Source organism: Salinisphaera sp. (assembly GCF_002729955.1).
Taxonomy (GTDB): Bacteria; Pseudomonadota; Gammaproteobacteria; order Nevskiales; family Salinisphaeraceae; genus Salinisphaera.
Map to the genome: position 1 here is coordinate 1 of NZ_PBYA01000043.1, position 48,224 is coordinate 48,224.

The 48,224-nt window shown below is 63.9% G+C and carries 38 protein-coding genes; 19 read left to right on the plus strand and 19 right to left on the minus strand.

The genetic code is table 11. From position 1 onward, the window contains the following. Both CMN27_RS12195 and CMN27_RS12200 read left to right on the plus strand, forming a co-directional pair. Positions 1-501, plus strand: a 501-nt coding sequence (locus CMN27_RS12195; RefSeq protein ID WP_293626784.1) for a GNA1162 family protein, incomplete at its 5' end; no start/stop codon positions are given. Between the two features lie 51 nt (positions 502-552). After that, complete coding sequence (locus tag CMN27_RS12200) at positions 553-1,002, plus strand: EF-hand domain-containing protein (protein WP_293626785.1); 450 nt, start codon at positions 553-555, stop codon at positions 1,000-1,002. 111 nt (positions 1,003-1,113) lie between these two features. Here the strand turns inward: CMN27_RS12200 and CMN27_RS12205 are convergent, their stop codons facing one another. The 3 genes from CMN27_RS12205 to CMN27_RS12215 all read right to left on the minus strand — a co-directional run bounded on the left by CMN27_RS12205 (position 1,114) and on the right by CMN27_RS12215 (position 4,473). Continuing rightward, the gene (locus CMN27_RS12205; RefSeq protein ID WP_293626786.1) at positions 1,114-2,211 is read right to left on the minus strand and encodes an acyl-CoA dehydrogenase family protein; all 1,098 of its coding nucleotides are present in this window, start codon (positions 2,209-2,211) and stop codon (positions 1,114-1,116) included. 12 nt (positions 2,212-2,223) lie between these two features. Continuing rightward, positions 2,224-3,411: an acyl-CoA dehydrogenase family protein gene (locus tag CMN27_RS12210; RefSeq protein ID WP_293626787.1), complete on the minus strand. Its 1,188-nt coding sequence runs from the start codon at positions 3,409-3,411 to the stop codon at positions 2,224-2,226. Between the two features lie 93 nt (positions 3,412-3,504). After that, entirely contained in the window at positions 3,505-4,473 is a 969-nt protein-coding gene (locus CMN27_RS12215; RefSeq protein WP_293626788.1) for a YihY/virulence factor BrkB family protein, read from the minus strand. Between the two features lie 113 nt (positions 4,474-4,586). Here CMN27_RS12215 and CMN27_RS12220 point away from each other — a divergent pair, with 113 nt between their 5' ends. The 3 genes from CMN27_RS12220 (at position 4,587) to CMN27_RS12230 (ending at position 8,578) form a co-directional block, all read left to right on the plus strand. Beyond that, on the plus strand, positions 4,587-5,375 hold the full coding sequence (locus tag CMN27_RS12220) for a thioesterase family protein (RefSeq protein WP_293626789.1): 789 nt from the start codon (positions 4,587-4,589) through the stop codon (positions 5,373-5,375). A 111-nt stretch (positions 5,376-5,486) separates the two neighbouring features. Then, positions 5,487-6,494 carry an NADP-dependent oxidoreductase gene (locus tag CMN27_RS12225; RefSeq protein ID WP_293626790.1) on the plus strand — a complete coding sequence of 336 codons (1,008 nt, stop codon included), beginning with the start codon at positions 5,487-5,489 and terminating at the stop codon, positions 6,492-6,494. 365 nt (positions 6,495-6,859) lie between these two features. Further along, the gene (locus CMN27_RS12230; protein WP_293626791.1) at positions 6,860-8,578 is read left to right on the plus strand and encodes a SulP family inorganic anion transporter; all 1,719 of its coding nucleotides are present in this window, start codon (positions 6,860-6,862) and stop codon (positions 8,576-8,578) included. A gap of 15 nt (positions 8,579-8,593) precedes the next feature. Here CMN27_RS12230 and CMN27_RS12235 read toward each other — a convergent pair whose 3' ends face one another. Next, positions 8,594-9,412, minus strand: a complete 819-nt coding sequence (locus CMN27_RS12235) for a DUF72 domain-containing protein (protein WP_293626792.1) — start codon at positions 9,410-9,412, stop codon at positions 8,594-8,596. Between the two features lie 162 nt (positions 9,413-9,574). On the opposite strand from CMN27_RS12235, the gene CMN27_RS12240 reads away from it, so the two are divergent. Together CMN27_RS12240 and CMN27_RS12245 are read left to right on the plus strand one after the other, a co-directional pair. Continuing rightward, positions 9,575-10,231 (plus strand): YoaK family protein, encoded by a 657-nt coding sequence (locus CMN27_RS12240; protein ID WP_293626793.1) that lies wholly within the window; start codon positions 9,575-9,577, stop codon positions 10,229-10,231. Between the two features lie 363 nt (positions 10,232-10,594). Further along, positions 10,595-11,311 carry a GGDEF domain-containing protein gene (locus CMN27_RS12245; RefSeq protein ID WP_293626794.1) on the plus strand — a complete coding sequence of 239 codons (717 nt, stop codon included), beginning with the start codon at positions 10,595-10,597 and terminating at the stop codon, positions 11,309-11,311. 25 nt (positions 11,312-11,336) lie between these two features. Here the strand turns inward: CMN27_RS12245 and CMN27_RS12250 are convergent, their stop codons facing one another. From CMN27_RS12250 to CMN27_RS12260, 3 genes are all read right to left on the minus strand, one after another. Further along, a complete protein-coding gene (locus CMN27_RS12250; protein ID WP_293626796.1) occupies positions 11,337-11,654 on the minus strand; it encodes a DUF1244 domain-containing protein in 318 nt (105 codons plus the stop codon). Between the two features lie 84 nt (positions 11,655-11,738). Then, on the minus strand, positions 11,739-12,782 hold the full coding sequence (locus CMN27_RS12255; protein ID WP_293626798.1) for a DUF72 domain-containing protein: 1,044 nt from the start codon (positions 12,780-12,782) through the stop codon (positions 11,739-11,741). A 50-nt stretch (positions 12,783-12,832) separates the two neighbouring features. Continuing rightward, positions 12,833-13,129 (minus strand): DUF3144 domain-containing protein, encoded by a 297-nt coding sequence (locus CMN27_RS12260; protein WP_293626800.1) that lies wholly within the window; start codon positions 13,127-13,129, stop codon positions 12,833-12,835. 207 nt (positions 13,130-13,336) lie between these two features. Between CMN27_RS12260 and CMN27_RS12265 the strand changes: the two genes are divergently transcribed. Beyond that, positions 13,337-14,515: a DUF917 family protein gene (locus CMN27_RS12265; RefSeq protein WP_293626802.1), complete on the plus strand. Its 1,179-nt coding sequence runs from the start codon at positions 13,337-13,339 to the stop codon at positions 14,513-14,515. An 18-nt stretch (positions 14,516-14,533) separates the two neighbouring features. Next, on the plus strand, positions 14,534-15,511 hold the full coding sequence (locus tag CMN27_RS12270; RefSeq protein WP_293626804.1) for a sensor domain-containing diguanylate cyclase: 978 nt from the start codon (positions 14,534-14,536) through the stop codon (positions 15,509-15,511). A gap of 19 nt (positions 15,512-15,530) precedes the next feature. Here the strand turns inward: CMN27_RS12270 and CMN27_RS12275 are convergent, their stop codons facing one another. The 3 genes from CMN27_RS12275 to CMN27_RS12285 form a co-directional block, all read right to left on the minus strand. Beyond that, positions 15,531-16,445: an AEC family transporter gene (locus CMN27_RS12275; RefSeq protein ID WP_293626806.1), complete on the minus strand. Its 915-nt coding sequence runs from the start codon at positions 16,443-16,445 to the stop codon at positions 15,531-15,533. 43 nt (positions 16,446-16,488) lie between these two features. Further along, positions 16,489-18,984, minus strand: coding sequence for an EAL domain-containing protein (locus CMN27_RS12280; RefSeq protein WP_293626808.1), 2,496 nt, complete (start codon positions 18,982-18,984; stop codon positions 16,489-16,491). Between the two features lie 247 nt (positions 18,985-19,231). Further along, the gene (locus CMN27_RS12285; protein WP_366515453.1) at positions 19,232-20,725 is read right to left on the minus strand and encodes a DUF2252 family protein; all 1,494 of its coding nucleotides are present in this window, start codon (positions 20,723-20,725) and stop codon (positions 19,232-19,234) included. 288 nt (positions 20,726-21,013) lie between these two features. On the opposite strand from CMN27_RS12285, the gene CMN27_RS12290 reads away from it, so the two are divergent. From CMN27_RS12290 to CMN27_RS12305, 4 genes are all read left to right on the plus strand, one after another. Further along, positions 21,014-21,433, plus strand: coding sequence for a DUF2231 domain-containing protein (locus tag CMN27_RS12290; RefSeq protein WP_293626812.1), 420 nt, complete (start codon positions 21,014-21,016; stop codon positions 21,431-21,433). Beyond that, positions 21,430-22,779 (plus strand): sorbosone dehydrogenase family protein, encoded by a 1,350-nt coding sequence (locus tag CMN27_RS12295; protein ID WP_293626814.1) that lies wholly within the window; start codon positions 21,430-21,432, stop codon positions 22,777-22,779. The genes CMN27_RS12290 and CMN27_RS12295 overlap by 4 nt, the downstream gene beginning before the upstream one ends. Before the next feature lie 215 nt (positions 22,780-22,994). Beyond that, positions 22,995-24,023 (plus strand): hypothetical protein, encoded by a 1,029-nt coding sequence (locus CMN27_RS12300; protein WP_293626816.1) that lies wholly within the window; start codon positions 22,995-22,997, stop codon positions 24,021-24,023. Positions 24,024-24,372: 349 nt separating this feature from the next. Next, positions 24,373-25,479: a helix-turn-helix transcriptional regulator gene (locus CMN27_RS12305; protein WP_293626818.1), complete on the plus strand. Its 1,107-nt coding sequence runs from the start codon at positions 24,373-24,375 to the stop codon at positions 25,477-25,479. A gap of 102 nt (positions 25,480-25,581) precedes the next feature. Here the strand turns inward: CMN27_RS12305 and CMN27_RS12310 are convergent, their stop codons facing one another. Then, positions 25,582-26,889 (minus strand): DUF3089 domain-containing protein, encoded by a 1,308-nt coding sequence (locus tag CMN27_RS12310; RefSeq protein WP_293626844.1) that lies wholly within the window; start codon positions 26,887-26,889, stop codon positions 25,582-25,584. Positions 26,890-27,583: 694 nt separating this feature from the next. Here CMN27_RS12310 and CMN27_RS12315 point away from each other — a divergent pair. Both CMN27_RS12315 and CMN27_RS12320 read left to right on the plus strand, forming a co-directional pair. Further along, the gene (locus CMN27_RS12315) at positions 27,584-29,614 is read left to right on the plus strand and encodes an EAL domain-containing protein (protein WP_293626820.1); all 2,031 of its coding nucleotides are present in this window, start codon (positions 27,584-27,586) and stop codon (positions 29,612-29,614) included. A gap of 152 nt (positions 29,615-29,766) precedes the next feature. Continuing rightward, complete coding sequence (locus tag CMN27_RS12320) at positions 29,767-31,851, plus strand: phosphatase PAP2 family protein (protein ID WP_293626822.1); 2,085 nt, start codon at positions 29,767-29,769, stop codon at positions 31,849-31,851. Positions 31,852-31,949: 98 nt separating this feature from the next. Here the strand turns inward: CMN27_RS12320 and CMN27_RS12325 are convergent, their stop codons facing one another. Next, entirely contained in the window at positions 31,950-32,555 is a 606-nt protein-coding gene (locus tag CMN27_RS12325) for a DedA family protein (RefSeq protein WP_293626824.1), read from the minus strand. Between the two features lie 531 nt (positions 32,556-33,086). Between CMN27_RS12325 and CMN27_RS12330 the strand changes: the two genes are divergently transcribed. From CMN27_RS12330 to CMN27_RS12340, 3 genes are all read left to right on the plus strand, one after another. Then, positions 33,087-34,352 carry a MipA/OmpV family protein gene (locus CMN27_RS12330; RefSeq protein ID WP_293626825.1) on the plus strand — a complete coding sequence of 422 codons (1,266 nt, stop codon included), beginning with the start codon at positions 33,087-33,089 and terminating at the stop codon, positions 34,350-34,352. Between the two features lie 224 nt (positions 34,353-34,576). Continuing rightward, positions 34,577-35,653 (plus strand): GGDEF domain-containing protein, encoded by a 1,077-nt coding sequence (locus tag CMN27_RS12335; protein ID WP_293626826.1) that lies wholly within the window; start codon positions 34,577-34,579, stop codon positions 35,651-35,653. A gap of 150 nt (positions 35,654-35,803) precedes the next feature. Beyond that, positions 35,804-37,816 (plus strand): M48 family metalloprotease, encoded by a 2,013-nt coding sequence (locus CMN27_RS12340; RefSeq protein WP_293626827.1) that lies wholly within the window; start codon positions 35,804-35,806, stop codon positions 37,814-37,816. Positions 37,817-37,971: 155 nt separating this feature from the next. On the opposite strand, the gene CMN27_RS12345 is transcribed toward CMN27_RS12340, so the two are convergent. From CMN27_RS12345 to CMN27_RS12360, 4 genes are all read right to left on the minus strand, one after another. Beyond that, complete coding sequence (locus CMN27_RS12345; RefSeq protein WP_293626828.1) at positions 37,972-38,592, minus strand: trimeric intracellular cation channel family protein; 621 nt, start codon at positions 38,590-38,592, stop codon at positions 37,972-37,974. Positions 38,593-38,841: 249 nt separating this feature from the next. Further along, on the minus strand, positions 38,842-40,065 hold the full coding sequence (locus CMN27_RS12350; protein ID WP_293626830.1) for a WG repeat-containing protein: 1,224 nt from the start codon (positions 40,063-40,065) through the stop codon (positions 38,842-38,844). A 429-nt stretch (positions 40,066-40,494) separates the two neighbouring features. Beyond that, positions 40,495-41,514: a mechanosensitive ion channel gene (locus tag CMN27_RS12355; protein WP_293626832.1), complete on the minus strand. Its 1,020-nt coding sequence runs from the start codon at positions 41,512-41,514 to the stop codon at positions 40,495-40,497. A gap of 494 nt (positions 41,515-42,008) precedes the next feature. Next, complete coding sequence (locus CMN27_RS12360; RefSeq protein WP_293626834.1) at positions 42,009-42,491, minus strand: hypothetical protein; 483 nt, start codon at positions 42,489-42,491, stop codon at positions 42,009-42,011. A gap of 518 nt (positions 42,492-43,009) precedes the next feature. On the opposite strand from CMN27_RS12360, the gene CMN27_RS12365 reads away from it, so the two are divergent. Further along, on the plus strand, positions 43,010-44,623 hold the full coding sequence (locus CMN27_RS12365; protein WP_293626836.1) for a BCCT family transporter: 1,614 nt from the start codon (positions 43,010-43,012) through the stop codon (positions 44,621-44,623). 187 nt (positions 44,624-44,810) lie between these two features. On the opposite strand, the gene CMN27_RS12370 is transcribed toward CMN27_RS12365, so the two are convergent. The 3 genes from CMN27_RS12370 to CMN27_RS12380 all read right to left on the minus strand — a co-directional run bounded on the left by CMN27_RS12370 (position 44,811) and on the right by CMN27_RS12380 (position 48,102). Next, the gene (locus CMN27_RS12370) at positions 44,811-46,028 is read right to left on the minus strand and encodes an FAD-dependent oxidoreductase (RefSeq protein ID WP_293626838.1); all 1,218 of its coding nucleotides are present in this window, start codon (positions 46,026-46,028) and stop codon (positions 44,811-44,813) included. A 309-nt stretch (positions 46,029-46,337) separates the two neighbouring features. Then, positions 46,338-47,699 carry a DUF945 family protein gene (locus CMN27_RS12375; RefSeq protein ID WP_293626840.1) on the minus strand — a complete coding sequence of 454 codons (1,362 nt, stop codon included), beginning with the start codon at positions 47,697-47,699 and terminating at the stop codon, positions 46,338-46,340. A 265-nt stretch (positions 47,700-47,964) separates the two neighbouring features. Then, positions 47,965-48,102: a hypothetical protein gene (locus CMN27_RS12380; protein WP_293626842.1), complete on the minus strand. Its 138-nt coding sequence runs from the start codon at positions 48,100-48,102 to the stop codon at positions 47,965-47,967. Between the last annotated feature and the right edge of the window lie 122 nt (positions 48,103-48,224).

A 48,224-nucleotide genomic window follows, 5' to 3' on the forward strand; every position in this document is an offset into this window, starting at 1 on the left:
CCCTATGTGTATCTGTCCACGGTCACGCGCCCGCTGGCCGAGGCCGGCTACTACGTCTACCCGGTGGCGGTCGTAGACGCGTTCATGAAGGAAAACGGGCTGTCGGAACCGGCGGAAATGCAGTCGGTACCGCTGAACAAGATCGACGAAGTGATCGGCCCCGATGCGGTGCTTTATGCCACGATCGAGGACTGGGGCCAGAAATTCCATGTGCTGTCGTCGGACACCACGGTGGACGTATCGCTGCGCCTGATCGACACCGAGACCGGCACCCTGCTCTGGGACGGCAAGGCACGGGCGATCGAAGGCTCCAACAACAATCAGGGCGGCCTGCTGGCCGCGGTGATCGTGGCCGTGGTCGAACAGATCGTGGATACCAGCGCCGATCGCACCCGCGAGGTCTCGCGCATGGCCAACGTCAACATGGTTGCCGACCAGAGCGACGGGCTACCGCTTGGGCCCTACAACCCCGAGCACGTCACCGACCCGCGTCGCCAGTAGTCACGAACTTGCACGCGGCCATGGCGTGGCCGCGTGCCGCAGGCTAAATTGATGGCTGGCTTGAACCACGAAAACGCCATGCTCATCCGAATTGCCACGACCCTGTCGCTCGCCCTGCTGGCGAGCGCCTCCTTCGCCGCCGAATCAACGGCCGCCGATATCGATGCCGCCCGCGCCGATGGCACCGGTAATATCGAAATATCGGAAAAATTCGCCCAGCTCGACCGCAACGGCGACGGGCGGCTTACCCGCGAGGAAGCCGAGGCCGACTATACGATCGGCCATCTCTACGACTCCTTCGATACCTCGGCGACAATCGAAGGCGGCACCACCGAGAATTCGGGCCGGGGCATCACCCTGGAACAGTTCGAAGCCGGCATGCAGGCACTGGCCAGCGGTGGGGTGATCGGCCCCTCGGCCTCGGGCGGCGAGACGATCCTGGTTTTCCCCGACGGCACCATGGAGCGGGTCAAGGGCACGGGCATCCAGACCGGCAACTGAACCGGCCTGCAAAGGCTTCACGGGCCCTGTCGAGGACCGTACGCCGCCCAAACGAACAAAGCCGCCGGTGTTCGACCGGCGGCTTCGTTGGCCCGGTGATGACGGCGCGCGTCAGTAACCCTTGGCCCGGGCGAAACGCTCGGTACAGAAGTTGGCATCGCCGAACAGTTCGCTGGCCGCCCGCGCGCGTTTCATGAAAAAGCCGATATCGAACTCGTCGGTCATGCCCATGCCGCCATGCATCTGCACGCCTTCGGCACTGGCCAGCCGCGCGGTCTCCGCCGCCCGGGCCTTGGCCGCCAGAATCTGCAGTGAGGCATCTTCCGCGCCGGCATCGAAGGCTGCCAGGGCCTGGAAGGCCATGGCTTCGCTGATTTCGATCTCCACCGACAGATGGGCGGCCCGGTGCTGCAGCGCCTGAAACGCGCCAATGCGTTGGCCGAACTGCTTGCGCTCGGATAGATAGCCCAGTGTGCGTTCGAACACCGCACGCGCCAGACCGACCAGCTCCATGGCCAGAATCGCACGGCCGGCGTCGAGCACTGCATCCAGGGCGTTCGCATCGCCGTCGAGCAACTCGGCTTTGGCACCATCGAAGCGCACGTCCGCCATGCTGCGCGTATCCAGCGACACGACCGGTGTTGTCGCCACGCCGGCATCGCCTGCCTCGACCGCGAACAGGCGCGGCGTGCCGTCGAGCATCGCACTCACCAGTAGCACGTCGGCATTGGCGGCATCGAGCACGAGCGTCTTGGCACCGCTTATCGTGTAGCCATCACCCGTCGACTGGGCTTCGGTGGCCACGCGTTCCGGGCGATGCTTGGCGCTTTCGTCAAGGGCCAGCGCCGCGATCAGCTCGCCGCCGGCGATCGACCCGAGCCAGCGGCCTTTCTGTTCGTCGTTACCGCCCCGGCCGATCGCGATCGCGGCCAGTACCGCCGTGGAAAGAAACGGCGTCAGGGCCAGGCGGCGGCCGACTTCGCGTGCCACCAGGCCCGCGCTCACCAGTCCAAAATCCATACCGCCCTGGTCTTCCGGCACCAGAATGCCGGTCAGGCCGGATTCGACCATCGCCTGCCAGAGCTCGTGATCGTAATCCTGGCCGTGGCTGCCGCCGCGAATGGCGCGCAGCGTGTCCACGCTCGCCTTGTCGGCAAAGATACGCTCGGCCAGATCCGCGAGCATCTGTTGTTCTTCGTTCAATATCATGGGGATGCCTCGCTAGCCTTTGGGAAGTTCGAGAACGGCCGAGGAGATGATGCCGAGCATGATCTCCGAGGTGCCGCCTTCGATCGAGTTGCCTTTGGAACGCAGCCATTCGCGGGCATAGCGCCCACCGTGGGTGCGTTCGCTCTCCCATTCCAGGCCCTGGCCACCCATGGCATCCATCATCAGGTTGTAGCGACGCTTGTTGAGCTCGGTACCGTAGTACTTGAGCATGGCCGAGCGCGCGCCCACGCCCTCGCCGGCCTCGGCCTTGGCACGGGTATGCTCGACCAGGGTACGAAACGCCATTGCATCGATTTCCAGGCGTGCGACATCGGCCCGCAGCATCGGGTCGTCGAGGCGCCCGTTCTCGTCGGCGCCGACGGCTTCGAGCGCCATCTTCGCCAGATCGCGACCCTTGAGCAGACCCGGCGGCTCGCCGCCGATGTTGTCGCGCTCGTGGGTGAGCAGATACTTGGCGATCGTCCAGCCCTGGTTGAGCTCGCCGACCAGGTTGTCGCGCGGCACACGCACGTCGTCAAAGAAGGTTTCGCAGAACGGCGATTCACCCGAGATCAGCTGAATGGGCCGCGTCGATACGCCCGGGCTTTCCATATCCAGAAGGATGAAGGAGATGCCGGCCTGCTTCTTGGCATCCGGGTCGGTGCGCACGAGGCAGAACATCTTGTCTGCGCGGTCGGCATACGACGTCCAGATCTTGCGGCCGTTGACCACGAAATGGTCGCCGTCGATTTCCGCGGAGGTTTTGAGGCTGGCCAGATCCGAGCCGGCATTGGGCTCGGAATAGCCCTGGCACCAGCGGATTTCGCCACGGGCGATCGCCGGCAGATGTTCGCGCTTCTGCTCTTCGGAGCCGAACTTGAGCAGCGCCGGGCCCAGCATCCAGAAACCGAAGTTGCTGACCGGGCTGCGCGCATTGATACGCTTCATTTCCGACTTGAACACGTCGTGCTCGGCCGGCGTCATGCCGCCGCCGCCGTATTCCACCGGCCAGGCCGGCGCAGTCCAGCCTTTCTCGACCATGCGCTCGAACCAGACCCGCTGCGCCTCGGAAGAGAATTCCCACTGGCGGCCACCCCAGACATGCTCCTTGTCCGAAGCCAGCGGCTGGCGCATCTCCGGCGGGCAGTTTTCTTCCAGCCAGGACCGAACCTCGGCCCTGAACGCCTCCATATCGCCCATGCATCACCTTTTTTATTCGTGAAACGAAGTTTCGTGAAACCGAAGTATCTGGCCGCTACGGCCACCGGTCAACCGTTCGCGCGGTAGCGATCGTTACCGCGAGCGGGCCGAATGATCGGCCATATGCGCCCCGCGTTCGCCCGCCGGGCGCGGGCCGTGCACCGTCGTATCGTCCTCGACCTGGTATTCCATCTGGGCGTTGAATTCCGCCCCCACCAGCACGGTCACGACCGTCACGTAGATCAGCGTCAACAGGATCACGACCGCGCTAAGCGAGCCATACAAGGCGGTATAAGAATTCGAATAGGCCATGAACCACGAAAACGCCAGCGACCCCACCGTCCAGAACGTGACCACGACGCCCGCACCGGCGCTCACCCAGCGCCAGCGCGGCGGCCGCCGGTCGGGCGCCCAGCGATACAGTGCTGCCAGACCAAGCAGCAGAATCAGTCCACCCACCGCCATGCCAGCCGCGCGTACCGCTTCCACCTGCCAGAGGCTCCAGCCCAGACGCGATGCCGTTACCGGCAGCCCGATCGCCAGAATCGCGGTGAACATCAGGCCCAGGATGACGCCGATCGCCACGAACAGCGACTTGAACAGCCGCCACCAGGTGCCGCGTTCGCTGTCCTCGTGGTAGGCAGTGTTGAGCGCCAGCAGCAATGCCGCCACACCCTGCTGGGCACACCAAATGGCCACGACCAGGCTGAACAAGCCGGCTGCGACCAGTTTGGCCAGCGAGCGGCTGGACACGGATTGCATCTGATCAACCAAGGACAGCACCACGTCGGCCGGCACGAACCCCTGCAGCGCCTGCATGTCCTTGACCATCGCCTGGGGATCGGCGATCAACCCATAGAACGCCACGAATGCCGCCAGCGCGGAAAACACCGCGAACAGGGCCAGAAATGACACCCCCGCCGCGGTGATGGTCATATCGTGGCGGCTGAACTCGCGGCTGCCCCGAACCACGATCCGCCACCAGCCACGCCAGCCGATCTGTACCGGGCCCCGGGCGTTGACGGCGCCGCCATGCGGTCGGACTTGATCGGGTTCGGACATAGGCGAGTACGTTGGCAGGCGCCACGCTGCGGATACGACTCAACCGCGATGGCGCAGAACAATCATGGCAGCATAACCGGCCATCCACTTCATGAATATCGGCGCGGGGCGAAATGGCCAACGACACGGGACCATCGGTTTTTCGGCGCGATGGCGACTATTTCGTCGCCACGGATCTGGCCCGCGGGCCGTGGGATGCGCAGGCCCTGCACGGCGGCGCGCCGGCTGCGTTGCTCGCCCATGTGGCCGAACAGACCGCCGGCCACGATTTCTTACTTGCCCGATTGACGTTCGAGTTGAGCCGCCCTGTGCCGCTTGCTGCCCTGCAGGTTCGTGCCGAGGCCAGCCGCGGCCGCAGCGCTCGCCGGGTCACGCTGCAGATCGAACACGACGGCGCCGTGGTCGGCCGTGCCATCGCGCTGATGCTGCGCGAACAGCCCGTCGCGGTACCCGAAGTGCACGCAGACACGCTTTTGCCCCCGCCTGAGCAATGCAGTGCCGGATTCGAAACGCCCGGCATGCCCAGCGGCGCGTTCTTTCACGATCAGGCCATGGAGATTCGCGTGGCCACCGGCAGCACCCGCGAACCGGGCCCGGCCGCGGCCTGGTTTCGTCCCCGCGTAGCGCTGATCGAAGGCGTGACAAGCAGTGCGGCCATGCGGGCCGCGGCTGCATCGGACTTCGGCAACGGCTTGAGCTGGGTGCTGCCCTTTGACGACTATCTGTTTACCAACACCGATCTCACCGTCTATCTACACCGCCTGCCGGTGGGCGACTGGATCGGCGTGGATGCGCAGACCATCGCCCAGCCCAACGGCGTGGGGCTGAGTAGTTCCACGCTCTACGACGCGCGTGGCCGTATCGGCATGGCCCACCAGAATCTGCTGATTCGCCAGCGCTAGCCCGCCGCCGGTCGGATGCAATAGACCGAACGAACGTTCGATTTCGCTTGCCGCCATGCGCACGAGCTTCTAAGGTGCATCGCACATATTTCTTCAAACCGCGATACCGCCATGAATTCGACCGATCAGAATCGTCAGTTCCGTCTCGCCGAGCGTCCGCAGGGCCTGCCCAAGCAAAGCGACTGGGAATTGGTCAGCGAAGCCATCGCCGATCCCGGCGACGACGAGATCCTCGTTGCCGTCGAGTACATTTCCCTGGACCCGGCCATGCGCGGCTGGATGAACGCCGGCAAGTCCTATATCAAGCCGGTGGAAATCGGTGAAGTAATGCGTGCAGGCACCGCCGGCACGGTGCTCAAATCCAACCATGCCGACTTTGTCGAAGGCGACAAGGTCACCGGCAACTTCGGGGTCCAGACCCATGCCGTGGTGGCCGGCAAGGATGCCCGCAAGGTGGATACCCGCCTGGCCGAACTGCCGGCCTATCTCGGCGTGCTGGGCATGCCGGGCATGACCGCCTATTTCGGCCTGCTGGATGTCGGCGGCGTGGCCGAAGGCGAAACCGTTGTCGTCTCGGCCGCCTCGGGCGCGGTGGGCGCGCTGGTCGGCCAGATCGCCAAGCTCAAGGGCGCGCACGTGGTGGGCATCGCCGGCGGCCAGGAGAAGTGCAGCTATGTCACCGACGAGCTCGGCTTCGACGCTGCCATCGACTACAAGAACGAAAACGTCTACAAGGCGATGAAGCAGCACTGCCCCAAGGGCATCAACGTGTTCTTCGACAACGTCGGCGGCGAGATTCTGGACTTCGCCTTGGCCAACCTTGCGCTCAACGGGCGTATCGTCATCTGTGGCGCGATCTCGCAGTACAACGCCACCGACGGCATGTACGCGCCCCAGAACTACATGTCGCTGCTGGTCAATCGTGCCCGCATGGAAGGCTTCGTGGTGTTCGACTATGCCCATCGCTACGGCGAAGCCGCCAAGGCACTGGCCGGCTGGCTGTCCGAAGGCAAGATCAAGCACCGCGAGGATATCGTCGAAGGCTTCGAAACCTTCCCCGATACGCTGCTCAAGCTCTTTGAAGGCAGCAACTTCGGCAAGCTGGTGCTCAAGGTCTAGGACATGTCGTCTTGAGATAAGGCGGCGCATCAGCGGCCCGCGCCTTGCCTGACACGCCCGATGCGGGCAATGCGACGTCATATCTCATGACGACAAGCCCTGGCACCCGGCCACGCAGTCGCCCCGAAGCGAACACGTTTCGGGGCGACTGATGCCAGTCCGCGTTCGCTAGGAACGTTGGCCATTCCCGCACGGCCGAGGCGCGCACGACCGGGCAAGCTCGATGTAGCGGCTGATCGTCGGCATCCGGCAAGGTCGTCAAGCCGCGCCAGGCGAGCTAGAGTTGCGCAGACAGCCACGCCATCTGCCTGCATGACCGACCAACCGACCCGTGGCAAACATCGAGCGACAGGCCGCGCGCGCCCGTGAGCCGGCTGACCCACAGGCTGCGTTCATTGTTGGCGCCGCGCGCGTTGCCGAGCTACGATCGAAACGCCTTCACGGCCGATCTCGTAGCCGCCACGGTGGTTACCGCCCTGCTGATTCCGCAGGCCCTGGCCTATGCCCTGCTCGCCGGCATGCCGCCGGAAACCGGGCTCTATGCCAGCATGCTGCCGTTGCTGGCCTATGCCATCTTCGGGCGCAGCCGTACGCTGGCCGTCGGCCCGTTCGCGGTGGTATCGATCATGACCGCGGCCGCCGCAGGCCATGTCTCGGCACAGACCGATATCGATAGCGTTACCGCCGCCATCACCCTCGCGCTTTTATCCGGGGCGATTCTCATCGCCATGGGCGCACTGCGGCTGGGATTTCTGATCAACTTTCTGAGCCGGCCGGTCATCTACGGCTTCATCGCCGCCTCCGGTGTGCTGATCGCCGCCAGCCAGTTCGGTCGCCTGCTGGGCGTGCAGGCAAGCGGCCAGACCCTCTGGGCCATTGCCCGGGCGCTCTGGCAGGAACACGACGCCGTTCAGCCGAAGACCGTGCTGCTGGCCGGGGCCTGTCTGGCCTGGCTGATCGTCACACGGCGCTATCTGGCGAGCGCGCTATCGCGACTCGGCATTCCGAGCGCCGGTGCGCGGCTGCTCGGGCGTACCGGCCCCATTCTGCTGGTGCTGGCCACCACCGCGGCCAGCGCGGCCTTTGATCTGCATGCTCAGGGCATTGCCACCGTGGGTACGGTGACCGCCGGGCTGCCTGCGCTATCGCTGCCGCTGCCGCCGCTGGCGTCATTAACCTATCTCTGGCTTCCGGCGCTGCTGATCAGCATCGTCACCTTTGCCGAGTCGGTCTCGATGGCCCAGACTCTGGCCGGCCCCCGCAACGAGCGGATCGCCCCGAATCGCGAACTGGTGGGTCTGGGCTCGGCGAATATCGCATCGGCGCTGTCAGGCGCCTTTCCAGTGAGTGCGAGCCTGTCGCGCTCGGTGGTCAACGACGAAGCCGGCGCACGCACCCGGGCGGCCGGCGCGCTCACCGCGATCGGCGTGGCATTGAGCGCGCTGTTTTTCATGCCCATGCTCGCCTATCTGCCGCTGGTGACGCTGTCGAGCATCATCGTGGTTGCCATCCAGAGCCTGCTCAGCCCGAGCTCGTTCTTCAGCGCCTGGCGCTACTGCCGCCCGGACGGCTTCGCATGGCTGGCCACCTTCGGCGTGACCCTGGTTCTGGGCGTCAGCGGCGGCCTGATGACCGGCGTGGCCCTCTCGCTGGTCATCTATATCTATCGCACGTCGAAACCGCACTACGCGGTGGTCGGGCTGATGCCGAACTCCGAGCATTTTCGCAACGTGCGCCGTCACGGCGTACAAACGGCCGAGCATCTGACCATTCTGCGTATCGACGAGAGCCTGTATTTCGGCAACGCACGGTTCTTCGAGCAGGTGGTCGACGAGATTCGCGCCAGCCAGCCGGAGCTCACGGATCTGGTGCTCATGTGTCCGGCGGTCAACTTCATCGACTATTCGGCGCTGGAAAGCCTGGAGCTGATCAGCGACAAACTCGGCCAGCACGGCGTGCGCCTGCATCTGGCCGAGGTCAAGGGCCCGGTCATGGATCGCCTGCAACAGACGGCGTTCCTCAAAAGCATGACCGGCGGCGTGTTCCTGAGCACCTACGACGCCTGGCGCACGCTCCAGCGGTAAGCACCGCGCTCGCGGTCAGTCGGCGACGCGCTGCTGCAGGGCCATGGCCGCATGCGGCGCACGAACCTTGCCCTCGCGTATGAAATAGGCAAAGACATCGCGTGGCTGACCGTCGTTGCCGGCGTGCCGGGCGGGGCCGACACAGGACAGATCATCAGGCAAATCGCCGCGCGCCCAGCTACGCAAACGGGCGGACCAGGCCTCGAGCGCATCGGCCGAATAGCCGGTTTCGATGGCGTTGTCGCCACGCTGCAGACGCGCATAGACGAAATCCGCGGTCGGATCGGCGATGGCCGGATAGTCGTCGCTATCGGCATAGACGATCGCCACCCCGGCCTCGCGGCAAAGATTCACCGCATCGGCACAGGCGAAGCTATCGTGGCGCAGCTCCATCGCATGACGCAGATCGAGCCCGTCGACCGTTGCCGGCAGCAGATCGAGAAAGGCGGCGAATTCGTCAGCCTGGAAAGGCTTGCTCGGCGGCAACTGCCAAAGGATGGGGCCAAGCCGATCGCCCAGCGCTGATAACCCCGAGTTCACGAACCGTGCAATGCCCTCGCCGGCCTCGTCGAGACGCTTGCGGTTAACCACATAGCGCGGCGCCTTGAGCGAGAAAACGAAATCATCAGGCGCAGCCTGTGCCCAGCGCTCGAAGGTCGCGGGCTTCTGGGTACGGTAATAGGTGCCGTTGATTTCGAGCGTGGCGAGCTTTTCTGCCGCGTACGCCAGCTCGTTCTTTTGGGCGAGATCGTCGGGGTAGAACGTGCCTCGCCAGGGTTTGTAGGTCCAGCCGCCAATGCCGGTACGAATGGTGGCGCGCGGTTGCGTGGTCATGGCCCAGCCTGGCGGAATACGGGCTGGCATACTCGCACACCCAATGCGGCGCCTACGAGGCCTGGTTAGCCGTCAGAGGCCGGGCACGTTGTATGCGAGCCACTGGCAGCGCAAAATTCGCGCGCGAATCCCACACTTCGAACCCGACCGAGGCCCGCCAACGTGATCAGCTACCGCCGCCGCGAACGTGTGATTGCTGCCGGCCTGACCTCGCTGTCCGGCTATGTGGATGCCATGGGCTTCATTGCGCTGGGCGGCTACTTCGTGTCGTTCATGAGCGGAAACTCCACCCGCCTGGGCGTGGGGCTTGAAAGCGCCTGGTCGAAGGCGGCCCTGCCCGCCATGTTGATCGGCCTGTTCGTGGCCGGCGTGGTGCTCGGCACGCTCACCGGCCAGATCGCGCGAAGCCGCCGCCCGAGCGCGGTCGTGGCGCTGGTGACGGCGCTGCTCGGAGCGGCCGCCCTATCCCACGATGCCGGCATGACCTCGCTGGCGGTGATGTGCATGGCCCTGGCCATGGGTGCGGAAAACACGGTGTTCGAACGTAACGGCGAAGTCACCATCGGCTTGACCTATATGACGGGCACCCTGGTCAAGCTCGGCCAGCGCGTGACCGCGGCCCTGCTCGGCCAGGGCGATCGTTTCGCCTGGGCCTGGTATCTGCTGCTGTGGCTTAGCCTGGTCGCCGGCACGCTGGTCGGCGCGGCGGTATATACCCGTATCGGCCTCGACGGCCTCTGGTTCGCGGCCCTCGCGGCGGCGGCCCTCGGCGTCGCGGCGCATCGCCATATCGGTGCCGAAGCGAATTCGAAGCGCTGATCAAATCATCGCGAATCGCGCTCCAGCCCTCGAATACATGGCGCTCGCGTTATGGCCAGACCAAGCTCGCACAACGCCATAGCGGCGCGCTTGCGGCCGACCGCCTTGGGCGCACGGCGCCGGGCGCCACAACGCTTTGGTACGATTTTCCCTAGCATTCGTGTGACGTTGCCACGATAATTCCGGCCACTTTCAAGCTAGCCGAGTCATGCGCCGATACCAGTGCGTATGAGCCGGACGTCGTTCCATGCCTTATGGATGACCGTGTTTGCATCTCGTCATAATCGCGCGCCGGCGCATTCCCCGCTGCAGGCGCCTTCGCCTTCATATCAGCACGCGCCGTCGGGTCGGCTACGCTCGTTCGTGCGCCGCGTCGGCGTATGGAAAGGCACGGCCGTCTTCACCTTCGCTTCGACCCTTGTCGCCTTTGCCGTCACCGGCATCAGCCTGGAACTGGCTGGCCTTAGACACGGCGCAATCGGCTACCTGATCGCGCTTGCCTGTTCGCTGACGATCATGCCGACGATGATGGTCGCGCTGCTGTCGCTGATCAAACGACTGGATGAGGCCGAATACGAGTTGTATCGACTGGCCCGCACCGACGAACTGACCGATCTCCCCAACCGGCGTGCGCTGTTTGAAGCCGCCGTCCAGCCGTTGCAGACCGAGACCGCGGTGGCCCTGCTGTTCATCGATATCGATCATTTCAAACGCGTGAACGACACCTACGGCCACCGCATCGGCGATATCATTCTCTGTCGCGTCGCCGAGGCGATCGACGCGCAGCTCTCGACGCACGGGCTGCTATGTCGCTTTGGCGGCGAAGAATTCGCCGGCCTGCTCTACGATACGCCCTCCGCCGACGCACGCGATATCGCCGAGGCCCTGCGCGAACATATCCAGCGCACTCCGATCACGGTGGGCGAGCACACCCTCTACATCACGCTGAGCATCGGCGTGGCCACCGCCGCCAACGCACGCCAGAGTCGTATCACCACGCTCATCGACCATGCTGATCAGGCGGTCTACAAGGCCAAAAGCGCGGGCCGCAACAGAATTCATCTCGCGCCCACGGCATGAAGCGATTCGTGATCGCTAATCGGCGCTAATTGCCTGCGCGGGTGTCCGCGTGGCCGTCTTCGCCGGCCGCGAACCGCGCTTTCTGTTCCTCGGTCGCTGACGTCTGGTGTTGCTGCTTGTAGTCCGCATACGGCATGCCGTAGACGTGTTCTCGTGCCTCGGCATCGCTGATCGTCGCGCCGCGAAGCTCGGCCTCGGCGCGATACCATTTCGACAGGCAGTTACGACAGAAGCCGGCCAGATTCATCAGATCGATGTTCTGCACGTCGGTGCGTGCCTGCAGATGCTTCACCAGGCCACGAAAGGCGGCGGCTTCGGCTTCGATACGGGTCTGTTCGTCCATGGCATTGCTCGTCTGGATAAATGAATTCGATGTGATTGCGCCCCGGCGCCGCGCCACGGCGTGCAAGCAGACGTATACGAGCCGCTAGCTGCGATCGCGACTACGGGCCATCGCCTGTATGGCTTCGGCCAGCGCCCGTACCGATTCCGGCGCGCAGCCTTCGGCCTTGTTGTTGATGGTCACATACACCGGCTGGTCCTGACGAGCCGTTCCGGCTGCCACACGGGCCACGATCTCGCGCGTATGCAGGTCGGGGTCGACCATCTGGTCGAACGGGGCATAGCTTTCCCGGGCTGCTTCGTAGCCGTAGGCGCCATGGCGAGGGTTGAGGTTCCATCGACACACGAACGGCCCGGGCCAGAGCTGGCGCAGAATGGGCAGCTGTTCGGCCGGAGCCGGCATCTTCGGATGCAGCCCGAGGCAGTAGGTCGCGCCGCTGTCCTTGAGCGCGTCGACAAACGCCGGGGCCAGCCACTGCGGATTGCGTACCTCCACGGCCACCACGGCCGCCGGCAGTCGCGTCTTGACCCGCTGCGCGCTGCGCAGCACCTCGTGCAGCCGCGCGATCAGGCCGTCGAGATCGGCCAGCACGCGCCCCGGCAGCGGGCTGATCTGAAACACCAGCGCGCCGAGTTTTTCGCCCAGGCCCTCGCTCGCGGGCGCGGCGAACTCATGCCATGCCAGATCCGCATCCAGAAAATCGGGGTTGTCGCGTACGCCCTGGCCGCCGCTTTCGCGAATCAGCGCATCCGTGACCCGGGCCGGTGCCTTGACCAGAAAGCGAAACCCTTCCGGCACCTGATCGGCATAGGCCGCGTACTGGGCAACGCTCAGCGGCCGATAAAAAGCCCGGTCCAGACTCACCGCGCCGAACAAGGGGTGGCGAGCATAGGCCGACAGGCCCGCCCGCGAGAGCTGTTTTTCGCTGTACAGACGATCCCATACGCGATTGGCCCAGCCGGGGAAATGCCAGGACGACGTACCCAGGTGCAGCTGGGCCGGCAGCTCCGCTGCCAAGCGCTCGAGCGATTCATCCGGCACGGCCGCACCCACGCCGGCCTGGGCCGGTGCCTGATCGCCAAACAGCGATCCGGTGCCTGCCGAGTCAAACGGCTCGTCAGCGTTCATCGCGCGATCCCGATAGTCAGCCAACCCGATCCGTCAGGCGCCGCATACACCTACGACTTGTCGCGACCGGTATAGCGATCGAAGTTCGCCATGCATTCATCGAAATGGTCTTCGAACATCTTGCGGTACTGGGCAGTGAAGTACTCGATGGCGTTGTCGCGCTCTTCGGCCATATCGTCGCGGGTTTCGGCCGTGGCCGCGACCTGGAAGGCATTGAACCGGGCCGTGGCATACATCAGCGAGGCGCTGACCTGACCGGCCGATACGCTCTGCGACTGGCGGTTGGCGATATCGATTACTTCATCCGCGCGGCTGCGAAACGCCGGGGATAGGCTTTTTCCACTCATGGGTGCCTGTGCTGAAAGACATGAATTGAGGCGGCACAGGATACCGGAGACGTCGATCCACGAAACGCGCCGGACGATACCCCCATATCCAGCGCTGCTGCGCGCAGGCAACGACGATGCTTCGATCGCGAGTTCCCCGAGCTTGCTGATTAAGAACCCGCCTGAAGCGCCGACAAAGTAAAAGCAATTCATTCGAACCAACAATCCATGAGCTATCGCTACGGGCTGGAAGATTTTCATTCGATCGCCGTCGGCGCGGCATTGCTCGGCAGCGGCGGCGGCGGCAGCTACCACGACGCCCGCGATGTCATCACCCAGCTGGGCGATAGCGGCTGGACCGGTACCGTGGATGTGCGCGACTACGACGGCACGACCGATGCCTGCGTACTCGCCATGATGGGTTCGCCCGACGCGGCCGAGAATCTGGCTCTGGCCGATATCAAGCGCTCCATGCATAACACCGTAGACGCCTTCGGCAGGCTCTGCGGTGTCACGCCCCGCTGCGTGATTCCGGTCGAAATCGGGCCCATCAATTCAACCGTACCGCTGATCGCGGCGGCCTTGAACAGCCAATCGATCGCGTGGGTTGTCGACGGTGACGGCGCCGGCCGTGCCGTGCCCCAACTGCCCCAGACCGTTTATGGCGGCGCCGCCAACCTGGCGCCCAGCCCCTGCGTGCTCGCCGACGATGCTGCCAACACCGGCGCGATCCGCTCGGCCCGCGTCGACGCGGCAGACGCGGCGGCAGTGGAATCGCTGGCCGGCAGTCTCGTGAATGCGTTCGGCAGCTATGCGGGGATCATGCTCTGGCCTTCCACACAGGCCAACGGGTACGCATTAGAAAACAACTATTTGCCCGGAACGTTAGAACAAACGCGAAAATTGGGGCAATATCTCAGTCAGGGGGACGAAAAACCGGCAACGCAGGCAGTGGTCGACCGTATTACGGCGATCACCGGTCGGCGCGCGTCGGCGACTCTGACCTGCGTTTACATCACCGCAGTCGAACAGACCACCAGTCTGGCGTCGCTGGACGTCGGCAGAATCCGGCTCGACGACCATCCGGATATCGCCCAGAGCCGCCACACGTACTATCTGTACAACATGAACGAGAATCTGATCCTGTATTCCGCCCAGCACGAGGCGCCGCTGATCGTTGCGCCGGACTCGATCTGCTATTACGCCGAGCGCACGGGCCGCGGCTTCTCGAACGCTTTCGACGACCTCGCCCCCTACTATGACCAGGCGCAAGGTCGCAGCACCGGCGTCGCAATCAGCGTCATCAAGATCGACGCCGCCCCGGCGTTTCGTCAGACCGCCGGCGTGGTCGAGAGTTTCACCAAACTTTTACGCGCGATCGGCTACGGTGGCCGGCTCCCCGGCTGATACCCCCGGACTGCCCGCATGGAAGAAGAAGCGCTCTATCGAAGACGACTGGATCTCGCGCTCGAATGTAGCGGGCTGGATCTTTGGGAGAACGACCTGCTCACCGGCGAGGTCATCTTCGGGCTTGATCGCGTTTTCTCCGATCTGGGCTACGACAAGAGCGAATCGGCCGGCTATGTCGACGACATATTCTCGCTGATGCATCCGGACGACAAACCGGCTGTCGAACAGGCCATCGCGGACCATCTCGCGGCAAAGACGGAGCGCTACTACAGCGAATTCCGTATTCGGGCCAAGTCCGGCGCCTGGGCCTGGTATGCCAACTACGGCAAGATTCTCGACCGCGAAGGCGACGACCCGGGCCATCGCTTCTGTGGCGTATGTTTCAACCTCGACGTCAAGAAGCGTCAGGAAGAAGAGTTGCAGGGCCTCAACGCCAAGCTGCGCGAACAGAACGCCCTGCTCGAACGCATGAACGCAGAACTCCACGCCCTGGCCACCAGCGACTCGCTGACCGGTCTTCGAAATCGTCGCTATCTGCTGAAAACCGGCGAGGACGAATTCGCCCGGGCTCGCCGGCTCAAGCACGAGCTGGCCCTGCTGCTCATCGATATCGACTGGTTCAAGCGCGTCAACGATACCCTGGGCCATGTCGCCGGCGACGAAGTCATTCGCGCAGTCGCACGCCGTTGCAGCGATGGCACTCGCGCCCACGTCGACACGGTAGGCCGCATCGGCGGCGAGGAATTCGCGATCTTATTGCCGACGGTCGGCCTCGCCGAAGCGCTCGAGCTGGCGGACCGGCTGCGACTGGAGGTCGCCCGCCAGCCGGTGGCCGTAACCGCCGAGCAAAGCATCAATGTGACGATCAGCACGGGGGTCGCCATACTCGCCCCCGAGTGCCAATCCTTCCACGACCTGATGCTGCTCTCCGATCGCGCCCTGTACCGCGCCAAGAACGCAGGCCGCAACACCGTCTGCGGACCCGCGGCCTGAGCCGATCCCTCCGCCCCTATCAGCCAGTCAGCAACAGCCAGAGCGGTAACGTCAACATCGCAAGCGCGGTCTGTAGCGTGATCGCAGCCGCCATGAGTTCACCGTCGCCGCCCAGCTGGCGGGCCAGAATATAGGCCGACGTTGCCGTGGATACGCCTGTGAACAGCAAGACCACGTCGCGGCTGACCGTATCGAGCCCGATCGCCCAGGCCAGTGCCATGGCAAGCGCCGGCACGACGACCAGCTTCACGCCGCTGGTCAGCCAGAGCGTGCGCCCGCCCCGCCATACATGGCGCGGCCGTAGCGCAACGCCCACGGCGATAAGCCCGATCGGCAACGCCGGCCGCCCGAGCAGACCAAGCAACGACTCGCTCCACCCCGGCAGGCCGATATTCAAACCATTCAGCGCGATGCCGACGATACAGGCCAGAATCAGCGGGTTGCGCAACAGTTCGAACAGGCTGCGCGCCATGCTCGTGCGACCCAGCGCGCCGACGCCGATGAAACAGGCTACGCTCAAAAGGTTGACCGTCGGCACGAGCAGAGCAATCACCACCGCTGCGCTGGCCATGCCGGCCTCGCCGTGCAGGGCGCCGGCCCCGGCAATGGCGACATAGGTGTTAAAACGCAGTGCGCCCTGGAACGCCGAGGTAAAAGCGGCATCGTCGCGGGCCAGGTAGCGGCGTAGCAACCAAAGACAGATCGCCACCGCTAATATCGTACCCAGGCACACCACCGCCAGCCGGGCCACGGGCACACCGCCGACGTCGGCCGTGGCCAGCGTGTGCACGAGCAAGGCGGGAAAGAACAGGTAGTAGACCATTCTTTCCGCGCGCGGCCAGAAGTCGCCGCCCGGATAGTTGATCCGCCCCAGTACGAAACCGAACAAGATCAGGGCAAACAACGGCCCCAGTGCGTTCTGAATCGCGAGCATCTCGCCTAGCCTAATTCGAAACGTCTTGGTTGGCGGCTGCGGTCTAAGCCGAGCCCAGCCACTCGTGGGCGAACACATCGGCGCTCACCGGCATGCCCAGGTGAAACCCCTGTACGCAGTGCACGGGGTATTGCTTGAGCTCGGCAAGCTGCGAGGCATTCTCGACCCCTTCGGCGACCACCTTGAGGCCGAGTTCGTGGGCCAGCCCGCTGACGGCTGCCACGATCGCCCGGCTGCCGTGGGCGGTCTGCATACGGGCCACGAAGCTGCGATCGATCTTGAGCGCGGTCACCGGCAGGTCCTGCAGATAGCGCAGCGATGAATAGCCGGTGCCGAAATCGTCGATCGCCACGCCGCAGCCGAGTTCACGCAGGGCCTGGAGTATGTGGGTGGCCTGCTGGCTTTCGTCCAGCAGCGTGCTCTCGGTCAGTTCGACATCGATCAGCCCGGGCGGCAGTTCGTGCTCGGAAAGTATCGCCGCCAGACGCGCCGGCAGGTCGTTCTGCCAGAACTGCTTGGCCGACAGGTTGACCGCCACCGGCACGACGCTCCGGCCCGCCGCGAGCCAGCGCTGCTGCTGGCCGGCGACCTTGCGTATCAGGCGGCGCCCGAGCGGCAGGATCAGCCCCGAGCGTTCGGCCACCGGGATGAAATCCACCGGCGCGACGTGACCAAAGCGCGGATGGTGCCAGCGCAGCAGCGCCTCGGCCCCGCGCAAGGCGCCCGTGCGGGTATCGAAAATGGGCTGATAATGCACGTCGAGCCCTTCGCCGGTCTCGGCGGTATCCCGCAGCGCGCTTTCCATGGCCAGGTGATGGTTTTCCTGGACATGGGTTTTGGAATTGAACAGCCGATAGGTATTGCGGCCTTCCTGCTTGGCGCGATACATGGCTGCATCGGCATTGCGCATCAGGTCGTCGATGGTCGCTGCATCGTCGGGGTAGAAGCTGATCCCGAGGCTGCCGCCCACGCGAAATTCGTGACCATCGATCTTGAACGGCTCACTGATGGCCGCGATCAGCCGCCCGGCGATATGGGTCGCCTCCGATGGCTCGTCCAGGTCCGGCAGCAAGGCAATGAATTCATCGCCGCCCAGACGTGCGAGCGTATCGTCCTCGCGCAGACGCGCGCCCAGGCGCTGGGAGACCTGCAACAGCAACTCGTCGCCGATGGCGTGGCCGAGTGAGTCGTTGACCTGCTTGAAGTGGTCCAGATCGATGAAGATCACCGCAAGCCGCCGCCGGTTGCGATGGGCATGGCGCATGGACAGCGACAGCCGATCCTCGAGCAGGCGGCGATTGGGCAGGCGCGTCAACGCATCGTAGTAGGCCAGCCGCCGAACCTGTTCTTCGTTTTCGCGAATATGGGTGATGTCGCTGAACAGGGCCGCGTAGTTGGTGGTTTCGCCGGCCTCGTCGCGAATGGCGGTCACGGTGAGCAGTTCCAGGTACAGCTGCCCGTTCTTGCGCCGGTTCCATATCTCGCCACGCCAGTAGCCGTTGCTCTTGAGCGAATGCCACATCCGCTCGTAGAAATCCGCCTCGTGCCGCCCTGACGAGAGCAGCGCCGGCGTACGCCCGATCACCTCTTCCGGGCGGTAACCGGTCATATGCGTGAACGCCGGATTCACGAACTCGATATGTGTCTGGGCATCGGTAATGATGATGCCTTCCAGCGAGGCATCGATGACCCGCTCGGCCAGCTCCAGGTTGAAGCGGGATTGCGACAGCGCCTGGTCGCGCTGGGCGAGCGCCTGGCGCAGATCCTCGATATAGAACTGCTCGTTGCCGTCGAGCATTTCGCGAAAACCCAGCAGGCCGACAACCTGCTCGCTTTCATCGAGCACCGCCAGATGCCGTACCCGATTCGCGATCAGCTGGTCGCGGGCATGGATCAGGGTATCGCCCGGCGCCACGCTCAGCAGCGGCCGCGTGGCCAGTTCGCCCACGCTTACCCGGCCCGGATGGGCCGCCACGAAGCGTACGAGATCGCGCTCGGTGATGATGCCCAGGGCCTGGCCGGGCTGGGTGATGACCGCGGCGTCGTTATGGGTGAACCGCATGCGCGAGGCAAGCTCGCCGAGGGTGAGCGTACCCGGCAGCACCAGCGGCGTTTTGCACATGGCATGCCGGACCTCGCGCAGCCGCAGGTAGCTCTCCAGCCCCTGATTGAGTACGGCATCGCTTCGCGAAAGAATGCCCAGGGGCGTCTCGGCCTCGTCCACCACCAGAAAATGATGGCGATTTTCGGCTGCAAAGCGAACGGCCGCCTCGCCCAGCGACGCGTCGGCGGCAATGGTGGCGATGGACTCGATCATCAGGTCGCCGATCGGCTGGCGCAGCGCCCCGGGGTCGGCGAAATCCAGATACAGGCAATCGTGCTCGGTCCAGATGCCCACCGGCTCGTCGTTTTCCATCACCAGCATCGAGCTGCAGCGGCGTTCGGCCATGCGGGCTGCGGCCACGTCCAGCGGCGTATGCCGATCGCAGCTGAGCAGCCCCGTCTGCATGATGCGTTCTACGGCCAGGTCTTGGTTCATCGGTTGGAACAGGTTGCGGCACAACAGACAGCGGATCGCAGACGAGCACGCCCGAATCCTTCAACGCAAACGCGGCGGGCCCGGTCGTAGCACCCCGGCACACGGGAGCGCCCGAGGCCGGGCCGACGGACAGGCCGCGCGGGCCGCTATTATCGCCCGGCGCGGCGGCGTTTGCATGTCCTGCATCAACCGCGCGGCCGGCACGCTGCGATGTGCCAGCCATGCCGCGATCGCTGGCATAACGCGATCAGCGGTGCACGATATCCAGCTGTTCGAATGCACCGCGGGCATGGTCTTCGCGGAACATCGCATGATCCCGGCGTACGCGATCGGCGGCTTCGATGGCGAACTCCACCATATCGGCAGCAAACAGCTCGGGCGGGCCGATCGCGTTCACGATCGCCGGCTCGATGTCGTAATCGATCTTGCCGGATTCGTCGGACAGGGCATGCACCCGGGCCAGCACCCGGCCGCAGATGCCGGCATAGTCCTTCCACTGGCTCTTGGAGAGATCGTCCAGATCGATATCGTCGCGAAACGGGGCCCGCTCGCGTGACATATAACTCAGCCCGTCGAACTCGATATGGCCATAGAACACGTCGCCGCGTACCAGCTGCACGGTCTGGGCATGGCTGATGCGCTCCGCGCGCTCGTCCATTTCATAGGCCGAGGGCGGCACCAGCCCGGCCAGCGCGGAACGGCGTGCCTGCTTGTATTCAATGATCAGATCGTCCGTGCCGTCGGCCTGCGGGCCTTCGATGAGCACGTAGTAGCGGTTGAGCCCGAGCGAGGCCGTGCCCTGCCCACGCCGTATCGCCACGTCCTTGACCCGCATGCCTTTCGCCCGCTCGGGCACGGCGATATTGTTGTTCTTGACTAGGCGGTCGGTAATCTTCTGGAATTCTTCGCGCCGCGAGGAGATCGGCACCAGTTCCTTGGTGGAGCGAAAGCCGCCTTTCGTTTCATCCAGATAATCGTCGACCAGCCACTCGGCACGCTCTTCATGGGCGTCCTTGAACAGCTTGCGGATCAGCTTGGGCGCGTTGTCGAAACGCATCTCCTCGTTCTGCTCCGTGCCCTCGCGCGCCAGGCGCTGCATGTCTTCGATATAGCCTTTGACGAAGCGACGCACGATCTTGATCTGCTGCTTGCGTTCGAGCTCGCCCTCGGCCTCGGCGGCGATCATGAAGCCGACCGCGCCGCGTTTGATGTCCCAGGTGAACGGGGCGTAGTAGGCCTCGTCGAAATCGTTGACCGAAAAGATCGGCACATTGTTCGCGTTCGGCATTACGCCGAAGTTCTCCGGATGCACATCGCCCAGGGTCAGCACGGTGGGCATCCAGGCGTCTTCGCCGGCCATATCGCGATAGAACAGCAGGGCGGTACCGCGAAAGAACGAATACAGCGAATCCGACAACTCGTCGAACTTGATCGCGGCATCTTCGGAGGAATCGGCGATACGGGTTTCATGATCCTCGCGCAGGGACTGGCGCACATGGCGACGCCGGTCGTGGCCGCTGAGAATGCGCGGGCGCAGCACGAACTCACCGGCAGCTACCGACTCAGCCAGCCGCCGGAACGCCTCGAAACGCGTTGCGACCACCGGCCGCGCCTCTTCGAAGGATTCGCGCTCCAGCGCGGCGGCCAGTTCTGCCTTGCTCATCGAAGAGCGCCCTTCGATCTCAGCCTGCTGTGCCTGTTCGTAGAGCGCCTTGCGCGTTTGTTCCGGTTCTTGCGTCATGCCTGCCTCGTTTTCCAGGGTCGCCCCGATATGGATGATCGCCGTCGTATCCAGCATGCCCGACTCGCCGCGCTCGCGCATGCTTGGGCGCGTTCAAACCTTCACCCCGGCCGAACGGCGCATTGACAGCCGGGATTACCCTGACGGTATCGCATGCCAGCGACGCAACGCTCGATATCCGCTTCCAGTTTTTCGTAATCGAGCGTTGCGATCACTACACTGGCGGTAACAACCATTGCATCGGCGATCTCGCCCTTTCGCCGCCGCTTGCATCCAACGGAGCCTGTCTTGACCCCCACTTCATCCCGACCGTCCGCCGCGGGGATCCACCCGCTGCACGGCCTGCTGCTATCCGGCAGCTTTCCACTATTCCTCGGCGCCGCACTCAGCGACTACGCCTATGCCACTTCCTATCTCGTGCAGTGGAGCACCTTTGCCTCCTGGCTGATCGCGGGCGCGCTCGTGTTCACCGGATTTGCCATGCTCTGTGGCCTGATCGGCCTGTTCCGGGCCCGCCATCGTGCGCCCTATGTGCTGTACGTCGTACTGCTGCTTGTGACCTGGGTGCTGGGTTTCGTGAACGCACTGATCCACGCCCGTGACGTCTGGGCAATGATGCCGACCGGCTTCATCCTCTCCATCGTCGTCGCCGTGCTGGCCTGTGCCGCAACGCTGCTCGGTTTTTCCCGCCTCGGAGGCCGGTCATGAATACACGTCCCATGCTCTACGCCAGCGCCATTTCGCTCGCCCTATTTGCAGGCGCGGCGACGGCCGCGGATGCCGACCAGCAGTTCGGCGCCAACCCGAACCTGCCCGAACCGCAGCGCGGGCTGTTGCCCAACATGACGATCCCCGAGCCCGCCGAGTGGGGGGATTCCAAGCCCACCGTACCCGCGGGTTACACGATCACCGCGATCGCCACCGACCTGAAAGTGCCGCGCCAGACGCTGGTGCTGCCCAACGGCGATATTCTCGTCGCCGAAGGCAAGGGCGGCAGCAAGGCGCCCAAGAAACGCCCCAAGGATTTCATTGCGGGCATCATCAAATCACGGGGTACGACGTCGGTAGAAAGCGGCGATCGCCTCACCCTCCTGCGTGACGCCGACGGCGACGGCAGCTACGAACAGCAGACGGTGTTCGCCGACAACCTCAACGCGCCCTACGGCCTGGCGCTGATCGACAACGATCTGTACGTGGCCAATCAGGACGCGCTGGTGCGTTTCGATTACCAGCCCGGCCAGACCGAAGCCACCGGCGAGCCGGAAGTGGTTACGGCCCTGCCCGCCGAGATCAACCATCACTGGACCAAGGCGATGACCGCCAGCGCCGACGGCGAGCATCTGTATGTCGGCATCGGTTCCAACAGCAACATCACCGAACGCGGCATGGAAGCCGAAGTCGACCGCGCCGAAATCTGGGAGATCAACCCGGCGACGGGCGCCCACCGTGCCTATGCCACGGGTCTTCGCAACCCCACCTCGCTGACCATCCAGCCGGGCACCGACCAGCTCTGGGCCGTGGTCAACGAACGTGACGAGCTCGGCCCGAACCTGGTGCCGGACTATCTCACCACGGTTCAGGAAGGGGCCTTCTACGGCTGGCCCTACAGCTACTGGGGCCAGAACGTCGATCCGCGCGTACGCCCGAAGAATCCGCAGAAGGTGAAAGCGGCGATCGCGCCCGACTACAGCCTCGGTTCGCACCATGCCCCGCTGGGCGTGGCCTTTTCCAACGCGCAGGTCGGCGGCGAGTTCGCCAACGGCGTGTTCGTGGGCGAGCACGGCAGCTGGAACCGCGGCGACCCGGTCGGCTACCGGGTGGTGTTCATTCCCTTCGAGAATGACAAACCCGCCGGCAACCCGGTCGATTTCGTATCCGGCTTTCTCACCGACGACGGCAAGACCCGTGGCCGCCCGGTGGGCGTGAGCGTGACCCCCGACGGTGCGGTGATCGTTGCCGACGATCTCACCAACGCCGTCTGGCGTATCACCCGAAACGACGCTGCGCCCGGCGACAACCGCGAGCCGGAGAACCCGGCACAAAGCCAGCGCTAGGCGTACAGGCCTCGCGCCGGCATGAAACGACACCCCGGTTTTCGCGCAAAGCCGGGGTGTTCTTGATTATGGGCCGTGCAGTTGATCGCCCCGCAGGCGCGACCACGCATAGCTGACCGACCTTGTACCCCCGACATACCCAATTCGGGGGACGCGCGCTGCGCCTGGAGCGCAGACCATCGTTCCCGAGAACCATCATTCAACCGGGGGAACGAATGAACAAACCATGGACCGCACTGCTGGCATGCACGCTTGCACTCAGCCTTGTCGGCTGCGGCAGTAGCGACAGCGACGACACCACCAGCGAACCGACCACATCCAACACACCCACCACGCCGACTGTCACGCCCACCACCGCCTTGCAAGGCGCCTGGGGCGGCACCTTCAACCACACACCGCAGCTGAGCAAATCGTCGCCGCTCGGCCTCGGCGACGTCGCCGCTCTGGCCACCTTTCGGCTCACCTTCGACGATTCCGGCGATATCAGCGGCGTGGCCATCAACGGCAGTGAGCGCGAGCTCACCCTCGACCGGGATGCCGAAGCACGCGCGCTTGCGGATGGCTACACCATTTACAGCTTCGAACAGGATTATTTTCTGCTCGTCGATCCGGCCAATCGCTATGCCGCCTTTTTCAATACCGACGGCGAAGCCGGCATTTTGCAAAAAGGCGCAGCCGACGCCGACCTGAAATACGCCTTCGAAGACGCCGAAGGGGCATGGGCAGGCGCCGGTTTCTATCTACCTGGCGACGACGACGCCACGGCGTCGGCGGACGAGCGTATCGCTGACGATGCCGTACCGCTGGAAATCGCCACCCTCGATCGCGAACCTTTCAATTCTCCTATCGACAACGACCCGAGCATCACCGGCTTGGTGTCCTTTGGAAGCAACACCGAGCGTTGCAGTCTTCTGGTCATGCTGCTGGGTACTATGAATACGAGCTATGGCGTGTTCCCCCGTACGTCCGGCGGCCGCTACGACCCCGAGGAACCACAGTGCGCACGGGGCAGCGGCGCCTTCACCACGCTCATCAGCGCCGACGCCCAGTTCATGGTCATTCTCCCCCGCGGCGCCGACGACCGCCCACTGCTGAGCTGTGTATTTTCGGCCGATACCGCGCGCTCGAGCTGTCCGATCTTTACCCTCAAGCCCGTGGCAAATGACGCAGTGGGCGCGGGCGCAGGGGGTTCCGGTGGTTCAGGCGGCGGGGGCAGCCAACCCCCGATTGCCATCGGGCTCTAGCCACCGCAGCCCGCGCTAACAACGGCCCGCGCCCGGCGCTACGCCGCGCGCTCGCAAAAACAGCAGGCAGTTGCACAAGGCGCATGAGCCGTAAGACTCATGCGCCGCCTTTGCCTGTGACGGCAATTCCCACACGTCGGATTCCGCCTGCCCCACAACGCCGACTCCCCTTGGCCTGGCTGCGGATCTCGTACTCGTATTGGCGGCCAATACGGGCCGCATAACGATATTTTCATGCAGTGTTGCTAAGCTTCGAAATCGGCCAGAATCCACGGCGGGCAGCTATCCGCCATGCGCGGCAATCATGGCGAATGCGTCGAGGCACAGGCGGCAGTCCACGCTCGAATCGTTGATTGATCGCATTTACGACACGGCGCTCGCTCCCGAGGGTTGGCCGGACACGTTGGACGCCATCGCCCGTCATTTTTATGCCGGCGCCGCGATTATCCAGGGCTACGACACGCCCCATCGAAACCACCTGTTCTCGGTCACCACGGCCAATATCGCGCAGGCCGAAGACGAGTATGTCGCCCACTATCATCCCATCGACCCACGGCTCGACTGGATACTGCGCCACCCCAACGAGTCGCTGTTCTACGACTACCGTCATATCGACGAAGCCGGCATGCGCTGCAGCGCCTACTACGACTGGTTTGAACGATATCTGGGCCTGCGCTACTACGTCGCCCAGCGCATCGCCAATAACGCCACCGACGGCATGCTCGTGTCGCTACAATTCAGTCGAGCACACGGGCATGTCCAGCCACAGGAGATCGACGCATTCTCCAAACTGCGTCCGCACCTGCTTCGTGCCGTACGCACCACACGGGTGATCGAAGCCGCAGATCAACAGCACAACGCCACGCGCGAGGTCCTGGCGCGTGTTCGCGTCGCCATGTTCATGCTGGATTCGCGGGCACGTCTCATACACGCAAACGCTGCCGGTGAGCGGTTGCTCGCCCGCAACGATGGTCTGCAGCTGCGCGCGCAACGGCTTTGTGCGGCCGACAGCCACAACGCCGCTATTTTGCGCAACGCACTCTGCGAGGCTTTGAACGAGCCTGCGCCTCGCTCATGCGGCCCCTGCGAAATCTCGCTTCGCCGGCCCTCCGGTGCGATGCCCTATGCCGCGATGGTGATACCGCAACGCCGTCGCCCGGTATTCGCGACGGCGGCCCATAGCGGCTGTGCCGCCATCGTTTTGATAAACGACACCGGCGAATCCGGGCCCGTGGAGGGGCCGCTGCTACGTGAAAGCTTCGGACTGACGCCCGCCGAAGTCGGCGTCTGTGAATTGCTTGCTGACGGCCAGCGCATCGACACGCTCTGCGAATGCCTGGGGATCACGCAGTCCACGGCACGCACGCATATCAAACGGGTCCTGGCGAAGACCGGTACGCATAGCCAGTCCGAACTGGTTGCCCTGCTCGCGCGTTTTCGTTGCGCCTGGCACTGACGCCTGGCGCCGGCCTCGCCGATAGGCGTCAGTGCCCGAACCCGGGGCTAGGCCACCTACCCGCACGCCGACGCCTATTCCGGCTTGCGTCCTGACGCGCCCCTATCGCGGCTTGGATTGCCCCGCCCGGCTCGCCGCCCATGCCTTTGCCTGGCGCGTGGCCAGACGCACGAGATCGGCCTGTGCCACGTTGATATCGATCAGATGCAGCCCCCAGCCGGTATTGCCGAAGAAAGCGCCCGGCAGCTGATCGATCAGGGCAACGTTTTCGGGCGTGTCGATCGAAACGGCCAGATAATGGGCGCCACCGTGCGCCACGCAACGCCCGTGAATCCGGCCCGGGAGAGCATAGAACGGGGTATCGATCGCATCGTTGAGGGCGCCGTCGCGAAACGGACCGGCGTTGGCATCCGTGGGTTTGAGAATCAGGCGAAACACCGGCGGGTAGCCCGTCGGCAGGCGCGCATCCAGGCGCGTGCTGCCGTTGACAAGTTGTGCCGGGTTCACGCACAGGGCCTGGGTGTTGGCGGCCTCGGTCACGCCATACTTGGGCGCCTCCCCCAGGGCCGGATCGTCGCGGCTGAAACTGCTGTAGCCGACCACGCAGTGGATATCGTCTGCCGTGCGACAAGCCGGCGTATGCCGAAAACTCGTGTCTCCCTGGGCCGGAACACGGTTCACCGCGATGTTCGCCCCCGGGATGTGCGCGGCGACGAAATGCTGCGACAGATAGGCATCGGGCTCGATCACGTCGCGAATCAGGCGCATCAGCAGCTCCGAGCCCTGGGAGTGGCCGATCAGTATGAAGCCCCGGTCATCATTTTCGCCCACGAACTGCATGAAGGCATCGACGACATCGGCATAGGCCATGGCATAGGCGTCCTGCTTGGCGGGCGACGTCATGCGCTTGACGCCGGGCACCATGTCGAGCGCCATCAGGCTGAGCGTGGATTGACGATAGACCGGCGCATAGACGTCGCAGGCGCGTTGATACAGGGCAGCCTGTATTTTCGTGATCGCCACCGTTTCGTCATCGGGGGTAAAGTCGGCGTTCGCGCCCATCGCCATGCTGGCGGTCGGGTAGACATAGAAACAGGCCACCGCCGAGGTGCGTTCGAAGCTTGTCTTCAGTGGCGTGAGCCTGCCGTCGGGACCGACCGCCGTGGCCCGCGTATCGCTGCGACACACGTTGTCGGCCCGCGCCTGACCCGGATGACAAAGCCAGTGCCTCGCCTCGCTGTAGTGGCGGCTACGATACCCGCGATACGGATTTTCACCCGGCGCAGCGGCTTTAGCCATGAACCGGGCCGTCGCGCCGGCCTGCTCGGCAAGGGCGGTCTTCGACGGGGCATCGCTGGTCCGCATGCACGCCGCGGGTAGAACAAGCGCAAACAGCAGGATGGCGAGCATCGAAGCCAAACGAATCGAGATTGTCGGGATCACGAGCGCAAATCACCCCACGCAAGAAAACAAACATGCGCGCTGTGCCGCGCGACGGGCTCGCGCCATGCAAGCAGCCCCAGTTCGGCGGAATAATAAACGGTTACACATTGCACCGCTCCACGCGATGGCGTGATCGCCGGGCGCGGGCTAAAGAAACGTTTGCCCCAGCCGATGATCCGGTAAGGGGCAAACGCGCTGGAAATTCGTCCCGACCCGTTGACGCGGCCCGTCACAACAAGCCACAGCGCGTTACCAGAATAAGCTTAGCCCGCGTGATGGCCCTGCCCACGGCAAACATCAGGCGCGTGAGGCACCAGGACGCGGCACAGCCCACACCTCACTCCCCATGACTCGAAGTTAACGCGTTCCAATGCCCAAGCTTGAATCCAGCAAACTGCAGGCACAGCATCAGGCCGACATCATACGCGGTCGCCAGATCCACGCGGCTCAGTTGAGCACCCAGCACGGGCTAATCAGCTTCATCATCCCGGCGATCGTGACGGGTCTGCTGTTCTACCCTGAGTGGGGTCTGATCTCGCTGGGCTGGACGGTGGCCGTTCTCGTCGTTTTCACTGTTCGGTTCTGTATGTTGCGCCGTGCAACGGCGCGGGGGCCGATTCCCCTTCCAGCCCGAAGCGTCCGGCCAGTCGTCGTCGCGACAGTGATCAACGCAACATTGCTTGCCAGCTTTCCCGGCTGGGCGATCGTGCACGCGGACGGCCTGGCGCTGGCCTATATGCTTTCGCTTTATCTAGGCACCTATTGGTCGGCGTCGTTCATGCTGACCGCGCTATTCCCCGCGGCGTGCTCATTTACGGTCACGCACTGGTTAGTCACCGTGGCCGTGCTCTGCATGGCCGGCCTGGACTGGGAACGGGTCGCGCTCATCGTGCTTTTCGGCACTGGCGTGGTCGCGGCGCTGGCCATTACGCGCCAGCAGTCGGCGCTGTTCCGCGAGTCGGTCATTCAAGAGATCGAGCTGGCAAGAAAAACGCAAACGATCGAGGTGCTGCTCAAGGAACACGAGAATCAATCGAGCGACTGGCTATGGCAGACCGACGACGGATTACGCATAGACCAGCCTTCATCGCGCTTCATGCAGGCGATCGCGATGGACGAAGCAACCCTGTCCGGGAAACCGATTCTCGAACTGCTCGAGCAGGTGTCCATCGACTTCAACCGAGAAGCGCTTGCAGATCTGGAAGCCAATCTCATACGGCGCCGTTCGTTCAGGGACGTCGTCATTTCGCTATCGGTGGACTCGCGTGCGGCGTGGTTTTCGATCTCGGGGCGCCCCGTCTACGACGCGAGAAACCGCTTCGCGGGCTATCGCGGCGTCATGGCGGATGTCACCGAAGCGCGACAGGCGCAGGCGCGGGCTGCGCACCTTGCTCAGCACGATGCGCTTACCGATCTGCCCAACCGCGCGAACTTCAGCACCCTGCTGCGCCGCTCGCTGGCGCGCGGGCGCTCGTTCGCGTTGTTGAGCATTGACCTGGACGGCTTCAAGGCCGTCAACGACAGCTTCGGCCATTCCGCAGGTGACGCGACGCTCGTCGAGATCGCCCGCCGCCTGCAAGAGAACGTCGGGTCGAAGGACGTGGTCGCCCGTCTGGGCGATGACGAATTCGTCATCCAGGCCTGGGGCCTGGAAATCGAACAGCTCGAAATCCTGTGTCGCCAGATCATCGAGGCCGCTGGCCGCGCCATGATCATCGACAACCAGACGGTGGTCGTGGGCGCGAGTATCGGCGTGGCCCTCGCGCCGGCCGACGGGGCGACCACCGCGGATATCCTCAAGAGCGCGGACGCGGCTCTATATCGGGCCAAGAACGATGGCCGCGGTACGTTCCGCTTTTTCTCGCCCGAACTCGACAAGGAGCTGCAGCTTCGACAGCAGGTCATACAGGAGCTACGGGCAGCGCTCACCCGCGACGAGCTGGTTTTGTACTACCAGCCAGTATTCGATGCCCAAAGCGGCGCGATCACCGGCGCCGAGGCACTGATCCGTTGGCCGCACAGCGAACGCGGCATGATCTCGCCGGCCGAGTTCATCCCCCTGGCCGAAGAAAGTGGGCTCATCCTCGTACTCGGGAACTGGGTCATCGAACAGGCCTGTCGCGAAGCCGCGAGCTGGCAGAACGAACGCCGTATCTCGATCAACGTATCGCCCCGACAATTCAGCGATACCGATCTGCATACCCATATCGTCTCCGTACTGGAACAAACCGGGCTCGCGCCCAGCCGGCTTGAGATCGAGGTCACCGAGACGGTATTCATCAAGGAGCCTCAGGTGGCGCTGGATATGCTGTGTCGCCTGCGAGCGCTGGGCGTGCGCGTCGCGCTCGACGACTTCGGCACCGGCTATTCGTCGCTGAGTTATCTGCGCTCGTTCCCGTTCGACCGCATCAAGATCGACCGCGCCTTCGTGCAGGAAATCGGCCAGCGCCAGAACGACCAGGTCATCGTTCATGCCATCGTGGACATTGCCACCGGGCTCGGCATGAAGATTACCGCCGAAGGCATCGAAACCCGCGACCAGGCGGACTATCTCGCCGGCATCGGCTGCCACGAATTTCAGGGGTTTTTCTTCGCACGGCCGGCGCCGGCAGGCGAACTACTACGCGCCGCGGACCGGTACGCACGTCCGCCCGCGCAGCTCGTCACGCAACAAACCTTGTTCAACCCGTGACGCGAAAATAAAACACGGCCTGCCTTAAGGAATCTTAACGAAAGGTTCACAAACCGCCACTAGGCTCCTGCGCTTTCGCACCGCTCTTCGGAGAGACCTCTATCGTGGCAATTTTATTTCGTAGGCAGGCCGTTATACGGCCTCTGATACCCGTGTTCGTCGGCGCGCTGCTGATCACGGGCTGCAACGGCAGCTCGGACGATTCAGTCGTTACGACGTCGGCGGCCAAGCCGGCCATGCCGACCATGCCTACAGGCGTCGGCGAGGAAATGGCGGTCGACGCGCCGCAGCCAGCCTATCCGCTGCCCAGCCTTCGCTACGCGTCCAACAATGCGGACGGCACGCTGCGCTGGGTGATCGGCGACAACCCCGTGCCCTATGCGCTGCGCGGTATCAACGACCTATGGAAGGGCACATCGGACGCCTATCAGAACGCCGCCTCCGGCGACGGCCCGGATAATTATCTGGACAACCCGATCGTCGATACCGACGTGTGGGCCGCCAACATGGCCTATGTACTCGAGGTCACACAGAACCGCAGCGACGAAGAAGCGATCCTGGCCTTTCTGGACGACACGCGCAGCAAGAACTACAGCGTGATTGACGGCTACGGCCCGCTGACCGAAAGCTATGTCGACAATTCCGGCGCCTATGTGGACATTGCCGTGCCCAGCGTCGCGCAGGTGCTCGAGGACGAGCACTATTCTTCCGCCTATAACGACAACATCCGTTTCGCCGGCGACCAGACATCCCAGCTGGGCGAAGTGGTGAGACTCGTCGACGCGTTCCGCCAGCGTTCGCCGGCATCCACCAGCGCGTCCAAATACATTTTCTCCACGCCGCGGCCGTGGCGCATGACCGATACGGGCGAGATCGACTTCCTCGGCACCACCCAGAACTACGCCTGTACCGACGCCAACGGCTCGACCGAACTGCGCACCGTCGATCAGTACACCACCAACGTCGACGTCGTCGCCGGGCTGATGTGTGCGCGCCGCGCGCACAGCGAAAGCCACCACGAAAAAGGCCTCTATACGCCGCAAACGCAGAACCGGCGCAAGGACGGCGGCTACCCGAGCGGGCACACGAACGCCGGCTATCTCGCCGCGCTGGCCTATGCCTATGCCCTGCCGCAGCGCTATGCGGAGATGCTCACCCGCGCTTCGCAGCTGGGCGAGGACCGCATCGTGGCGGGCATGCATTCGCCCGTGGACGTCATCGGCGGGCGCATTCACGCCACCATGGTCGCAAGCTATGCCCTGAACCAGGCCGATATCCAGGCCGAAGCCACGGCCGCCTACAACCGCGCCCAGCAATTCTTCGGCCAGCAGGCCGGCGCGGCCGGTATGTCGCTCTACGACTATGCGCACCGGCGGGTGGAAGACGAAGCCGGGCTGATCGAAGGCGATAACGTACGCACGCAACTCTACGATACCAACCGCTACGACGACTACGAGACCAACCGGCAGGATTATCTGTTCCGGATGACCTATGGCCTACCGCAGAACGAGGCCGAGGCCGGCCAGGCGCCCGAGGTACCGGCCGGTGCCGAGGCACTTCTGGCCTCGCGCCTGCCCTATCTCAGCGGCGACCAGCGTCGTGCCGTGCTCTATACCACCGCGATCGATTCCGGCTATCCCATTCTCGACGATACCAACGGCTGGGGCCGGCTCAACCTGTTCGAAGCGGCCAACGGCTATGGCGCGTTCGAAGGCGATGTCAACGTCACGATGGACGCCGACCAGGGCGGCTTCAACGCACACGACATCTGGCGCAACGACATCGACGGTGAAGGACGTCTGGTCAAGGACGGCAACGGCATTCTGGAACTGGCCGGCGACAACGGCTACACCGGCGGCACCGTCGTGCGCGACGGCACGCTGGCCGCGCGTTCGGCCACGGCATTCGGCGCGGGCGATGTATATGTCGACGGCGGCACGGTCGCCATCGACAGCCCTGAGCCGGTCGCGATCGCAGGGAATCTGACCGTCAACCGCGGCGGCCTTACCTTCGCCATGGACGCCGAGGCCCGCCGGCTGATCGCCACGAAGACGGTCTATATCGAGGGCGGCACGCTCACGCTGGATTTCGATAGCGCCGACGTGCCGGCGGCCGGCACCCAGCTGACGTTGCTAAGCGGTGGAAACCTCGCCGGGCGCTTCGCCCGGGTCGACAGCGGCGATACGCCCGTCGAACTCGCTTATAGCGCAGACAGCGTGATCGCCACCGTTCAGTAAACGCCGGCCCCTGCGTATCGAGCCGGTGGCGCGTCATGCGTCGCCGGCTTTTTTGCGACCAGGACAAACGCGGTATCGGCGACGGTCGCGGCGCCCCGCTAGTTCTGCCGGCGGTCTGCCTTGAGCAACGCCCGTAGCCGTATGAGGTAGAGCACAATCATCGCGCCGAGCAGCACCAGACCCACGCGCAACGACGTGACCCCGTGCAGGGCATGGGAAAGCCCGTGCCCCACGCCGATCAACACACTCGCCCAAAGCGTGGAACCCACAGCCGTGGACACCAGGAACCGGCCGAACGGCATTCGATGCAAACCCGCCGGTACCGAGATCATCGACCGCATGCCCGGAATCAAGCGGCCCACGACGATCATCGCATCGCCATAGCGGCGGAACAGCCCGCCGGAGCGATCGATATCGGACGGCTTGATCAGCAGCCACCGCCCAGGGCCGACCAGAAACCGCTTGAGACGGGCCTCGCCGACCACCCGGCCGAAAAAATAAAGCGGCAGCGTACCCAGCACCAGTCCCGCGGCGGAGGCCGCGATCGCCAGGGGCACACGCAAGGCGTGTTGGTCGAAAAGCGCGGCGGCAAACGGGATGGTCGCTTCGGCTGGCAGCGGCGGCATCAGGTTGGCCGCCGCCATGACCGCCAACAGATAGATATAGCCTTCGATCGCGACGAGGCCGGGAGCCGTCAACAGCATTAAATGATCGCCTTGCCTCGGGGATAGGGCGCGGAGTATGAACCGATCGATACCGCGAATCGAACCCGCCTGCTGCACTATGCACTGATCGCCGTCGCGACACCCGGCCCTGCGCACCGAAAGTCATGCCCACTGGCGCTAAAACTTGTCGAGCCCGGCCCACGGATTGCGCAGCCGTAGACAATCAGGGCGGGCGATCTCGTACGGCAGGGTCACTGAAACGCGCCATCGAGTCTCGGTAGTATTACCTATATTCAGCCGCCGGCTCGGACGATGGCAGAACGTTCGCGGAAACGCACAAAGGCTGTTTCGATTTCGATTTTCCCGACTATGAAAAACCGAAGCACGCTAATAATCATCGGCTGTTTCATCCTCTGCGGTGTCCAGTCATCCCCCGGCTACGCCGAACGCCTGCCACGACCGCACGAGGCCGATGGCGCCGACCGATATCACGCCAGCGCGGCGGCAAACCGTCCCACCGCGCCCCCCGAATCGGCACTGCGTTCCCCTGTGTACGCAGCTGGCCCGTCATTGGCATCCGCAACCAGCGAGACACGTGGTGCAGACGGCCAGGTCTGGGGCATCGCCGCTGCCGGACGACTTGCTTCCGTACCGTTCGCGGTGGGCGGCGACAGCGCGACCGCCTCGCTCGTACCCATGCTGTTCTACGAAAACGATTATTTCTTCCTGCGCGGCAGCGAAGGCGGGGCGCATCTGTTCAACGCTTCTACGGTACCGGTCGAGGTCAGCGCGCTGAGCCGATTGCGGTTCGTGGACCTGCCCGCCGACCGCCGCAACGCCCTGGACGAGGATTCGATCGATTTCGGCCTACAGCTGCGCTACGACGCGCCGGCGCGACCGACCGTCGATCTGGAACTCATGAGCGATCGCGATGCACGTCTGCACGCCAACCTGCGGCTGGCACAGACCCACGCCTTCGGCGACTGGCAACTCACACCGAATGTGACGGTCCGCTATAAGGACGCCGACTTCAACACGACCTACTACGCATTGGACACCTTCTATGGCGAACGCATAGGCGACGGTATCGACGCGAGCATTGGCCTGGATGCCCTTTATCATCTCGCCAACAATTTCTATCTATTGGGCGCCACGAACCTGCGACGTCTCGATGATGCGGCCTACGACAGCCGGGCCGTGGCCGATCGCTACGAAGCCAGCGTCCTGTTCGGGCTCGGCTACTTCGAAAACCAGTCGAGCGCCCGAAAATCGAGCCTCACCAACGACCGCTATGTGCGAATCGCCCACGGCTGGGCCACGCCGTCCAACATCGGCGACATCCTCGCCGGCAAGACTGAAAAAGACCGCTACAACAACCAGCTCACGTCACTGTTCTATGGTCATCCGCTCGCCGACGACGTGCTCGGCCGGCCGCTTGATATCTATCTTACGCCGGGCGTGGTGCACCACTGGCCGTCGAGCAGACAGTCCACGCTCACCGAATATGTAGCGGCCATCAAGGCCTACTACACCTTCGAATGGCCACTGCAATGGCGCTTCGGCGTCGCCGAAGGTTTCTCCTATATCGACGATGTCACCTATATCGAGGCAAGCGAGATGGCACGCAAGGAATACAAGCCGAGTCGCCTGTTGAACTATCTCGATTTCTCCCTCGACCTGAACGCCGGCACGCTGTTCAACCGCCCGGCATGGCGTCATGTGTGGGTCGGTTACTCCATTCACCACCGCAGCGCGATCTTCGAAAAGGCCTCGCAGTACGGGCGTATAAAAGGCGGCAGCAACTACAACACGCTATACCTGCAGTTCGACTTCTAGCGCCGAAAGCGACTGGGCGAACCTTAGGCGGGCCGACGCCCAGGGAACAGGCTTAAAGCGGCAAGCAACCGCTCACGCCCGATGCGCTGCGCCAGGCAGCGAGAAAGGCCGGCGCTCAAATTCGCACGCGATCGGCCGATAACGTCACTAACGGTTTTCCGAGGGGGGGGGTGCCGGGGCGGTTGAACGGCCCCGCATGCATCGGAACTCGACGAGGCAATCCCATGAATCTGGCAATCGACGCGCGCCGCACGACCGCGCATCGTGCGTTCTGGCTGATGACGCGTCGCGTGACCATTCTCGCAGCAAGCGTGGATGCCATTTTCTTCGTGTTTTTCCTATGGTCCGGCCCGGCCTACATGGCATGGATCAATCTGCTGAGCATCGGCCTGTATGCCACGGCCAACCGCCTGCTCGCCCATCGCTACAACACCCCTGCCCTCTGGCTGATCTGGCTGGAGGTCATGGGCCACGCCATCATTGGCACGCTCGCGGTGGGCTGGGAGGCCGGCTTTCACTATTACCTGGTGATGTTCATTCCGGCGATCATGGTCAGCGGCTATATATCGCGTATCGTCGTGCCGCTGGCAGCGTTGTTCAGCATTTATGTCGGCATGTATCTGGCCGCGACCTACTTCGGGCCGCTGTCGCCGATCGCCGGCTCTGCCCTGGTCGCGCTCTATCTGTTCAACGTCAGCGTATTCTTTGCCATGGCCAGCTATACGGCGCGCTTTTTTTATCAGCGCGTGCGCCAGAGCGAAAGCCAGCTGCGTGAATACGCCGCCCGCGACGCCCTCACCGGCCTGTTCAATCGACGCTATCTGCTCGATCTGGCCGGGCGCGAGCAGACACGCGCCCGGCGTGAAAACGCGCCCTTGTCTCTGGCGATTGCCGATATCGACCATTTCAAGAGCATCAACGACAGCCACGGCCACGAAACCGGCGATCAGGTGTTGGTGCATGTCGCCGGCATTCTCGAACGCTGCTGTCGGGCCGGCGATACCGTGGCCCGCTGGGGCGGCGAAGAATTTCTGTTCCTGCTGCCGAATACGAACGCAGACGAAGCCACCCTGTTTGCCACGCGCGTGTGCGAAACCGTGGCCGAGCGGTCGCTCCCCCGCGAAGACCCGCCGACGCTGGCTTGTACCCTGTCTCTGGGCGTGGCCTGTCTGAGCGAGGACGAAAGCCTGACCGAGGCCCTGGCCCGTGCCGATGCCGCGCTCTATGAAAGCAAGACCGCGGGTCGAAATCGGGTGACTGCGAACAGTCCGGCCTGCAACCAACCGGCCCGATCGGCCTAGCCCGCACATCCGGCGCCGTGCCTTGTCAGCACGCAGCGCCCGGCCGGAACAAGCCTCAAAGGCCACCGGTAGCGCGGTCGATGGCTGTGTTAGCAGCCACAGATCCCTAGTCGTTTATATTCGCGGGCGCTCTCGACGGCTGTACTGTCCATGATCGCTTCCCTGCCTGCCCTCACCCGAACCTTCCTCGCCGGATTTCTCGCGCCTGCGACCTGTCTGGCACTCGCCCTGGTGGCCTGGCTGCACGGTGCATATCCGCCTGACCTGACCAGCGCCGTCGCCGCGCGCGGCCTGTATAGGCTACAGCACTGGGCCGCGGGCGGGATGGCGCTATCGGCGGGCCTCTGGCTGGTGTTCAGCCTCTATCTGCTCGTGGCCGGGCATCGTCGCGCCCGCCAGGCAAACCATGAACCAACCCGACTGATCGAGGCCGCGCGCTGGCTGCGCGGACGGCTACCGCGCCTGCTTGTCGCCGCCACGACAGCGCTGGCGGCCACGCTGGCCTCGGCCGCGCTATGGCTGGCAATCGCGCTGGGTTTGTCCGACCCGTTGCACGGCGATATGCCGATTTTGCACAAGGCGGCGATCATGGCCTGTGCCAGCCTCGTGCTGTTTGCCGGCATCGATCTGTTCCGCTTCGTCGCTGGTGCCCGTGCACTGCGCCAAACGCTGGCCGAGCAGCCCGTCATGCAGGTGCCCGGCCAACAGGTCACCGAGCCTGCGGCGCCTGCGCTATGGCAGGCCGTGCGTGACATCGCCCAGGCACAGAACGCGCGCCTGCCCGACCAGATCGTGCTCGGTTTCGTGGAGGGCGCATTCGTGACCGCCGCCCCCATCCGGCTACAGCCGGCAGGCACGGATATGCAGGGTTGCACGCTCCACCTGCCCCTGTTGACGCTGGCCCATCTCGACGAAGCCGAATGCAGGGCGCTGATCGCCCACGAGCTATCGCATGTCGCCAACGCCGACATCGAACAGGCGCTGGCGCTCGCCGCGGACCAACGCGCCGTCGGGCGTGCCTATGCCGCGCTCGAACACAGCAGCGCCCGCGCCCAGCTGGCGGGCCTGCTCACACGACCCGTCGCCCGTATTGCCGAAAGCGTGATGGCCGCGCTGGATCGCGCCGTGGCCAGGGATCGACGCGCGGCGGAATACCGCGCCGACCGGGCCGCCGCCGCTGCAAGCTCGGCACCGGTCGCCGCGGCAACGCTGCTGCGTGCGGCGGCCACGCAAGACGTGGCCCGGCAGGCGCTCGCAGCCTTTCAGAATGGCGAGATCACGTCCCCGCAACGCCCGTTCTCCGCCGCCGATGCCTGGCTAAGCGCAAACGCCATGCCGGCCGTTGCAGACCACGCCACCGCGCCCGATCCGCATGCACGACACCCGAACTTCAACGACCGGCTGGCCGCGCTTGGCGTGGCCCACGACCGTCGCCTGGATACTCAAGCGGAGCGAACAATCGCGCCCGGGCACGACGCCCTGTCCCGCTTGATCGGCCCTGACGCCCCGGTGGTCGAACAGATCGACCGAGAGCTGGCCGATCTGCTCACCGACGACTACGCCCGCTGGCTGCACGCGCTGGTACGAGATCGGCAGAACACGCCGGCCGACAACGTCTACTACGCCGACATGCGCGCGGTGATCGCGGTAAGCGTTGGGGTCGGCATCGCCTGTCTGCTGGGCGGACTGTTTTTGTTCGTATCCGGCTATGCCACCCACGATTTGCTGTTGCCCGCGATCGTTGCGCCCTGTGTGGGCGTGCTGAGCCTGGCCCTGGCGGCGTGGCGGTGGCTGGGCAAACCACCGGCCGTGGTACAAGTCACCGACCGCGCGGTCATCAGCCGGGCTCTGCGCGACCCCATTCCCATCGATGCGGTGGACAACGTCAGCTTCGACCGCCACAACGGCCAGCTCAGCGTTTATCTGCAGCTGCACGAACAGGCGCCGCTGCCGCGCTGTCGGCGCATCACGCTCGGCGCCGCCCAGTGCCATCCACCCTCGCGCCACGTGGTGTTGAGGTTCGGCCCCCTGCGCAGCACCACCGGACGCATCAGCCACGAACGCTTCGTCGAACGCTTTACCGCCGCCCTGCAGGGCCGGGCTGCGGGCTCCGTACTCGATACCCTCGGGGTCGAGGCCCAAAGCCAGAACGCCCAGCGCTGAAGCCCGCTCGCAACGTGCGATAAACCGCCAAACGACGCATGCCGGCACGAAGGGTCCGCTGCCGAGACCCTACGCCGGATCGACCAGGCACCTGCAACGGGCGCGTGTCTGCGCGGCGTCGAGCAGCGCGGCCACCGCGGGCGTGGCGCGACGGCTCAGTCGTCGGGCACGCGCGGTACCGGCAGATGCCAGCCGCGCCGCATGGCCATGTAACGCACGAAAAAGCACAGCACGGCCGCGCCGATCACGGTGGGCACGAACGGCCACTCCAGCGTGACGCCGGTCACCGCAACGCCCGAGCCCAGCAGTGCTGCCGTGGCATACAGTTCGGTCGGGGCCAGTATCATGGGCAGGCGATCGATGAGCACATCGCGCATGATGCCGCCGCCAATGCCCGTGATCATGCCCATCACCGCCGCCATCACCGGCGAGATGCCGAACTCCAGCGCCCGGATCGAGCCGCCCACGGCGAATAGCGACAACCCGGCCGCGTCGAAGATCGCGACCGGCCGGCTGATGCGATCCACCCACCGATAACCAAAGAACACGACCAGCGCGGCAAGCATCGTCATCAGCCCGTAGCGCACGTCGGCAATCGCCAGCGGCGGCGTGGCGCCGATGAGCAGATCGCGCGTGATGCCGCCCACCGTGCCGGTCGCAAACGCCAGCACCGCCAGCCCGAAGATATCCAACCGCTTCTGGGCCGCCGCCATCGCGCCACTGAGCGCAAAAACGAACGTCCCGGCCAGTTCCAGCACGGAAAGTAACAGGTGCATAGCAGTCGAGCCGTCGGGTGCATGGCGGGCGCAGAACGGCCCTATTTTAATGACCCGTGCCGGCCGGACGCCACGGCCGAACACACACCGTCCGCAGCATCCGGCTATCGCAGCCGCTGCAGGGGCCGAACTGCGCAGATGCCTCCGTGCGTCGCGGCTCGCCCGTGGCTAGAAAACCATGCCGAGGCGCAGCACTTTGCGCTTCGACCAACCCGGCAGCCGAGATCCAGCCGAGCGGTATCCGCGACGTCAGCCGGCGTGGTCTTCGCTTTGCCCACGGAGCGGGTTGCGCAGGATGCCGGTGGTGCCGCTGTTCATCGGCGATGCGAAGGCATGGCCTTCGCTGAAGTGGCCGACGCTGTAGAACTGCGGCTCAATAACCATGCGGCCATGAGTATCCATGAAACCCCAGCCAAGGCGCTCGAAATCCTTGCCCTCATTGAGGCCGCGCGCCAGCTCGACGCCAAGCAGGCCTTCGTGGAATACGTGCTTCGCGTCGATCATGAACCGCCCCTCGTCATCCAGGAACGGAATGCGTGCGATGCGTTGGCCGTCGCGATCCAGCACCTCGATATAGCCGTCGCTGTTATCACTGCGTTCGCCGTCAACGGCAAACATCGTCACGCGGTCGCCGTAGCCGCGGGGTTTGTGCTCGTAGCGCGCCGGCACCACCACCTCGCCGCGGTCGTCGATAATGCCCCACCGGCCGTCGCGATAGAATTTCGCCCGCCCATCGATGAACGGGCCGACACGTTCCATATCGTCGGCAATCGTGAAGCGAATCTCGCCCTCGGTATCGATGACGGCCCACTGGTAGGTCTTGGGCGTAGGCCCCGGCAGGCTGTCGTAGATACGGCTGAGTTCGTTATCGCCCTCGGGCCGGGATACGGGCGTGGCCTGGGTCGATACCACCGCCAGCCCGTCGGAGAACGGCGCCGCCGCCGGATAGGGCTCGTCGCGCAACCTGTGCCCGTCACGGTTTACAAAATTGCTGCCGCCGCGTTCATCGACGATACGCAGCCAACCGTCGTGAAAATTCCCCAACGGGTGATGCAGGTTCGGGTTGTCGGCATCCACGCCATGCCAGCGCGGGTCGACGTCGAGCACGGGCTGGCCGTCGGTATCGATGAACTGCCAGTCGCCGTCCCGGGTCTTGACCGCGGCCAGGCCTTCCGAGAATTCGCGGGCCTCGGCGTACTTCAAATCGATCACGCGCTTGCCCTGGCGATCGACATAGCCCCAACGCATGCCGACCTCGCTGCGTTTGAAATTCCCCACCGGTGCAAGGCCGTCGTGAAAATCGCCGGCCTTGTCGTACTCGGGCTCGACGACGTACCGGCCCTGCAGGTCGAGAAAGCCGTATCTACTCGTACCCCGCACGCGGGCCAGCCCCTGCGAAAAGCCGTGCGTCGCGCTCAGGCCGGTGCGCGGCGCCACCGCATAGTCCGGCGCGGCCACGGCAGAGAAAGCCATCGCGCTGCAAACGAGCACGAGCGCGGATAGAAATAAACAACGGGTCGCTGGCATTGAATCGGCGTACGGCAGTGGAACAAGTCGCGGCCACCGGCGCCCAGAAACGAGTCAGGCGGAGGCTGGCCGACGCGCATTATGCCCATTCATCAAACACATCGCCCCTCACCGCCTGCGGTTGCGCCGCGTTCTTCTTCGAGCAGCTCTTGAACCGGGGTCGCATGTTCCGGCGCTTGGCGCTGAGCAGCCCTGGGCTCCGGCTCGCTCAAATGCACTGCCTCACCAGCGATCACGACAAGGCGAGTCCATCCGGATGTACTGGCCGACTAGGCTTTGGCAGAACGCGATTGACGGGCGATCGCGCTGCAACGCGGCTCGCATGCCCCGTCCAGGAGGCCCTGAGCGGGCCACATTGATCGCTGCCCCGATCGTTTAGTCCCTCGAGGTCGGCTGCTGGGGCTGCTCGCGGTCGGCATGCGCCCGCGCCTTGGCTTTCCAACGCGGTTCGGTCGGCCGCTCGGGGTCGACCGGCCAGCCTTCGCGCTGGGCGCTGCGATCGCCCTCGCCTGCTTCGGTCTGGTCGTGCCAGAGCGCAACGCGAGTTTCGTAGGGCATATCGATATGGGCAGCATCCAGCGCCTGCTTGATCGCCCGTACGGCCTGGGCGCGCACGCGCACCACGTCCGCCCGACGGCTGTCGGTCCACCAGCGGGCACGAATGGTCACCCAGCTGGCGGCCAGATCCCAGGCGAACGCTTCGGGGGCCGGGTCGGCCTGAATCTCGTCGACGCCGGCCAGGGCTTCGCGGATGATTTCGCAGGCCTTGTCCATATTGTCGCCGTAACCAATGCCAATATCGTATTGGCTACGCCGTTTGGCATGCGCGGTCTTGACCAACACCGCATTGGTATAGATATCGCTATTGGGCATGACCACGTTCTGGCCATCGTAGGTACGGATGATCGTGGCCCGCGTTTCGATGCGTTCCACCGTACCCTCGTAGCCGTTGATCTCGATCTGATCGTTAATATTGAACGGCTGGCGCAGCAAGATGAGCAGGCCCGCCAGCCAGTTCTGCAGAATATCCTTGAAGGCGAAACCGATCGCGATCGAGCTGACACCCAGCCCCGCGATGAGATCACCCGGATGCAGAGTCGGCATGACGATCGTCGCCGACAACATGAAGCCGACCACCAAGAGCGTCCACTTCAAGAAGCCACCCAGCACCTCGCCCAGGTTCTCGCGCGAGCGGCGTACGCCCTGTCGTACCACCAGGCGCCGTGCAATCGAGGCCAGCACCATGAACAGCAGGAACACGATGATCGCGACCACGATATTCGGCAGCAATCGTATCGCCCCGTCTAGCCAGGTATCGAGCCGCTCCACGAGCATGCCGGGGTCGATATCCAGCGTCTGTGGCTGGTCGTTGGACGAAACTTCAGGCGTGGCCATAGGCAACTCGGTTGAAAATGACGGGCGCAGGAAAAGCTACTCTAGGCCAAATACGGTCGAACACGTATCCACCCGAACGAACAGACGAAAAAATGGGCCGGGCAAGCTCACGAGGCCTTACTGGGTGCCTATATCCGCTGCGTAAAAACGATCGATTATCTGCCGCAGACAGCCGTGCCCAATCAGTCGACAGCCCGGCGCGCATGCAAGACCGGGTACTACAAACGGCTTCCTTTGCTGTTTGGATGCAGACGTCGCTCGGGCACACCGGGCCCGCCACGCCACGGGCACTGCGAGGGCTGAAGCGGTGACGGGCTTAATTCGATATGCCCCGGCCGCGCACTATGGCTACCAACCGATCTGTCTAAAACGTCCAGACATTACATTTCGCGAGTTCGAATGGGCCCAAGCCCTCTGCTCTACGCGCAATGGCGGTCGCTGGCCATGCACGATCGGGCGGCGATTCGATACCTAGACCGTCAGCCGATCCGTGGTCAGCCGACCTGGTTAAGCGCGATGGCCAGCAGCAGCCCCAACACCGTCGCGATACCCGCCAGCCGATGGTTGGTCTGAAATGCGCGGGGGAAGACATCGAGCGCGAGTGATGCCACGATCGCGCCGGCGGTAAAACACCGCAGATAGCCAAGCACGAACGGATCGGTACTCGAGAACGCCAGGAACCCGACGACGGCCGCGGCCCCGAGCAGAACGATGATCGTCGACCACAGCAGCCAGATCGCCCGCCGCGTATAGCCGCGCTGGCACAAAACCTTGGTCGCGCCCGCGGCCTCGGGCACGTTCGCCAGGAATATCGACCCGGCCAGGGCGGTGATACTCAATCCGGGCTGGTCGATCAACGTGATGCCCACCGCCAGATTCTCCGGTATGCCGCTGAGCAATAGCGAAGCCGACGTCGTCGCGGCCTGGTCGGTGGACCTCAGATGCGTTAGCGCTTCGTTGAGTGCCGAATAGAGCACCCTCGCCGGCCAGGATCGCCCCCATCGGAAGCCACGGCGCTTGATTGCGAATAACCGGCTGGATCAACTCCAGCACGACGGCAATCAACAAGGCGCCGCCCGATAAGGCAACGATGAAGCCGTCGACACGATCCGGCAGCCGCCCATACATGGCCCAGGCCGTTCCCGCGACAAGGGATGTGGCCATGGCAACGACGAACAGGGCGATCAGCATGGACGCAGCCAGCCGTAAGAATCAGGGCGAAGTATAGATACCGACGTGGGCTATTGAAACGCTTGGTCGACACTCGCCCCGGGCGCGCTTATCGACCCGGATCACGCGTTGGAAAAGACGGGCGCTTAGCCGATTCGCGCCGTAATCAGCGCCCAAACGCCGCCTGACGACCCGCGCCTGTTTTGACACTGCGCCGCCCCGACCCATAGGCTCAATGAGTTAACCCGCGATAACCGCATCTGGATTCCATGCCGCAGGCGTGTGGATCGGTGTCGGCGCGGCCATTTGTTTTACGGGGGTGTCAATGGATACGGGCAAACGCGTCGACGAGCTCGAAGAGCGCTACGATTTCGACTACGAGATAGGGGAAGACAATATCCACCCCTGGGGGTTGGAGCTGCATAACCCGGTCTTTATCTGGAGTGCCGTGCTGATCGTGCTCTTCGTGATCGGCTCCATGCTCTTTCCCGACATCGCCAAAAGCGGCCTGTCCGGTGCCAAGACCTGGGTCATAAACAGCTTCGACTGGCTGTTCCTCAGTGCCGGCAACGTATTCGTCCTGTTCAGCCTCGCGCTGATCTTTCTTCCCCACGGCCGCATCCGCCTCGGCGGCGAAGACGCCGTGCCTTCCTTCTCGCGTCTGTCCTGGTTCGCGATGCTCTTCGCCGCCGGCATGGGCATCGGGCTCATGTTCTGGAGCGTGGCCGAGCCGGTGGGCTATTTCACGGAATGGTCCGGTACGCCGCTCAACACGCCCGGCGGCGACGAAGCCTCCAAGACAGCCGCCATGGGCGCGGTGATGTACCACTGGGCGCTGCACCCGTGGGCAATCTACGGCGTGGTCGCGCTTTCGCTCGCGTTCTTCTCCTTCAACAAGGGCATGCCGCTGTCGATTCGCTCGACCTTCTACCCGCTGTTCGGCGAACGCGTCTGGGGCAAACTCGGCGACGTCATCGATACGCTGGCCGTGGTCGCCACCATCTTCGGGCTGGCCACCTCGCTTGGCTTTGGCGCCCAGCAGGCCGCGGGTGGTATGGAATTCCTGTTCGATATCCCGGCCAACCTGCCGCTGCAAATCGGCATCGTCGCCGGCGTGACCGCCGTTGCGCTGGTTTCCGTGCTGCGCGGTATCGATGGCGGCGTGAAGCTGCTCAGCAATATCAACATGGGCGTGGCCGGGCTGCTGCTGCTGTTCGTCATCGTCGCCGGTTCCGTCGTCGCATTCGCGGGCAACCTGCTGACCACCTACACCGGCTACGCCGAGTATCTGCTGCCGCTGAGCAACCCCCTCGGGCGCGACGACGAAACCTTCTACCACTCCTGGACCATCTTCTACTGGGCCTGGTGGATTTCCTGGTCGCCGTTCGTGGGCATGTTTATCGCCCGCGTCTCGCGTGGCCGGACCGTGCGCGAATTCCTCACCGCGGTGCTCATCGTGCCCACCGTCGTCACCGGCATCTGGATGAGCGCATTCGGCGGCGTCGGCGTGGACCAGGCCATGAACGGCGTCGGCTCGCTGGCCAGCGGTATTCAGGATTCGTCGCTAACCCTGTTCCGCATGCTGGAGAACCTGCCGTTCACCGCCGTGACGTCGTTCCTGGCAATCGCACTGGTCCTGGTGTTTTTCGTGACCTCGTCCGACTCCGGCTCGCTGGTCATCGACACCATCACCGCCGGCGGCAAGACCGAAGCCCCCACCTCCCAGCGCGTATTCTGGTGCGCCGCCGAAGGCTTCATCGCCGCCGCGCTGCTGATGGTCGGCGGCTCCGACGCCCTCGAAGCCCTCCAGTCCGCGGCGGTCACCACCGGCCTGCCCTTCACGCTCATCCTGTTGCTGATGTGCTATTCGGTACTCAAGGGCCTGAACCACGAGTACAAGCTGCTCAAGCTCAAGGACGCGGAAACGGCGACCGGCTGAGCCTTGCACACCAAGGTGAAATGAAAAACGGGGCAGGTGCTTTGCGCATCTGCCCCGTTTTCGTTTGCAAGCCGACCCTGTGTAGGGACAAAGCGGACCAGCATGCGACGAGCAGCCGGGGCCATCACAAGGTTCCCACCAGGCGCGCTTGACGCCGGGCACCGACACGACGGCCTACGGCCTCACGCTAGCTCAGCGCATCAACCACATCGCCCACCGCACCTTCCAGGGTGGTTTTCGTACCCAGCAAAACCCACTGATGCTGGCGCTGCAGGCCGCGATAGGCCGCGTGCGACACATGGCCCGAAATACGAACGTAGTCGTTTGTGGGCCCAACAACCAGACCGAGGTCGCCACCGTTACCAAACGACATGAGCATGCCCTTGTCGCCGAAAGAAAACGCCGTGGGGGCCCTACCATCGAGATAAGCCGTGATCTGCTCAGACAGGTGCTCAGCCTGCTGGCTGGCAACCTGGGCCGTGGCGGGCCATTCGGCCTGCGGGCACGCGCTGCAATCACCGATCGCGAAGATATCGTCGTAATCACGGCTTTGTAGCGTGTCGCGAATCAGCCATTGCTGGGCGTCGTTGGTGGCCAGCGCGTCGATGCGCGAGGCCAGCGGCGGGCCCACGCGCCCCGCCGCCCAGACCGTCATGTCTGCATCGAAGCGATCACCCGATTCGGTTTTCACGCCGTCGGCCTGTACCTGGGCGATCTTCTGCCCGGTATGAATCCGAATACCCAGATCCGCCAAGCGCGAACGCACGTCTTCACGCGTACGGTCATCGTCGATGACGGGCATGAACGTCGAACTCGCCTCGATGAGATGAATCTCCAACGTCTGCGGCAACCCGCTATCCGGGCTGGCGACCACCTCCGGATTGCTGGCCAGATAACCGGCGAGCTCCACGCCGGTCAGCCCGCTACCTACGATCGCTACACGTGCCGGGCGCGGCGGCTGGGCCGCCGCCTTGTCCAGCGCGGCGGTGAAACGCTGGTACAGCGCCGGGGCATCCGGGTAGCGATCGAGCATCACCGCGTGCTCTTTGACCCCCTCGACGCCCAGATCCGGCGTCACACCGCCCACCGCCAGCACCAACAGTCGATAATCGTGCGTGCTGTCGTCATCGAGGCAGATGGTTTTCGCTTCGGCGTCGATATCGGCGAGCGCGCCCTGTTCGAAGACAAACCCCCAGCGCTCGGCAATATCCTGATACGGAATCTCCCCCAGCTCGCCCTTGCTCGCGCCCGCGGCCAGCTCGTGTAGCCGCGGCTTCCACACATGGCTGGCCGCCTGATCGATCAACCGGAGCGGGCCACAGCCGGCACGCGCCAAACGGACCGCCAGCTCGGCGCCGCCCGCACCGCCGCCAACGATGATGATCTCTTGGTTGGGTTCACTCATCTAACCGCCCTGTCGTATCCGTTCGTTTCCAGCCGGCACCCGACAACGCGAAGCGCGATGGCGGCATCGAGCGATCAGCCGGCAATGCTGTTCGCTCAGCTTGCCCGATCCCGTAGCCATGCGCGATGAAACATTTTTCGCCGGCTGGGAATATCCTTATGGCATTCGCGGCGCCGACTGTTGCGATGATGGGCGCTTGAATCCACCCAGCTTGACGCATAATGCACGACTTGGCCTTCAAGCCCTCGTAATCTAACGTCCGAAATAGCAGAGACATCTCATACTGTCCCCGAATTGCCAGTTGGGCTATTACGCTCCGCTTCCCAAAAGCATCACCATAATCTGTCGCGCCGCACTCGGCGGTAGCGTTCTGCCATTAAACGCCAGACTGTTGTCCTCATAGTCGGCGACAAGGCTATAGCGGCCGTTATTTACACTTACGAGGTTGGCGTTCACCCACTCATTGATGGTGAGCCGCGCCTGATACGGCGAGGGGCCAGTCTCAACAATACTATCCAGCAAGCCTTCATCGACGAATCCGGCTGCACTGAGCTGCAAACGCTGCGCAACGCGCTGCGCGGGCATCATAAATTGGCGCGCGCGCTTGGACAGCGGTTCGCCCAGAGTCACCGTGACACCCATACCGACGTCGCCCTGTTCCGTCTGGATAGCTGGCACATCCAACTCGACCTGCGATTCGGTATCAAATGCGGCAATCAGGTCTTCGATAAAGCTCTTCTGTTCTGCTACGGACAACTCTTCCCATGTCGCATCCCCGCTCGCTTCGAACGAGCCAGCGACACGCGCAAGGGCGTCCAGACGCAGGCCGTCCATTTTTAAGTGCGCAGACGCTGCGACCAAATCGATCTTTTCTTCCTCGGAGATATACGGGTTCTCGACCTCGATATCACTCAGGTCGACGTCCACGTGCCACGAGCCGCGATCATCATCGAAGGTAACGATGCTGTTGATGTTGACGGCCACTGACCCGGCCCGCCCGTCGGCCCCGTTGAAACTGATCTGTGCGATCGATAGCTCGTCGCTACCACTGCCTAGCAACGAGCGCAGCATCGGTTGTTCGAAGTTGGTATTGAGGCGCGCGCTCCCCACCGTGCGCGCGTCGCGTAGGGACGCCTCGCCGAATGCACCGGATATGAGCGCGCTGGGTATCGTTATCTCGTATGTCTCTACCGCGTCGTCAGTTTCGTAGACGCCATACAAACCGCCCCACTTGACGTAGACGTGCCGACCGTCTTCAAGCCTGGCCGTGCCTTCGGCAACGGGGGAGCGCGCTTCGATCCTGAACGTCTCGTCGTCCGTGATCCAGCTATCGATACGCAACGGTGTTTCACCGAACAGGTTCAGCAGATCCGGGGATTGGTCGCGAGGGGCGCTACTCACGATGTGGGTTTGGCTTACGCCCGGAATCAACGGATGGTTGATCTTATTCTCAAACCGGACCTCGAATTCGTTGTATACGATGTCCAGCTGCGCCTGCGAGCCCAACCACCCTCGCTCATAGGATTTGATGGTGGCTTTGATATCACCGGTCTGATTGATATCGGCGATTGCAGCACGGAACTGGCTTTCAACCTCGGCGCCGGTCATGTAAGGCACTAGTCCGGCGACGGCCACTACAAACACCAGCACAATGGCTAAGATCTTTTTCATATTTCCCCCTAGTACAAATAGCCGCCAGCGCCCATGCCTGGCGATTCCGAGGCATTCGACTACGCGCGTCAGCCGGGTAACGCACTGCCTGTCGGCAATGTTCTTATGGACCTTCCCCTGCATCGGCCCCTCAACACGCTGGTTTAGTGGAGCGTGCGAATTTTGTGAGGATTCTTTAGCTTGTCCATGACCGCATACGACGGTTCGCCCGCCTGCCGGCGCGGGTTTTACCAAGCCATGAGGATGTAGCCGAACAGGTCGTCGGTCATAGTGCGGCGGTCGAGCTCATACCGGTATCATCAACCGGGTTGGCCGAGAGCGTCGGCTCGGGCGGCGTTTCAAGCGGCTCGCCGGGTTTCGAGAACTCGTCGGCGCAGGCCACGTAGTCGATCAAGCGGTCCAAACCGTCGCGGTCAAGTATGGGGTTCCGGGGACAGTATGAGATGTCCCGACTTTTTCGGACAGCCAGATCAGGGGTTAGTGGCTAGCTTACGTTCGTAGTTTTCGGGCGTTTGATAGTTCAGC

What these genes read in the sequence shown, in the direction of transcription:
- CMN27_RS12200 (WP_293626785.1), top strand. Translation starts at nt 553, where the DNA reads ATGGCTGGCTTGAACCACGAAAACGCCATGCTCATCCGAATTGCCACG.
- CMN27_RS12205 (WP_293626786.1), bottom strand. Translation starts at nt 2,211, where the DNA reads ATGATATTGAACGAAGAACAACAGATGCTCGCGGATCTGGCCGAGCGT.
- CMN27_RS12210 (WP_293626787.1), bottom strand. Translation starts at nt 3,411, where the DNA reads ATGGGCGATATGGAGGCGTTCAGGGCCGAGGTTCGGTCCTGGCTGGAA.
- CMN27_RS12215 (WP_293626788.1), bottom strand. Translation starts at nt 4,473, where the DNA reads ATGTCCGAACCCGATCAAGTCCGACCGCATGGCGGCGCCGTCAACGCC.
- CMN27_RS12220 (WP_293626789.1), top strand. Translation starts at nt 4,587, where the DNA reads ATGGCCAACGACACGGGACCATCGGTTTTTCGGCGCGATGGCGACTAT.
- CMN27_RS12225 (WP_293626790.1), top strand. Translation starts at nt 5,487, where the DNA reads ATGAATTCGACCGATCAGAATCGTCAGTTCCGTCTCGCCGAGCGTCCG.
- CMN27_RS12235 (WP_293626792.1), bottom strand. Translation starts at nt 9,412, where the DNA reads ATGACCACGCAACCGCGCGCCACCATTCGTACCGGCATTGGCGGCTGG.
- CMN27_RS12250 (WP_293626796.1), bottom strand. Translation starts at nt 11,654, where the DNA reads ATGGACGAACAGACCCGTATCGAAGCCGAAGCCGCCGCCTTTCGTGGC.
- CMN27_RS12255 (WP_293626798.1), bottom strand. Translation starts at nt 12,782, where the DNA reads ATGAACGCTGACGAGCCGTTTGACTCGGCAGGCACCGGATCGCTGTTT.
- CMN27_RS12260 (WP_293626800.1), bottom strand. Translation starts at nt 13,129, where the DNA reads ATGAGTGGAAAAAGCCTATCCCCGGCGTTTCGCAGCCGCGCGGATGAA.
- CMN27_RS12265 (WP_293626802.1), top strand. Translation starts at nt 13,337, where the DNA reads ATGAGCTATCGCTACGGGCTGGAAGATTTTCATTCGATCGCCGTCGGC.
- CMN27_RS12270 (WP_293626804.1), top strand. Translation starts at nt 14,534, where the DNA reads ATGGAAGAAGAAGCGCTCTATCGAAGACGACTGGATCTCGCGCTCGAA.
- CMN27_RS12275 (WP_293626806.1), bottom strand. Translation starts at nt 16,445, where the DNA reads ATGCTCGCGATTCAGAACGCACTGGGGCCGTTGTTTGCCCTGATCTTG.
- CMN27_RS12280 (WP_293626808.1), bottom strand. Translation starts at nt 18,984, where the DNA reads ATGAACCAAGACCTGGCCGTAGAACGCATCATGCAGACGGGGCTGCTC.
- CMN27_RS12285 (WP_366515453.1), bottom strand. Translation starts at nt 20,725, where the DNA reads ATGACGCAAGAACCGGAACAAACGCGCAAGGCGCTCTACGAACAGGCA.
- CMN27_RS12295 (WP_293626814.1), top strand. Translation starts at nt 21,430, where the DNA reads ATGAATACACGTCCCATGCTCTACGCCAGCGCCATTTCGCTCGCCCTA.
- CMN27_RS12300 (WP_293626816.1), top strand. Translation starts at nt 22,995, where the DNA reads ATGAACAAACCATGGACCGCACTGCTGGCATGCACGCTTGCACTCAGC.
- CMN27_RS12310 (WP_293626844.1), bottom strand. Translation starts at nt 26,889, where the DNA reads ATGCTCGCCATCCTGCTGTTTGCGCTTGTTCTACCCGCGGCGTGCATG.
- CMN27_RS12325 (WP_293626824.1), bottom strand. Translation starts at nt 32,555, where the DNA reads ATGCTGTTGACGGCTCCCGGCCTCGTCGCGATCGAAGGCTATATCTAT.
- CMN27_RS12335 (WP_293626826.1), top strand. Translation starts at nt 34,577, where the DNA reads ATGAATCTGGCAATCGACGCGCGCCGCACGACCGCGCATCGTGCGTTC.
- CMN27_RS12340 (WP_293626827.1), top strand. Translation starts at nt 35,804, where the DNA reads ATGATCGCTTCCCTGCCTGCCCTCACCCGAACCTTCCTCGCCGGATTT.
- CMN27_RS12345 (WP_293626828.1), bottom strand. Translation starts at nt 38,592, where the DNA reads ATGCACCTGTTACTTTCCGTGCTGGAACTGGCCGGGACGTTCGTTTTT.
- CMN27_RS12350 (WP_293626830.1), bottom strand. Translation starts at nt 40,065, where the DNA reads ATGGCTTTCTCTGCCGTGGCCGCGCCGGACTATGCGGTGGCGCCGCGC.
- CMN27_RS12355 (WP_293626832.1), bottom strand. Translation starts at nt 41,514, where the DNA reads ATGGCCACGCCTGAAGTTTCGTCCAACGACCAGCCACAGACGCTGGAT.
- CMN27_RS12365 (WP_293626836.1), top strand. Translation starts at nt 43,010, where the DNA reads ATGGATACGGGCAAACGCGTCGACGAGCTCGAAGAGCGCTACGATTTC.
- CMN27_RS12370 (WP_293626838.1), bottom strand. Translation starts at nt 46,028, where the DNA reads ATGAGTGAACCCAACCAAGAGATCATCATCGTTGGCGGCGGTGCGGGC.
- CMN27_RS12375 (WP_293626840.1), bottom strand. Translation starts at nt 47,699, where the DNA reads ATGAAAAAGATCTTAGCCATTGTGCTGGTGTTTGTAGTGGCCGTCGCC.